Genomic DNA, 57671 nt, shown 5'->3' with positions numbered 1-57671 from the left:
CTTTGTAGTGTTTTTACAAGGTTGTAAGATGCGCTGCTTATATTGTCACAATCCTGATACCTGGAAAATGGAAGCAGGTGAGGAAAAGACAGTAGAGCAAATTGTTAAGCAGGCCTTACGCTATCGTACTTATTGGGGTAAGGATGGTGGTGTTACTTGCTCTGGTGGTGAGCCATTATTACAAATCGACTTTATGATTGAGCTCTTTAAAGCTTTAAAGCAAGAGGGTGTTCATACTACCATTGATACTTGTGGTGCACCTTTTACTCGTGAAGAGCCTTTCTTATCAAAGTTTAATGAGTTGATGAAGTATACCGACTTGATCATGCTCGATTTAAAGCACATTAATAATGAAAAGCACATTGAATTAACTCACCTTCCTAATGAGAATATTTTAGATTGTGCTAAGTACTTAGATGAGTTACACAAAGATGTCTGGATCCGTCACGTATTAGTACCTGGCTATACCGATGATGACGTTTATTTAACTCAGCTTAGTGACTTTATTAAGACCTTGAGCAATGTAAAGCGCATTGAAGTCTTACCTTACCATTCTTTTGGTGCCTTTAAGTATGAAGAGATGGGTATTCCTTATAAGTTAAAAGATACTCAAACTCCAACTGCTGAGCGTGAAGAGAACGCCAAGAGAATTTTAGGCGTGCAATCTTTTAAAGAATACGAAGCATCTTTGAAAAAGTAGCCTCACCAAAGCTCTAAAAAAACAAAAGGACTAGTAATAGTCCTTTTGTTTTTTTTTAGCCCAGGCACAAGGCTAGCGCCTCGCTCCTGGCCAAAGGCCAGACCTTGCGCCATGGCGCTAGCCATAGCGCTAGCGCTAACGCTAGCGCTAGCTTTATGGCTGGTGCTCTTGTGCCTGGAGCTACAATCAAGCTCAGTCTAGGGAAGCTCTTAGATTAGGGTTTGGTAGTTTGAGTAATCTACATTGAATTTTGAGCCTAAATCTAAAGTACAGCCCTTAATAATGGCCCCAAATGGAGAGCAATTAATAAACTCAATATGGACGTTGCTTTCAACCATTTCCTCTACATGCAATCTAGAGGCGGTAAACTTGTGCGAAGCCTTTCTAACACGGCCATCATTACAATCCACAACATCACTAAGATCAGTAGGGGCAACTAAGTAACTTACTACCTGATCATCAAAGCCTGCATAAAAGCTATCTTTACGAGCCACAGTGTCTAAACCAAACAAATAAACTCTTTGTGGCTGCATCTTAATGGCTAATGAAATCATTAAGCTAGAGTTGGATAAGGTAATGTCCAAATCTGTAATAGCATTATCCATCTTAGGGATTTCTAAGCGGTGCATATCATTAGTATAAATAATATACTTATTACCGCTAAATAAAGCAGGGATGAGCAGATGCGTCTTAGAGTTGTAAATTAAAGTGCTCTGATCATAAAAGTGCTTTTTCATAAAAAATTGGCCAGGCAGAATATTGTTGTCTCCTGCCATTTTATAAATGCCAATATCATTTGAAACAACTATATTAGGTGATAAACCTTTCTTTTCTAAAAAAGGTAAGGCAGTATCAGAGGCAATAACACAAGCGCCCTGATTTTTTAACTCGCACAAACGATCAAAACTATCCTCTAAACTAGCTCCAGGAAATACTAAGGCTATTTCTTCACTGGTTTTTATAACATCGCTAGTAAGCTGTGGTGCTTTGATAGTGTTCGGATAGTTATATTGCGCAATTAGTTGGTTAAGATTACGCTGCTTTTTATTAGAGATGAGACTGTTATAGTTGCGCTCCATATTAAATAACAAGCGTTGTTTTAAACGGGCGTTAAATTGTGGAACCAACATTAACTCAGGTAATAAGACTACTCTATTATTAAAGATAGGAGTGTCATCTTGACCTTCAATTAAATGGACATTTTTATGTGCTAATCTTTTACCCATAAGAGGGTCTAAACTTAGCATAATAGCCGTAATCTCTGGATTTAAAACTACTACGTTAATTTCCAGATTAGGGTAAAGGTTAGTTAAATACTCAACAACATGAGCAGCAGCTACGCCATAAATGGTAACTTTAGGCGGATCTTCTCTTTGAGGAGCAAAAGCCTCATCGGAGGCATTAGTAATAACTAAGCCTTGAGAGAGCTCAGGAAAGTCACTGGTGTCCACCTGTGAGGGCTTAATAGTATTAGATAAAATTTCATCGTTAACTATACTTTCTTGTAAGTATTGTGCTCTAGCTTGCTCTCTAATGGCCTTACGATTAGGGAAAAGGCTGTATTCAACTTCATCAATAGTGTTTTGACATACAGGGATTTGGTAAACCTTGGCTAAAGGTAAATGTGAGCATAAGAGTTTGCACTCCTCTTGTACATTATGACGAGAGTACATTTGGATGCGATTAATCACTATGGCTTTGCTCAAGCCCTTAATTTCACCATAAGTAAAATCTGAACTGGTATATAGTCCCTTAGCTATAGTATTGAGCAATTGATGATCATGATATGGCATTAACAGATCGAGATTAGCTTTGAAAGTCTCAATCTCTTGTGCAGATGATCTAATGGCCATAAATGCTCCTTAATAGCTAGGGAAAGATAAGCAAAATAAACAAACTCTGCTTTGACTTAACTATCGTCAATTAAGTATTAATGTTAAGTTCCTAAATATTTAGACTATTGTCAATGAGTCAAAGCTTAGCCAAGCTATATATAATCAAGAATATTCTTAGTATAAGCTAAAACTAAACTAGTGCTAAGCTAAATATCTAGGTACAAAAAATATCATGAATCTTACAGTTAAGTAAGAATAGGAATCTTGCCTGAATAATATGCTAGTTTGAGATGTTAAATTGCTTATCAAGGTTTGACAATAAATTATAAAAGTGTGAACCGTGCAGAGCTTGTATGATGTAATAGGGCTTGATAGTAAATTTTTTTGCTATAATGCCCCAATAGGCTATAAAGCCAATAGGTTTTTTAAGAATGGGTGTCCATATGTTAAAGTTTTGGCTTTACATCATTGTTTTGATTTTATTATGTGTTTTAGGTTTAACCATTGGATCTGCTAATGAGGCCATGGTTACTTTCGATTTCTTATTTGTAAAGGCTGATCTATCCTTAGCCATGGTTATGGTTGTAGGTATAGTAGTTGGTATTATCATTGGTCTTTACATCTCAATGCTCTTCTCTGTAAAGATGTGGGCTCGTGCTCAAGGCGCTAAGAGCGAAACTAAGCGTATTAAGAAAGAAGCACAAAAAGCTATTCAAGAGGCTAGCCAGGCCAAAACTGCTGATGCTCAATAATCTTATCTTATTTGTTTAACATTAATGCCGCTGCCAAATTAAAGATTAATCTTTAAAGACAGCGGCTTTGTATTTGTTAGGACAATATATAGAGCTCTAGACTAAATATTTATGTTTGAACTACTCTTTTTACTGCTTCCGATTGCAGCTGCCTATGGTTACTATATGGGAAAAAACTCCTATAAGGATAGGCACGCCAGTAAAAAGACCGAGCAAACACAAAACTATTTAAGAGGAGTGGATTTCCTCTTAAATAATAAAAAAGAACAAGCTATGGACGAGTTTATTGCTTATTTGGACTCGGCCCATCCAACTTTTGAATCTTCTCTAGCTTTAGGCAATCTCTTTAGACAAAGAGGCGAGGTAGATAAGGCTATTTCATTACATACTACTTTAGCTAATGATGAACAATCAGAGCCTTATGAAAATGAATTAGCTCAAATTGAGTTAGCTTGTGATTTTATGAGTGCAGGCTTGCTTGATCGTGCTGAGGCTATTTTATTAGATTTAATTGAAATCCCACGCCAAAGAAAAAGCTCAGCTCAGCTTTTAGTAAAACTCTATGAGCAAGAGCGTGACTATAACAAAGCACTAGAAATTGGCTTAAACAATCAAGATGTTTTAAGTCAAAGCTACCTTAGTCATTTAGCACAGTACTATTGTGAGTTATCACAAAAAGCCATATTAGATAATAATCTTAAAGAAGCATTTAAACTTTTAGAGCATGCTTTAACTATTCACCCTCAATCTATTCGTGCTCGTTTAATGAAGGCTGATCTCTTAATTAAAGAGCGCAAAAGTGGCTATCAGTCCAAGGTTTTAGAACTAGTTTCGCAAATCTCTAGCATAGACAAGGCTACAGGTACCTTTTGTTTAGACTTAATTGAGCGCTGTTTTGCAGGGCAAGTTAATGAACAATATAAAAAGGCGCTTGAGGAGCTTACCTCTAAGACCAAAAGCGCTGCTGTTATTATTGCCTTAAGTAAGTATTTAGAAACTTATGAATCACGCAGCCAAGCTCAAGAGTTTTTACTAGGTTATATTAAAGAGCGACCTAATATTAAGCTCTTTTCTTGTTATATGGGTATGAGATCTAAAGACCCTAATCAAGAGGGGCAAAGTGAAACCATTATGCAGCTTAAAAGTATTGTTGATGCTCAAATAGCCTTGCATGCAACTTATAGTTGCGTAAATTGTGGTTTTGAATCCTCTATGATGTTCTGGCAATGCCCATCATGCCGCCACTTCGACTCCATCAGAGTAAAGCACTCCATCGACGGCGACTAGCACCGCTCCAGTCAATTACCCCAATTCCTAAAGCACGGCATCCGCCCCAGCACCTGCACCTGCGTCTGCAACCAGACGCGGATGCTGGTGCAGGTGCTGATGCGGCGCTAGGCCAAGGCTCAGGCTTGCGCCAGCGCTAGCAGCTTGCGCCTGAGCTAGTGGGGCTGCGCCTGCGCTGACGCATGCTCTGGTAGTCCCTGCCCATTAGGGATAAAAAGCCAAATCTTAGGCGGTAGAGCAAAGTTTTTTAGCAAAACATAGTATAATTGACCAATTGCTTTATCAATTGTGCGCACCAAATCTAAAAGGGAAAGCTTGTACTTTAGATAGACTGTGTACCTACCAAAGAGGAAAATAATATGTTCGATCCTAAGGTCATTGTTGCTCTTGATTATGACAATGATGCAGCGGCTCTAGATTTTGTCTCTCAGCTTGATCCAAGCACTTGTAATCTTAAAGTAGGTAAAGAACTTTTTACTATTGCAGGCCCACAATTTGTTTCTAAATTAGTTGATCTCAATTTCCGTGTGTTCTTAGACTTAAAGTTCCACGATATTCCTAATACTACTGCTCAGGCTATTAAGGCAGCTGCTAGCTTAGGTGTATGGATGGTAAATGTGCACGCTTCTGGCGGTCGTGTCATGATGGAAACTGTGCGCAATGAGCTTGATAAGTTACCTAATGCCAATACTCGTCCTATTGTGATTGGTGTAACTGTGCTAACCTCCATGGATCAAGCTCAGTTAAATGATATTGGCATTAATGTAAGCCCTAAAGAGCAAGTACTACGCTTAGCTCGTTTAGTAAAAGAGTCTGGTCTTGATGGTGTAGTATCCTCTGCTCAAGAGGCCGCTTTAATTAAGCAAGAGTTAGGCTCTGACTTTATTACTGTAACCCCTGGTATTCGTCCTGCTGGCGCTGCTTTAGGCGATCAAAAGCGAGTTATGACCCCAGTTGAAGCTGTGCAAGCTGGCTCTGATTACTTAGTAATTGGTCGTCCTATTACTCGTGCCGAAGAGCCTTGCGCTGTTTTAAAATCGATTAATGCTGAGCTCTATCAAGCTTTAGCAAAGCGTAATGGCATATTGTAAGAGTATTGTTGAGACGCATAATTAAAAAAGGCCAGCTATATTGATAGTTGGCCTTTTAGTTTTTAGCTTGCTCGTGTTAAGCAAGTTTTTCTGCTAATTCTATTGGTTGTTTGTTTTCTTTGCGCTTAGGGCGGTGAAGTTCTGCTTTTTGGAAGAGGCTTTGCTTATGATCAATGCTCTCACTTAAACGAACAAAAGCCTCCTGAGTTAAAAAGGCATCATTTAGCTGCTCATTTTTAACCAGAAAATCATCTCTGTTTTTGCCTGTAGCCTCAAGCAATTCCTTTAATTTGCGTGGCTCACGGCCTTGCCCTGACCACTCACATAAGTTGCCATCAAGATCGTGGTAGCGATACTTTACACGAGCACTATGAATGCGACGCAAGCGGCAGCTAAGATGGTCAGTTAAGGCATTGAGTACTTCTTGGGGATCAAGGCCTAAGTACATGCGGGCACTATAGCCTTGGGCGGCATAATGTTCCCACATTTCTTTAAAGCGTAAGTTTCTAATATTGTCCTCTTCTTCTTGTTTAATCTTCTCTCTTCTTAAATGTTCAAGCTGCTTAATAACATCATTGATATCTTGAGAAGAAGCATCTCTAAACCAAGAACGTAGATTACGTAAGCTCTTTAAAGTAATGTATTTATTACTTTGATTAGCTTTGGTAGTTGTTCCTGAAGACTTTAAGTTGTTGCTATGCTGTGACATAAAAACTTACTCTATCTAAATCGATACAGAGTTGAAGATCCGAAAAACAAAAGAAATTAAGCAAACACATTAGTACAAGAAATATCAGTCTTGGCTGGCATAGGAGATTGGCCCTAAGCGCTAAAAAACTTGAAGTAGAACTGATCTAAAAATTGGCTAAACGGTTAAAAAGTCCGAAAATATCGCTCATTGCAATGTCAATATTATAGCTTTTTTTGGGCCATAATGACTATGATAGCAAGGGAAAATTGTGCTTTTTTCTTGTGCCATACTAGTAATGCGTAAAACTTAATTTATACTAAGAACATGCCTACCAAAGTGATCTTGATCAACAAAGCTATGAGCTCTTGTAAGTTAGAGTGCTCTTTTTTTGTTAGAATCTTAAACTCAATCAATTAGCGTTTAGGTTTAGATTTTTATTTATGGGGAGCGTAAGGTGAGAGTTATCGTAATGAGACATGGTGATGCTGTATTTAGCGGCGGAGATCGTATTTTAAGTATACGTGGTGAACAAGAAGCTAAAATTACAGGAATGAAATTAGTTTCTCATATTCCTATCACCAAAATCATTAGCTCACCTAAGCAAAGAGCCATTCAAACAGCTAATATAGTTCGCTCACTATTACGTGGCCGCAACATACCTGAAATTGAATTATTAAATGAACTCTCCCCATCAGGTGATGCCCAAATGGTCTATGACTATATTTGCACCATTGCTAATCCTGATGACAATATTCTCTTAGTGTCACACATCCCTCAGGTCATCAATCTTAGCTATACTTTTGGCTATACCTCCCAAGAGGTGCCACGCTTCTATACAGCTGCTGCCATGGTCTTACAAAAGGAAGCAGATCAAGATCGCTTTAAACCACAAGCCTTTTATGACCCAACATGTGAAAACCAGCTCATCTAAGCCAAAGCTTAAGCCAAGCTTAAGCCCAATTGCCAGTACCAGTGCCTGCGACTGCTGTACTGCTATACAGCCTCAGAACTGCTACAGCAACAAGCTAAAAGCTAAAAACTTCCCTTCTATTTCCCCATCTTGGCTTAGCCCATCTTGCTTGGGCTAGCCAGTAAAACTCAGCTATCCAAGCAAAATAAAGCTCGGCTTAGCAATGGTGGGCTTCTACTTAGCCACCTAAGAGCTAGGCATAAATAGCAACCAACCAACCAACAAACAAACGAAACAATCAACTAATCAAACAATCAATTCCAAGCTTAATGACAAACTACTGAGCAGATGCCCTGGCCCAAATATTAAGCTTTTTAGTTTTCTGCATTAATGCCATTGTCATTGCCTTAGCCTTATACACTACCAGCGCTAGCGCTAGAGCTAGCGCTCAAAGCAGAAGCCATCATTGCTGTAGCTGGTGGCATCTGGGCTTTATGGCCTTGCTTATTGCTTAATTGCTACTAAGCGACACAAGCTGAGCTTGGGCTGGCCTAGGCTGGTGTGAGTAAAGGATGTTTGAGCAATGATTTTTTTGAGGCTATTAATAAATGGTGCTAATAAAGTGGATTTATAAACAAGGGATAAATGGTCTGAATGTGTGCCATAAAAATGGTACTTTTGGTTAGTAAAAGTGGAGCTAAATAGTACTTTTTAATGATAGGGGCGGTGCAAGATTACACAGTAGCTTATTAAGCACAGTGAGCTCTGGTATTTCAGTTGGTGAGGTTAGATGGCTCTTATATTAAATAGTGCTTGCTATGCATATTAGTATGTAAGAAAAAAATGATGTTAAAAATTTTGTGTCTACTAGATATGTAAAAATAAATGCCAAATTTGCCACACATGTCTGATCTTATCTGAATTTAAATGTTAAAATAGATACTGAACTTAAAAAGTGTGCCAACATTGAAAATTACTAAGGCTTATTTAGAAAATAGTGTGTATATTTGGTAGAAATATGAAAAAATTGTGCAAAATTCATTATTTTTCCCAAATTGTGAGCACGTGCTCAATGTTGCAAACTTGCTGGTTTTTTACCCTCATATTTGAATTTTTCGTATTGCCTTGTGCGGACTAATTTTTGATAATTAACTTATCAGGAGTAGCTTATTTATCCTGATTTAATAATTTTGTGAACAAGAAATTGTCACATGCTTTATTTTTGGCTTAATTGAAAATTACTTCACCGTCAGTGAGGAAAAAAATTTATTTTTTTCATTGGCAAATCAAAACAACGCTCCAATTTAATGCAAATTTAATTTTGCAACGATAAGATTCAAATACACACAGACTAAACGGGAGTTGTGCGTCTATGCGTACTTTTAGAAAATATGCGCCATTAATGATTGCTAAGCATGTTGCTTCTTTCTTTAAGGGACAATTTATTGTTGAATCTAAAGGAACTTTTACTTTTGATGGTGGAAAGGTCATTATTGATGACAATTGTAGCGAGAGCGAAAAGCTTATTGGTCGTGAGGTCAATAAGTTGATTGCTTCTTTCTTAGCCTCTTCACGTACTTTAGATGTGCATTACAAATAATAGCGCTAAGGAGTAATATGCAAGCCATTTTATTTAGCTTAGTAGCATTAGGACGCTACTAAGCTAAAAGAATAGTCATTGCTAACCACGCCAATAGAACAAGCTTTTAGTTTGTCAGTGCTTTCAGAGCTGCTGTTGGCGTAAAAGTCCTACCTGCCGATTGAACTATCCTGTCTCATCAAGCTTTTTTGTCTCTTTGCTATCGCTTTACCAAGCCTTGTCTTTTTTAGATAAACCTCAGGTCATTTGAGCTGTCCCAAAAACGCTCATGTATCAGTGGTTTAACAATTTTTTTAGCAAGTTTAACTTTCCATGGTTGATCTTTAGTAAAACTCTTAATATAGTCAGTACTATTGTTTTATTTTTGAGATTTACAACGGAGGCGGTGCTCTATCTTAAAGTGGTGTAATAACATTATTGTTATTGTGTCCAAGCTTAGTTAGGGGTGCCGATAATCATTTTAATGACCGCACAAAACGAAATAGTTGATACAAGTGATCTTAATGCTCATACTGCTGAGTCTGAGAGCTTGATTGACTCCATTATTGCTCCTATTGATGAAGAGTTTTATCACTTACCAAGTAATGAGGATGTGATTAATACTATGGTAGAGGAGCTCTACACTGTTCAAGATGTAGTGCGCTACTTAGTATCACTATTCTCCATGCATGGAGTTTATGTGGGCCATGGAACTGATAATTACTGGGACGAGGCTTTAGAGCTAGTTCAAGCAGTAATGTTCTTACAGCCTCCATGTGATGACTCGACATTAACCTCACGTTTAACTAAGCGTGAGCGTGAGCTTATTGCTAAGATGGCAATTGCTCGCACCAAGTATCGTATTCCAACCCCATATTTAACTCACCGTGCTTTCTTTGCAGGTCACCAGTTCTATGTAGATCGTAGAGTAATTATTCCACGCTCTCCAATAGCTGAATTAATCGAAAATGAGTTCCGTCCATATTTATCTAAGCGTCCTGAGCGTGTTTTAGATATGTGTACTGGCTCAGGCTGTATTGCTATTGCTATTGCGCTGCAATTTGAAGGCGAGTGTGAAGTTGACGCTGTAGATATTAGTGCTGAGGCCCTTGAAGTGGCTGCACGTAATATTGAAGGCTATGAGCTTGAGGATTTAGTCACCCCAATTCAAAGTGATCTCTTTGACAACTTACCTCAGGGTGATAAGTACGATTTAATTGTGGCTAACCCACCTTATGTTAATGCCTATGACTTATCTTCTATGCCAGATGAGTACCATCGTGAGCCAGAGTTGGCTTTAGGCTCAGGAGATGACGGCTTAGATTGTGTACGTCGTATTTTATTAAAGGCTCGTGATTTCTTAACTGATGACGGCATTTTAATTGTAGAAGTAGGTAATACTGAGGAAAATCTCATTGAGACTTATCCTAATGTGCCTTTCCACTTTATTGATTTAAAGCGTGGTGGTAGTGGTATTTTCCTATTATCAGCTGACCAGCTAGAATTATGCGCTCCTTATTTTGAGCAAGAGTATCGCTAAGTTAAATTACATTTAATAGCTAAAGAAAGGATCTGACAGTTGCTTTATGTGCTTTTTTGGTGCATTAAGGGCTAAAAGATCCTTTTTTTATGGCCAAAGCTGCGCATTAAATGCATTCTTAATTTGAAACTGCCCCATAAAGGATAAGCATGGGCTAATATAGAACGTACTTTTTCAGCAAGGTTAGCTGAAATAATTTAGATTCAAGAATATAGAAAATTTAGGAGTAAGACGATATTTATGGGCGCTAATACTTTTGGTCACATCTTCTGTGTAACTACTTGTGGTGAGTCCCATGGTAAGGCTCTAGCTTGTATTATTGATAACTGTCCACCAGGAGTTGAGATTAGCGAAGAATATATCCAAGTACAGTTAGATCGCCGTCGTCCAGGTAGTACCCGTTTTGGTACCCCAAGAAATGAAGCCGATGCGGTAAAAATCATTTCTGGTGTGTTTGAGGGTAAGACTACTGGCACTCCTATTGGTTTGATTATCGAAAATACCTCCCAAAGATCTCAAGATTACTCTGAGATTATGAACTCTTACCGTCCAGGCCATGCTGACTATACTTACAATATGAAGTATGGCGTACGTGATTATCGTGGTGGTGGTCGCTCTTCTGCTCGTGAAACTGCCATGAGAGTAGCTGCTGGTGCGGTAGCTAAAGCTGTGCTCGAAAAGCTCTTTGGGGTCACCATTGATGGCTGTGTTACAGCTATTGGCCCTCATAGCACCACTAATTATGATGCTAAGGCTGCATTAAACAACGCTTTAAACTTTGCCTCAAGCGATGAACAAGAACTTGCTAAGATTAGTGACTATATGGATGAGTTGCGCTTAGCCCAAGACTCCTGTGGTGCTGTTATTGAAGTGCGTGCCCATGGTGTTCCTGTAGGTACTGGCTCTCCTGTATTTGATCGCTTAGATGCTACCTTGGCTCACGCTATGATGAGCATTAATGCTGTAAAAGGCGTTGAGATTGGTGATGGTTTTGCTATGGCAGCCATGAAAGGCTCACAATCTCGTGATGAAATTAGTAAAGATGGCTTTTTATCTAATCACGCAGGCGGTATTTTAGGTGGTATTGCCACTGGCCAGGATATCAAAGTACGCATGGCCTTTAAGCCAACTTCATCTATCATGACTCCTGGTAAGAGTATTGATAAGTACGGTAATGAGATTAAAGAATTGGTAACCAAGGGTCGCCATGATCCTTGCGTAGGTATTAGAGCTGTGCCTATTGCCGAGGCTATGATGGCTCTTACTATTTTAGATGCCATTATGCTGGATAAAGCTCAATGTAGCAGCGTTGATCGTGATGCTATTTTCCATATTCCAGTTTAGTTTAGTTAGAAGTATTTTTTGTTTTAGCAAAAGATGCCTTAGGAGAAAAATATGAACGCATTGGATACTATTAAGTCTCACCAATCAGTTCGTCGTTTTACTGGTGAAAAAATCACAGCCGAGCAAATGGGGGCTATTGAGGATGCTATTGCTCAGACCTCTAGCACTTGCTTTTACCAATTTGTAACTACCATTAAGGTGCAAGACCCTGTAAAGCTAGAGCAAATTGCCAAGTTCTCTGGCGAGCAAGATCATATTGCTAAGTGTTCTCACTTCTTAGTATTTTGCTTGGACATGACTAAGCTCATGCATATTGCTGATGTTAAGCCTCCTTTTGGTTTTAGATTCTTAATTGGTGGCTTTAATGACTGCTCCTTAGTGTGTCAAAATGCCTTAACCGCAGCTGAGTCTATTGGTTTAGGCGGTGTAATTATTGGTGGCTATAAGGCTGGTATTAAGACTTTATCCGACATGCTTAAATTGCCTAAAGGTGTAGTTCCTTTGCTAGCCTTATGTTTAGGTGTGCCTGATAAAGAGTACTTAGAGGAACAAAAACCTCGTCTCCCACGTTCTTGGTTTATTATGGATGAGGAATATCACGATCCATTCAATGAACAAGAACTCCAAGAGTACGATGCTAAGGTCAATGAGTACTTCCAAAACCGTAAGTACAACCAGCGTTCAGACACCTGGACTAACTCCTCCAAGTCCATGCTCAAGGGCACTTTAGCTCCAGCAACTGGCGTAATTGAGTACTTAAAGGCTCAAGGCTTTGACTTTATCTAAATCTCACAAAGCAAGCTAAAACCAACCCACTCAAAAAAGGCAGCCTCCTATCGACATTACATCCTCAGGGCGCTGCCTTTAACATAATCAAGCCTAGCCATCTGCCCTTTCTTTTTTGACCTCTCCATACCATCCCCAATAGCCAGATTTAGACGCACTCATAAGAGCTCTTGCTCTTATCCTACGCCAATCAAGAAAGCTCAAAACTGCCCAATCACGCCCTTAACAGCTAACAGCTACCGCTGTTGCTGCACAGCCCCAGCTGACGCTTGTAGCTGACGCTATAATCTGCTCATGCTCTGAGCTACACAGCTTACAGCTGTTGCTTACAGCTGTAGCCCTGAGCCGCTCAAGCTCTTAACAGTTAAGTGCTCATGTTTTAGTGGCTAAAATTGTTCATTGCTAACAAGTTAATACGCATAAAAGCTAACATGGTTGGCTTTTTTGAGCTTTAATCTGTAAAAAGGGAGCAGGATAAGCATAAGCATAAGCCGTAGACCTTATGCTTTATGCTTGCAAAAGTGGAGAGTAGGGAGGGAGTAGAAAAAAGTTTAGCCAAGATAGCAACAAAAAGCCCTTGAGTTGGGCTCAAGGGCTGTAAAAAAGGGCTAAATTTTGTTAGGTGGTGATTACCACTTCTTCTTATCGCCGAAAATCTCGTCTAACTCTGACTCAGTTTCAGACTTCTCATTAACGCGCTCAACCTCTTCCTTGCTCTTTTCACGTACTTGATTTTCAAGCTCGTGGAGCATCTGGTTTAGCACATCAGATTTGTCCATTAACCAATTATCTTTAATTCCAGAGCGGCGGATAACATCTAAGCCTTTGGTGATCATGGTACGGCATGAACCCACTTGGCGGTTATCACGCATAATAATAACGTTTTGAATTAAGTTAGAAATATTAATCTTTAAAACTAGTAACTTTAAGCGACGATCTTCTTTTTGGCAAAGGTTTACGTCAACTGTAGTACCAGCACGAAGCTCAGATTGAATAATCTTACGTAATCTACGAATGGTACGTAACTGCATTACAGCTACATTATCATTTTCAGGATTACGGAAAGCTAAATCTTCTTTGTAGTTAGCTTTGATATCATCAATAATGCGCATTTGCTCGGCAATTCTATCTTCAATACCACGAGCACTTGGATCGCCCTTCATGCGCTTAAGGGCACTTAAAATGCGATTACGTAAAATCAAAACCATAGTCTTAGAGTAAGGTAATTGGTTTTGATTAATTAGTAATTCTTCTGACTCAGTAACAATATTGCGGCAGCGAGTATAGATAACACGCAAGTCCTCTTCGCGCTTAGCCATGTAATCACTATACATGTTATAGATAATTAGCATGAACGTTGTAAGCACGATGATGATTACAGCTATCGTAATTAACATATAAAGCCCTTTTGTTTTAATTAAAAGATGCCAAGCTTATCAAGCCTTAGCATACTCCTAGTTGCTCCTAAAAGCGTTTGTGACCATTATTTTGGATCAGTAGAAACCTATAATTTTGCCACAATTGCTACTTAAAAGTAATTATATATTTAACTTAGCTTAAGACTATTGGACTTAGGAGCGCTTTTTTTAAAATATTATGCACCAATTATTAAGAAAAAGCATTGCTAATAAATAGAAACTAACAGCAGCTGTGCACTATGAGCTTCTTAAATTTGAGTAAGCTCTTAATTGTAGATGGTGAATAATAGCATATCTAACAAAAAATGCTTTTTGCTAGATAAACTTAAGTTTAGCAATTGGTGTGCCATAAAGATAAAAGTATTAAAAATGCCGTAAATTAAAGCTTTAAAAGCTATTAACTAAGGTCAGTTTAGACAAAATGACACCTTTATTTTCTTAATGTAGTTTTTTTGGCATATATGTTTTTATCGGTTTCAAGCCAAGGTTTTTTGGCAAAATTTTATAAAGATAGTTTTAGGTAGCCCCTCATTAAGTACTTGTAATACTACTTATTAGATAAATAAGGCAAAAAATTTTAATTTTTTGTATAAGTTCAAGTTTTTTTGCAATAACTTTGTCTTAAAGTGAGCCAAAAGATGCAATTAAGTATCATTTGCGCTTATAATCATCTATGCTATTTAGCCTCCAACAAACTAGGGCGTTTAGATGTCCGTAGGCTCTTAGGTAGTCGTTAGTTAAAAATTAACTGCGTACTAGTTTTCACTGAACTTAAAGAAGAGGAGGAGGCGTACTAGCTTAAAGCTTTGCTTTAAGATTTTACGCTGAATTTTTTAATGACAACATTAATTAAGAACCAAGATTTCATTGACTCCATTTACGAGGCCTTACAGTTCATTTCCTATTATCACCCACGTGATTTCTTAGATGCCATGAAGCATGCTTATGAGATCGAGCAAAACCCATCTGCCAAGGCCGCTATTGCTCAGATCTTAAAGAACTCTAAGATGTGTGCTATTGGTCACCGCCCACTTTGCCAAGACACTGGTGCTGTTACCTGCTTTGTTAAGATTGGTATGGACGTTCGCTTTGAAGGCGATATGACCGTTCAGGAAATGGTTGATGAGGGTACTCGTCGTGCTTACTGCTGTGAGACTAACCCACTTCGTAAGTCTGTATTAGTTGATCCTGTAGGCAAGCGTGTTAACACCAAGGATAACACCCCAGCTGTAGTCCATATCGAAATGGTAAAGGGCGATAAGGTTGAGGTTTCTATTGCTGCCAAGGGTGGTGGTTCTGAGAACAAGACCCACATGAAGATGTTAAATCCATCTGACTCTATCGTTGATTGGATTTTACAAGAGATCCCTCACATGGGTGCTGGCTGGTGCCCTCCTGGCATTTTAGGTGTTGGTGTTGGTGGTACTCCAGAGAAGTCTGCTTTATTAGCTAAAGAGGCTTTAAACGAGCACATTGATATTCAAGATTTAATTAAGCGCGGCCCTCAGAATGCTGATGAAGAGCTCCGTTTAGAGCTTTACGAGAAGATCAATAAGCTTGGTATTGGTGCTCAGGGCTTAGGTGGTTTAACCACTGTGCTCGACGTTAAGGTAAAGAGCTACCCATGCCACGCCGTATCTAAGGCTACTACCATTATTCCAAACTGTGCTGCAACCCGTCACATTGACTTTGAGTTAGACGGTTCAGGTCCAGCAACCTTTACTCCTCCATCATTAGATGACTACCCAGAGATTGAGTTAGGTGGCAATGACAATGTTAAGCGTGTTAACTTAGACACCTTAACCAAGGAAGAAATTGCAACCTGGAAGATGGGTGACACCTTATTATTAAATGGCACCATCTTAACTGGTCGTGATGCTGCTCATAAGCGTATTTGTGACCTTATTGCTAAGGGTGAGCCATTACCTGATGGTGTTGATTTCAAGGGTAAGTTCATCTACTACGTAGGCCCAGTTCCAGCCGTAGGTGATGAGGTAGTAGGCCCAGCTGGCCCAACTACTTCTACCCGTATGGATAAGTTTGTTGAGACCATGTTAGCCGAGACTGGCTTATTTGGCATGATCGGCAAGTCAGAGCGTGGCCCTGCTGCTGTTGAGTCTATTAAGAAGCACAAGGCTGCTTACTTAATGGCTGTAGGTGGCGCTGCTTACTTAGTATCCAAGGCTATTAAGTCTGCTCGTGTCTTAGCATTCGAAGACTTAGGTATGGAAGCTATCTACGAGTTCAAGGTAGAAGATATGCCTGTTACCGTAGCTGTTGACTCTGAGGGTAACAACATTCACGCTGTAGGCCCTGCTACCTGGTCACAAAAGATCAAAGAGATCGACTTTAAGTACGTTTAATTTAAGCTAAGTAAGTATTCTTTTACTAAGGATACATAGCTCAACTAAAAAAATCGGTATGGCATACTATGCTATACCGATTTTTTTTGCTATTTTTAAAACTCAACTGACCTTAGTTAGTCTTGGCTTACAGCCAAGTTGTTAAGTAACAAGCTACCAAGCAAGCTAGCTCACAAGCTAGCTAGCTAGCTAGCTTGCTTGTGCCCTAGCCCTTAGGAAGTATTAGCTTTCATAAATTTAATATCTCTTAAGGCAAGAGTCTGGCTTCTAGTCTCTCGCTATCGCTACAGCACGCTAATCTACAGTGCCGTAGCGCTTTAGTGCAGTATCCAGTACGCAGTAGCACACTACGCTACCCTACGCAGGGCTGTGCTAGGATAGGCTGGGAGCTAGTGGCTGGCATGGTTAAGCTAAGAACTAACAGGCGTATTATGCTAATGGTTTGAATTTTGGTTAGCTATTGGCATGTGAAGTACGTTTAGGTCGTCATTTACCCGCCTAGAAACTTAGGAGAAAAAATATGGGCGCAGGTTTGACTGCTTATCTTAAAAGTGAGTTTAGCAATTGGGGCAAAGGAGAGACCATTTGGCTCTTTAGTGCTAGTGCTGTAATTTTAGGGCTGTCTTTGTATTGGGGCGATTCCTTGCTGGGCATTATTGCTGCGCTAACTGGCGTTTGGTGCGTAGTACTGACTGGTATGGGAAAAAGCGTGTGCTTTGTCTTTGGCATTGTTAATGTACTGTGCTATGCCTATATTTCTTATGGTGCTAAGTACTATGGTGAGGTAATGCTTAATACCTTGTATTACTTCCCTATGAATTTTGTGGGCTTATATATTTGGAATAAGCATACCAATAAGGAAACAGGTGAGGTTGATAAGCGTCATCTGAATAATAAAAAGCGCCTGATTATAGCCTTGGGATCGATAGTGGCTATTGGCATTTATGGTGTCATCTTAAAGTATATGGGCGGCAACCTTCCTTATGTAGATTCTTTGACTACTATTTTATCTATTACCGCTCAAATCTTAACGTTATATCGTGTAGCTGAGCAGTGGATCTTATGGATGGTAGTTAATGCAGCCACCATCTTTATGTGGGGCGTTAATTTTGCGCAAGGCAATGAAAATATAGCTGTACTACTGATGTGGATGGTGTACTTCCTTAATGCTGTCTTCATGTATTATCGCTGGTCTAAAGAGGCTAAAAATAATGAGATTTAATGTAGGTCTTTATGGAGGTTCTTTTAACCCTCTACATATGGGACATGTTGATGCCATTATCCAAGCTGCCAACATGTGTAAAGAGCTCTATTTGGTGCTTAGTGTGGGTACTAAAAGAGATGAGATCCCAGAACTCTTACGCTATCGCTGGCTCTACCAGTTAACTAAGCATATTGGCAATGTCTCTATTCTTACTATTTATGATGCCTGTGAAAGTAAGGCTCAGTATAGCGACGATATTGCTATTAATGATGCTATCAAGCTCCAAGAGCAAATTGGTAAACCAATTGACGTAGTCTTTGTTGGCGATGACTACAATCAAGATAGCTTTTGGGCAAAAGCTTATCCTAAATCTCAAATCTACTACTTTAAGCGTAATGGTATTAGCTCAACTAAGATTAGAGAAAATCCTTACGAGCATTGGGATGAGTTGCCAGATATGGTTAAGCCTTATTACACCAAAAAAGTATTAATTATTGGTGGCGAGAGTACAGGTAAATCTACCTTAAGCATTAATTTAAAGAATCGCTTTAATGCAGCTTATATTGATGAGGCAGGACGTGAACTGTCCTTTAAGTCAGGTACTGCCGAAAAGATGATTAGTGAGGACTTTGTTGAGATTTTGCTCAGACAAAAAATGAACGAAATTGAGGCTCTGACCTTAGGTAAAAAAGTGCTTTTTGAGGACACTGACACCTTAATTACCCAATTTTACATCGACTTTTTTGATGATCCGCAAGCCAAGCTTAATAAAGCCTTATCTGACGCTATTGATGGCTTAAATCGCTTTGATTTAATCTTATTTTTAGAGCCTGATGTTGACTTTGTTCAAGATGGAGATCGCAGCTTAGTAATTGCCGCCCAAAGACAAAAGTACTCCCAAAAGATTAAAGATCTTTTCACCTCTCATCACAAGAACTTCGTCTCTATCAGCGGTAGCTACCAAGAGCGCTACGAACAAGCGGTCAAACTCGTAAACGAGCTCTTTAAACAAAACCCGCACGCTCGCTCCTAACCACATGCCAGCTGCCATCTGGCAGCTGCCTGCGGCCAGCTTGCCAGCTGACCAGCTAGCTAGCTGAGCCGTGCCCAAGCGCAGCTTAGCGTGTCAGTGGCAACATGAGAGCATAGGGCTCAAATACCAAAAAAGCCAGATCTATACTTAGATCTGGCTTTTTAGCTCTTAAGCGCCATAGGGAAACCCTAGCGCTCTAGGGGGAGTTTGCTCTTAGTGGTGGTGACTTAGGAACATGGCTAAGATGGCACCTAAGAACAAATAACCAAAGCTAATAATCATACGGCGCTTGTTATCTGGCTTATTAATACGAGGCAAGATATCTGATAGGGCTACATAAATAAAGCTACCACCAGCTACTGCTAGGGCAAAAGGTAGAATAGAGTGGGCCTTATCTAAGATGTTATAGAACAAAATGCCGCCAATTAGCGAGCCTAGTAAAGCTACCAAGTTAACAATATAGCCTTGCAAACGGCTCATGCCAAAGTTAAGCATTAGGATGTAATTACTAATTTGTTGAGGCATCTCATGGGCAATAATAGCGGCAGTAATGGCTATGCCTACTTGAAAGTCCACCATAAAAGAAGATGCGATCACAATACCATCACATAAAGAGTGGAAAATAGAGCCAGCTAAAATAGGGGCACCACCATTGGCAATACCACGCTTAATAGATCCTGTACCTAAAGATTCATTTTCCTTGGCTTTTTTATGAGCCTGCTCAATATCGCTAGCTTTTAAAGAAAATAAATGGCTATGGCCTAAATGGTGTAAGGTTGAGCGATTATCTGGGTGCTCATGGCCGTGCTCATGATCATGGCAATTGCTATGATCGTGCCCTAGCTCCTGGCAGCTGCCATGGTCATGGCTATGCTCATGAGCAGGCGCTGGGTGGACGCTCATAAGGCTTAAATTAATAGGGCGAGAGATATTGATAATAGTTGAATTGCTATGGTCTTGATTAGCACTATGAACATGAGGTGCACCGTTTTGGCAAACAGGGCAGGTAGAAGAGTGGTGAGTGCTAGTGCAAACAGGGCAAGTAGGGGCATTATGATTGCTATTAAAGAACATCTCAATAGCAATGAGAACCATAATAGTAAGCCAAATGGTAAGGCCAATATCATGGATATCGTGACCCTCTTCAATGGCCTCTGGCAGAAGATGAGTTAAAGCTAAAGTAAGTAATAAACCTGTAGCAATTAAGCTTAAAGCTTTACCCATACGACCTAAAATAGAGTGAGGGATCATAAAAATTACAAGGGCTGAGCATAGTGCAGGTACTATGGTAGCCATAATTATGGTACTTAACATAAGTAAAGCTCCTCTAAGTTAAAAAACTTTAGACTAAAATGTAGTAAGCTATCGCTAACTACAAAGTGAGCGCAAAGAATACAGCAAAAATATGCTTTTTTACAGTTCTTTGAAAAAAAATAATTGCTTTGCCCCATCACTGAGCTAAAACAAAGGCACCAAGAAAATCTTATTTCTTGGTGCCTTATGTTCTATTTAGAAAAACTTAGTAAATTAACGATATTTTTCGATAGCGTTGAAAACTTGTAAAGCTTCGTAAGTTTCCTGAACATCATGTACTCTTACAATATGAGCTCCCTGCATAAAGGAGTAGAAAGCAGCACATACTGATCCTACTACACGATCAGCAGCGATGCTCTGGCCTGTAGCAGCACCAATCATAGACTTACGAGATAGGGCAGATAAAAGCCAATAGTCAGTGCCTTGAGTAAGCTTGCTTAAATTATTAAGTAGCTGATAGTTTTCATCTACATTCTTTCCAAAACCAAAGCCAGGATCTAATATGATTTTATCTTTGGCAATACCAGCTTGCTCACAAACACGAGCTCTTTCATGTAAAAAGTCAGTAACCTCTTGTACTACATTGGTATAAGTAGGTTTGATCTGCATGGTTTTAGGATCGCCTTGCATATGCATTAAGCATACAGCTACATCAAGCTTGCTTGCCATTTCTACGGCACCTGGACGCTGTAGCGCTCTAATATCATTCCATAAGTGGGCACCAGCAGCTACGCACTCTTGCATAACCTCTGGAGTAGAGGTATCTACAGAAATCATAACGTCCAATTCTTGAGCAATAGCTTTTACCACAGGCACAACACGTCTTAGCTCCTCCTCAACAGGAACTAAATCAGCACCAGGTCTAGTAGACTCACCACCAACATCAATAATAGCTGCGCCTGCTTCAACCATGAGACGAGCTTGAGCTACCGCCTGATCAAAGCCTAAGAATTTGCCGCCATCAGAAAAAGAATCTGGGGTAACATTTAAAATACCCATAATCTTAGGAGTTGAAAGATCAAGACAACGTCCTTTTGCATGTAATATTAGCTCACTCACAAGCTATTCTCCCAAAAAAACAAAAGCGAAAAAAATTAATAATCACAGTCTTATTTTAATTTTTCTTAAATTCTGATGAAAGCTCGGCTAAAAAAGATTTATCAAAACCCTGCGTGGCTCTTTCCTCTACAGAAGGCTCACTAATATACCAACTCTCATCCCCTGCACTTTCCATAGCTTCATTAGCCCAACCATATACATTAGCAGCCGTACTTCCATTAGCCCAAGAAGCCCCAGAAATTCCATCAGCACTGGCAATTCCTGCCGCAGCAGCTGCTGTTGCACCAGCTGCAGCGCCAGCAGTCTTATCAAACTCTGTAAACTCAGTAGGATTAGTAGGTTCTGTATGGTCTCTAGACCATGTTGCCCCTGTAAGGTCACTATTGCTAGATAGTTCTGCCATATTACCTGTTAAGTCCATAGGGGCTGACAAGTCCATAGGGGTGATAAGCTCAGCACTAGCCTCAGTAGCATTATTAAATGGCTGCTCTAAAGTTTCTAAAGTTTCTTGAGGCGCAGTATTACCTACAGTACCTTCTATAGTTCTTCCAAATTGTTCTTGCTCAGAGCTAATTGGCTCTAAATTTTCCTCAGCTCCACACCAGTAAGCATCACTTTCAGATAGTGGCTTGCCCTCATGGCAAGATTTTAAACCTTGCTCTTGCTCATTAGGTCTAAGTGTACGTGCACTGGAGCCAAAAAAGGCTTTTTCCATAGCCTCAGCTGTAGTCAATAATCCAGCATCAGCTACGATGCAGCTGCTATCTTCATTTAACAAAGAGCTACTAATATTATCGTTAACTTTACTTGGAGTATAGTCCTTAGCAACAGTTAAAGGCTCATAGCCAGAGTATAAGGCCTGTTCTTGACCTGTAGCTAATTGTCGCTTTTGTTCTTGTAGTTCGGGATCTGTATATCCTGGAGCTATAGATTCAAAGTCTTCTTTACCTGTAGCCAATGCAAATAAAGTAGGTTTATTAACTCTACTCTTAGGATCGTTATGCTTGGTATAAACACTATCATAGCGAGCATACAACTCTTGCATATCAACCCCACCGCCAGTATCAAAACTACTCTCGGGGTGACTGTTATATACAGAGTTATCCTGACCATACTCTAAATCTGGCTCTGATGATACATCTTGATGGCCAAAATCACGTTCACTAGCTACCATCATTGGCTCACCGCTTTGCTCACAGCTTAGCTCACCGCTTTGCTGTAAACCTTGCTCTGAGTGCATCTGCAAAGCTTGTTCACCAGCTTGACCCTTCATAGCACCATAGTCACTATTAGCCTTATTAGCAGGCAACACCTGACCTGTAGCACCAGCTTTAGCACCAGTTGGAGCTGCACTAGTGGCAGCAGGAGCTGGCGCTTGAGCTTGAGCCATGCCATTGGCCTGCCCCTGCGCAGGGGCCTGGCCGTTGGCCTGTGCCTGCGCCATAGCTTGCGCTGGGCTAGATTGAGGAGCTTGGTTAGCTGTAGGGTCTAAATTTTGTTGATGGTGGTTGGTTAGAGACAGCATTTGAGCTACTTGGCGTTTGGTGTCCTCGGAGCGGGCGCTGTAATCAATTTGATTGCGCTTTTCGTTATATTCTCTTTCACGACGCTCTAAGTCTCTAAGTTTTGCCTCGCTCATTTTATAAGCATATTTGGCAATAGCACTGTTGCGCTCTGGAATATTTTGCTGTGACTTGGAAAAATTATTAAAGCCACCTTGAGCCTTAGCTGACTGATAAGGGGTATTGCCTGATGAGGCATTACCAGATAGCGGGCCATCATTAAATGGATTAGGAAAAATAGGTGGAGTTTGCTCGTAATCAGAGTTAAAGATGGAGCTTGGTATATCGTAAGAGCTATAGCTCTCATCATAAGTCTCAGTTTCAGCCTCAGCCTCATTCTCAGTATAGACTGGAGTGCTTTGATTATAGGCTAAAGGATTTGGTACATAAGCATTGGGCTGAGTACTGGAGCTATAACCTGCAAAGCTACTGTCATTATTCTTACGATCATAAGACTTAACAGTTTGAGCGGATCTTACTTTTAATAAGCGCATTACAAAAGAGCGCTCCCAAGCCTGTTGGTTGCGACTTAAAGTTCGAGTGATCCAGAAACTAATAAAACTTTGTAGCTCATGGTCTTGGTAATGATAGTCAATTAAACCAGCTTGCAGTGCTACTGTAGGGTAGCTGGCACTTGGTTGCCAAGAAGGAAACATTTGAAATGGTCTACTAGGAACAAAGTTTGTCTCCATAACAAATAAAGGCAAGATAACATGTGCTCCTTGCCAAGAAATGGTGCCAGGCGCTCTTTTAATTAGGTTAATCTGCTCTAGCTCTAATAAAGCTTGCTCAACATCCTTTAAGCTAGGATTACAAGGGGCATAAGAGCTAATAGAAATGAGCTGTTTAGTCATGGCTATAGGATCAACAATCAGTTGGCCACTACGAGCTATAGGCTGAATATAAAATATGTAAAGAGTACGTGCCATGTGAGAGAGCAAGGTACTTTGTAACTGGGCAAATTCAGCACGATTAAGCATCAAGTTATCCTGGTCAAACATAAAAAAGCTATGGCGCTAGACAAAGAAAAGTAGTGCGATCTTATCACTTGTTGCCATATTGAGTTTAAAAAAAATAAAGCCCTCTTATCTTAAGGGGGCTTATTAAATAATGAGTAATCTCAAGTGGTTAGTATTAGTGCTACTTAGTTCTGGTGCCTGGCACTGGAGTAATTACCTGTTGGCCTTGCAAGATAGCATCTAAATTATCAATTACTAATTGAGCCATAGCAATGCGAGTTTCATTGGTAGCACTACCAATATGTGGTTGTAGCGCTACATTAGGGAGGCCCATAAGTTCGCTTGGTACATCAGGCTCATTTTCATAAACATCTAAGGCAGCACCTGCAATCATTTTGTTTTGCAGACAGTAGATAAGATCTTCGGTGTTAACAATAGAACCACGGGCAATATTGACTAGATAGCCCTCAGCACCAAGAGCAGTTAAAATTTCCTTATTAACACAGTGCTTATTTTCACTGCTAGCAGGCATCGCTAGCATCAAAACATCAGCCCAAGTTGCTAAATCTTTTAAGGAGCTAAAGTAAGGATAAGCCACACCTTCTTGCTGATGACGGCCAAAATAGCCAATCTCCATCTTAAAGGCAGCAGCACGAGCAGCAATTTCCTTACCAATACGACCAAAGCCAGCTATTCCTAATTTCTTATGACCAATTGAGGTGGTAAGTGGATATGGTGCCGCCTTGCCCCATTTTCCCTGCTCAATATAGTCTTGATTCGCCTTAAATTCACGGGTGCAGTTAAGCATGAGCATTAGAGCTGTATTGGCTACATCATCATTAAGTACATCAGGGGTATGGGTGACAAAGATATTGCGCTTAATAGCCTCTTGAACATTAATGCCATCATAGCCTACAGAAAAACAAACAATGGCCTTAAGATTTGGCGCACTGTCAAAGTCCTCAGCTTGAAATTGAGAGCCGCCTGAGGCTACTACTATGTCGGTTTTAGCTCTAATTTGTGCTCTTTGGGTATCAGTAAGTTTAGTGTCTACATAATAATCGCCACGTGCTTTGAGCTCTTGCTCTAAATAAGGCAACATGTCAAAGCGACCAACCTTTAAAATAGTAAGGGCCATAAATCATCTCCCCATGCACGATAGTTAAATTTATAAATCATAATGTAAGCAAGCTTGAGAGTAAGAGCAAGTTATTGATGCTTAATATAAGAAATAATAGACAGTATGCGTGACATTAGGGCATCCAGCTGCTGCCATAGCGACCGCAGCTGTTGCTGCTGCGGCCGTAGCGTTAGTATCTGCAATAGCTTAGGCAAGGGTAGTTGCTATATCTGGGGATATTGCCACAGATATAGGTATGGGTACAGGCGCAAGCAAGATGGTTAAAGGGGAGTTTGCGGTGGTTGTGGGGAGTGAAATAAAATTTTTTTGGTAAGGATACAAATATTTGAACAACCATTCAAATATTTGTGTATAATGTATTCATATTTGAATGATTGTTCAAATATTGGAATAAGTTAGAAAACTAACTTTTTATAGCTCTTAATTGGCTAAGAGCCCATTCCTATCAATGGGGCTTATATTTAGTAATTTAACATGGAGGGCGCTAAAACCCCTGATAACTACAGAGGTGGTGCGTCAAGAAATATGAAAGTACGTTGCGATATTGAAGGTTTAGATTGTCCACACTGCGCTTTAGAGTTATCTCAAATGTTAGCTAAAGATGAGGCTATTAGTGCTGCTGAAATTAACTTTCCTATGAAGTCATTAGTTATGGAAGTAGCTGATGATGCTGATGAAGAAGAAATCTTAGCCCGTGCTCAGAAAATTGCCAATGATTTTGAAGATGGCATCGAGATTGATTTACGTGACTAAGTAGTTGGTTGTGGTTTAAGTGCTATTAATCTTTTGTTTGCTTTGTAAGTTGAGTGATATTTTGGAGGTAACCCATGCTTAAAACCATGTCTTGGCAATTAAAATTAAGGCTGCTTGCAGGTTTAATCACTATTATATTGCTGGTAGCAGATGTGATTACCTCTCAAGTTTTCACTGTTGTGCTTTCTTATGCTGTTTACTTAGCTGTTGCTTATCCTATTTTAAAGGCAGCTTTTCGTGACATAGTGATTCGCCATCGCATGTCAGAGCAGTTTTTAATGACTATTGCTACCTTTGGCGCTTTGGGATTACAAGACTATGCTGAAGCTTTAGCCGTAATGGTCTTTTACTTAGTAGGTAAAGCTTTTGAAGACTATGCTGCGATGCGCTCTCATAATGAGATTGCCTCCTTAGTAAAATTAAAGCCTAATAAGGTTAGAGTCATTGATGAGGATGGTAGCGAGCGTATTGTAAAGCCACGCCAAGTTAAGATTGGCATGAAAATCCGTGTCTTAGCTGGTGAGTCAGTAGCTTTAGATGGTACTTTGATTCAAGATAGCGCCTCTATTGATATGAGCGCTTTAAATGGTGAGAGTGAGCCTGCCTTATTTACCAAAGGACAGGAAGTGCCATCTGGCGTTATTAATATGGGATCAGTAATTGAACTGATTGTTACTCGTGATAGTAAAAACAGCTCCATTACCCGTTTAATTAATTTAATTGAAGACGCTGCGGCTAATAAATCTCGTCCTGAGGAATTAATTACTAGATTCTCTGGTTATTACACCCCTATAGTAGTAGCTTGTGCTGTGCTTTTGGCTTTAGTTCCTTTAGTAGTTCCTAATGAAGACTTTAGCAATTGGTTTACCAGAGCCTTGGTATTCTTAGTAATTTCTTGTCCATGTGCCTTAGTTTTATCCGTACCTTTGTCTTTCTTTGGTGGTTTAGGTGCTATTTCTAAAACTGGTGTTATGGTTAAAGGCTCTATTCATATTGAATCGCTAGCCAAATTAAAAGCTATTGCCTTTGATAAAACAGGAACCATTACTCAAGGTAAGTTTGCTGTATTACAAATAGATTTATTTGATGAGCAGGGGGCTGTGGCTAAGCTTGATTCTGAGGAGCAACAAAGCCGTACTAATTATTTACTAGAGCGTGTTTATGCTTTAGAGGGACAAACCACTCATCCTATTGGCAGTGCTATTGTTAACTACTGTAAGGAGCATAATGTTGCTCTTAAAGAAGTAGAACAAGTTAAAGAAATACCTGGTTTTGGTATTAGTGGAAAAATTTCAGGTCATAACATTGTAGTGGGCAAAGAAGCCTTAGTTAAAGAGCAACTGGGCTATGAGGTTGCTAATAGCGATTTAGTTGGTACTGAAATTTATGTCATTGAAGATCAAGTTTTATTAGGCCGCTTGATTTTAGCTGACAAAATCAAAGATAGCGCCTTGCCAATGTTTGATAGCTTGAAATCTTTAGGCATTAGCTCTTATATGATTACAGGCGATAAAAAAGCTGTAGCTCAAAATATTGCCTCAACTTGTCATATTGACTCTTATTTTGCTGAGCAATTGCCAGAGCATAAATTACAGACCTTTAATAAGATTAAAACTAAAGAAGGTGTGGTCGCCTTTGTTGGTGATGGCATTAATGACGCTCCAACTTTAGCTGCTAGTGATGTAGGTATTGCTATGGGCCAATTTGGCTCAGCATCAGCCGTAGAGGCTTCTGATGTGGTAGTAATGAATGATGACCTACAAAAAATCCCAGTAGCTATCAAACTTGCCAAGCGTACTTTTGAATTAGCCAAGCAAAATATGGTTTTAGTTATTGGTGTTAAAGCCTTAATCCTATTATTAGGTGCTTTTGGTTATGCCAATATTTGGCTGGCAATTTTAGGTGATGTGGGCTTATGTGTTATTGCCGTGCTCAATGCCATGCGTCCTCTATACTGGGTCAAAACCAAGGAATATCATGTCAAAGAAATTGCAGCTTAGCTAAAGCTAGAGTTTTAGCTGCAAATCATAATAGCAATCCCAGGCCCAAGCCCTGGCCAAGCCCTGGTCCTGGCTTGGGCCATGGCCCAAAGGCTCAGGCCAAGGGCCTTGGGCTAAAGCCAAGGCTAGGGCCGATTCCAAGGCTAAAATTGCTTTGGAAATTAATATTTTAAAAAAATAGTTAGCCATAGCTAACTTTAGTGCTATAATGCTTTTGACAGATCCTAACGTGCATAGCCAAGAGTCTCAGCTCTTGGCTTTTCTTTTGGTAGCTGTGAAAAAAGAACATATTATAGTTTAGCAATGTGATCTAGCCTTAATAATAGACTTTTATGTATTCCCTTCATTAGGCTTTTACCTACAATATTAGCCTAGAATAATTTAGACCCTTAAACCAACAGAGCTAATTCGTAGCTAAAAAAGGCTCTTGGGTTCAAGTTAAGTTAAGAAAAAAGTTTAGGGGTAATAATAAGGCAAACGCTCTAAGAGCAACTTTAGGAGTATTCATGAGCAGCGTGCAAAAACAAAATTTTGCAATTAAAGGTATGACTTGCGCTGCATGCAAGGCTCGAATTGAAAAGGCCGTAAGCAAGTTAGATGGTGTGGATGGCGTTAATGTACAACTCTTACAAAATGCCATGGGTGTTAGATTTAATGATCAAGTATGTTCTGCTGATGATATTTGTAAAGCTGTAGCCAATGCAGGTTATCAAGCTCATGCTATTGGCTCTATTGCTGAGGCCATGCAAGAAGACCCTAGTGCTGTAGCTACTTTTCAGAAAAAGCTCATCGCCTCAATAGTGCTCACTATTATCTTAATGATAGTTTCTATGGGCCCTATGGTGGGAATTGATTTATTGCCTAAAGCAGAGGCCAATGCTAATACCCAAATGGGCTTATGCTTATTGGTTATTGCGCTTAATTTCCATTACTTTAGCTCAGGTTTTAAAGCCTTTAAGGGCTTAGCTCCTAATATGGACTCTTTAGTAGCAGTAGGTGCTAGTGCTTCTTTGCTCTATAGCCTCTTTGGTCTTATGTTGATTCCGCAAAGCGCTCTATCGATTAATCTACATCATGAGTACCCTCTTTATTTTGAATCTGTAGCTACAATTTTAACTTTAGTAAGTGTTGGTAAGTTCTTGGAGGCTAAGGCTAAGCATAAGGCCGTTAATGCTATTAGTGCTTTATATGATTTAGCCCCAGAGAGTGTCGTAATACGCAAGTTAAATGCTCAAGGTAGCTATGAAGAGCTTTCTGTTCCTTTAGGTAAAGTCTGCGTTGGTGATGAGGTAGTGTTACGCCCTGGCAATAATATAGGCGTTGATGGCTATATTATTGAGGGTTCTGGTTCTTTTGATGAAAGTGCCATTACAGGCGAGCCTCGTCCTGTGAATAAAAAACTAGGTGATAGCGTAAGTAGTGCTACTTTTTTAAAGTCAGGTTTTGTAGTCTTTAAGGTAACTAGAGTTGGTGATGAGACTAATCTTTCGAAAATTATTTCCTTAGTAGATGAGGCCAACAATCAAAAAGCTCCTATTTCTCGTTTAGCAGATCGCATTTCTTTATTCTTTGTACCAGCAGTAATGCTCATTGCCATTGCTACTGCTGTTATTTGGTTATCAATTGGAGCTCCACCAAGTCAGGCTTTAACTTTTGCCGTATCAGTATTGGTAGTTTCTTGTCCTTGTGCTCTGGGATTGGCCGCTCCTACTGCCATTATGGTGGCAACTGGACGAGCTGCTTCATTAGGCGTGCTTTTTAAAAGCCCTGAGGCTTTAGAAACCTTATCTAAGGTGGATATCTTAGTATTTGATAAAACAGGTACTATTACCCAAGGTCGCATGAGTGTTGCTAAAGTTGACATTCATCAGCCTGAGGTTTTATCCGAGCAACAATGCTTGCAATTAGTTCATGCTATTGAGCAAAGATCTGAGCATCCTATTGCACAAGCATTAAATCAGTACTGTAAAGAACATTTAGCTTCTAACGAAGAAGCTGAATTTAAAGTTGAGCACTTTACTAATAACGAGGGTATGGGTGTTCAAGTTACTATTGATGGCCATGTGTACTACATGGGCAGTAGTGATTATATGAACAGCAAAGTCCATCCAAAGGTGTATAAGGAAAACTTAAAAAAGAAAGAAGACTTTTATGAGAGTGATAATTTAAGCTCCGAGGAGCAACGCTTAGCTCAATACTTATTAGTGCATCTTTTTGATGACGAGCAAGAGTATGCCTCTTTCTTTTTATCAGATCGTATTAAGCAATCAGCCCGTAAAACAGTCAAAATGCTCAGCGTGCTTAATATTCGTCCTTTACTCATTTCTGGTGATCGTATTTCCGTAGTAAACGCCGTAGCTAAGAAAGTAGGCATTGATACTTTTAAGGCCTCTTGTTTACCTGCTGATAAGGCTTTTTTAGTTAAACGTATTAAGAGTAGCGGCCATTTAGTAGCTATGATGGGGGATGGTATTAATGATGCTCCATCCTTAGCTAGCGCTGATGTCGGTATCTCTATTGCTGGCAGTACCGATATTGCTACCTCTTGTGCTGATGTGATGCTAATGCGTGATGATTTAATGGTTCTGCCAAAGGCCATTGAGCTATCCCGTATTACTATTGACCACATTAAGGAAAATTTCTTCTGGGCCTTTATTTATAACATTGCTTTTATTCCAATGGCAGCAGGTCTGCTTTACTTCCCATTAGATATAGAGCTAAGCCCAATGATTGCAGCCTTATTAATGAGTCTCAGTTCATTTTGTGTTGTAGCCAACTCTTTACGTCTACGCACCAAACCACTCAATAGTTTAGCTCGAGTATCAGCCAAGCAATGCAAAGCCATGGCTTGTAAGGAATGCGAAAACTATCAAAACTGTGGTGCCCAGCATGGCGGTGATCAGGCCAAAGAAAAGCTCAATCAAAATGCCCTAGATTTATCTTTACCTGCAAAATCAATTGAAGTTAAAGCCAAAGACAATAGCTGTCAAACCCCAAATGATTGCCAGTACTCCCAACAAAACTGTTGCCAAGCCCCTGCCCCAGCGCAGGCACCAGCGCAGGAGCAAGCAGTAGGTGGCTTATCTGGGGATGGAAATCAAGGCTCGGCACTAGAAAGGGCTACAGAATCATCATTAGATTCAAATCAGGAACAAAGTATGGAAAAGGTAATTGGTATTGACGGTATGAGCTGTCAGCACTGTGTTAAAAGTGTAACCAAGGCTCTTAATGCAATAGCTGGCTGTCAGGTAATAGAAGTCTCTCTTGAGCTCAAGCAAGCTAAAGTTAAAGTTGAGCCTCAAGTTAGTGATGAGATGCTTAAGCAGGCCATTGTAGATGATGGCTTTGAGTGCCGCTCAATTAGTTAATATAAGATTAAGGCCGATAAGTATATCGGCCTATTTTTTGGGTAGTAAGGGCCATAAACAAGGCCCTTGGCAATGCCCATGGCAAGGCCTAGCCCCAACTCAACTTGTCAGCAGTAAGCTATCAACCACAGCTTGCTCTTTCCTGGGCAGCTATGTATCAGTCCATAGGCTGCATCCAGCAGCCTGCGTCCAGCGTCCAGCGACAGCGGTCTGTGGCCATCGTCCGCAGCTTGTGGCCTGTAGCCTGAGGTATACTCCAGTGTTTAGGAGCTAAAACCTCGATAAAGCCTTATCCATCAATGGTTTAAGGCTTATTAATTTTTCAAACTTGTGGGGTGCAAACTCATATTACCAGTGTTTAGGAGCTAAAACCTCGATAAAGCCTTATCCATCAATGGTTTAAGGCTTATTTATTTTTCAAACTTGTGGGGGGCAAACTCATATTACCAGTGTTTAGGAGTGAAAATCTCGATAAAGCCTTATCCATCAATGGTTTAAGGCTTATTTATTTTTCAAACTTGTGGGGGGGCAAATTATATTATTGCAAAGCTAGTTTTATTAGCTCATGCTGATCATAAGAGAGAGTCTTACTGTCTGGGTATACGCCAATTTTTAGTCTCCTCTTTAGTTGCTTCAAGGAGATCAATCCATCAAAAGACTCTCAAGATCTGCTGCCTAATAGGCTAGGCCCTAAAGTTGAAGACTTTCGTAGCTACCAAGCTAGTAGCGTTTAGGGCGTAGGACTATTTAGGCTAAGCTCTTGATCCAATTGCCCCATTTGAGGCGAGCTAAGAATAAGAGGCCTCTTACAGAAAGCTCAATGGCCATGGCAATCCATACGCCCTTTAGGCCATAGTCAAGACTTAAGTAGTAGGCCATACCGAGGCGAATGAGCCACATGGAGCCAAAGTTTAGTAAGCTTGGAATGAAAGTATCGCCAGCGCCTACACAAATACCATAACCAACAATAGCGACAGCAAATAATGGCTCGGCAAAGGCCTGTATTCTAAGTACAGCTACGGCTTGCTCTTGGACACTCATATCTGGAGTCATAATGGCCATTACATCAGGGGCAAAGATATACATCAGCATACCCATAAAAGCCATAACTAAAGTGCCAAAACTTAAAGTTATAACGGCAAAGCGCTTGGTTAAATCAAAACGTCGAGCACCAATGGATTGACCTACTAAGGTAGTAGCAGCATCACCAATACCAAAACCTGGCATATAGCAAATAGCCTCAATGGTGATAGCAAAAGAGTGAGCTGCAATAGCAATAGTGCCCAGTGGCGCTACAATCATTGTAGAAACAATTTGAGCCGAACTAATCATAAATTGCTGGGCAGTAATAGGCAGGCTAATGCGTAGGGCTCGGCGGACAATTTCTAATGTTGGTTTAAAGGAGCCGTGATCTTTATTTAAGGCCAATGATGGTGATTTTAAAGTCAGGCAATAAGTCATGATAATGCCTGTTACACCAGCGGCTAAGGCAGTGCCAATGGCAGCACCTTGAACTCCCATATTAGCACCATAAATATGAACTTCACCTAATAGTGGAAGGGTTATAGTGCGGCTATCAAAAATAAAGATAAAATTAAAAATTACGTCTAAGATGCACATCAAAATGTTGATCATGCTTGGTAGGAGCATATTACCAGAGCAACGCAACATAGCAGCTGAGAGGAAGTTTAATTGAAAGAGCGGCAAGGCAGCCATATAAATCATAAAGTAAGCCGCAGCGTTGCCAATGATGTCATCAGAACCACCTAAAAAGTTAGGTAGGGTATTAGCCAGAGAACAAGCAATAGCTGATACTATGAAGGCAAAAATCATTAGTACTACATATGCTTGTCTGACAACAATACGGGCTTTTACCTCATCTTTAGCGCCTAGTAGGTGAGCTACCTGAACACTAAATCCTGATACTGAGGTAATACAAATGCCTGTAAACAGCCAAATAGGAGCCATCATCAGGCCAATAGAGGCAGAGGCAAGAGCACCTAAACTCCCCACCATAGCAGCATCAATATATTGCATAACAATGGAGGAAAGCTGAGCCATGATAGAAGGCATACTAAGCCTTACGGTTAAAGACATTTGCTCTTTTAAGCTCATGTCTCTATTGACCATATCAGATAAGCTTTCTTTTGCTTTGCCTTGTGCTGCCATGAAACTAACCTACTAAAATTACCATAATAATCCTAATTAGAGCTCAACATTATAGCGCTTATTAGCGCTAATCTAGCACCAGTTGAGCGCTACTTATAAAGTAACACCTGTATCACTTGCTCTCCATAAGCTTAGATTGAAGCGACTACCAAAGCTAAGGTAAAAGCTAGCTAAAGCAAATAGCCCTTTATTATGGCTATCAGCTTAGTTTGTCATTAGCCTTGATTCCTCATTATTAAGCCAAGATACGGCCCGCACCAAGTAAAATTAACATATGAACCATATTCTTCACTCTAAGCTCATGTCCATGCATAAGTCTAAGTTTAAGCCGCCGCTGGAGTAGATCCTAAGCCACAGCTGGTGCTTAAGCCTCAGTGGGAGTCTCAGCTTTGTCTGAGACATACAGTTAGTCCTAATAGTAAAGTTGGGCATAGCAATGTTTTGCGCTCCTACTAACTAAAGATAAAAGGTAGGGTGTAAGCGTAAAGGCTAAAAGAGGTAGGCTTGGCTTTTAGGGGGTATAGATTGCTTGAGGGCTTATTGATGTTTTTTTAATATTAAACACTATTTGTAAATAATGTATAATAATCATTAAATTGTGCATACATATCGGCTTTTTGATTGTTTTATTAGCAATAATATTTGTCAGATTTAGGGCTGATTTAGCTCATTGTTGCATTAAGGTTAGCAATTGCTAAATCTTTGCATTACCTATTAATAGATTTCTTGTACAATTAATAGCCGTTAAGTAAAGGCCCAAGCGCCTTTACTTCGAACAATGACAGAGATTCTAAAGAATCTAATTTAATATTTTGTTAAAGGCTAAGACATCAAATTTGTCATTAGCTTGGTTAGGGGCTACAATCAGCTCTTGGCTGTGGAATTAACCAGTTTTTTGCGCAGCTTGTCTGTCGATCACCAAATTTAATTGAGGCTTTAAGCTATGTGGGACTACACTGATAAAGTTAAAGATCATTTCCTTAATCCACGTAATGCTCGTGTTATTGAAGATGCAAACGCCGTAGGCGACGTGGGCTCGATTATCTGTGGTGATGCTTTGCGCTTGATGTTAAAGATCAATCCAACTACTGACATCATTGAGGATGCTGCTTTCCAAACCTATGGTTGTGGTAGTGCTATTGCTTCTTCCTCTGCTTTAACTGAGATGTTAATTGGCAAGAGCTTAGCTGAGGCTGAGAAGATCACCAATCAGCAAATTGCTGACTACTTAGGTGGTTTACCAGCTGAGAAAATGCACTGCTCTGTAATGGGTCGTGAAGCTTTAGATGCTGCTATTGCTAACTACCATGGCAAGAGCTACGAGCACATCCATGATGAGGATGGCGAAATCATCTGTCACTGCTTTGGCGTTGGCGCTAATAAGATTAAGAAAGTAGTTTGGGAAAACCACCTTACTACTGTAGAAGAGGTTACCAACTATACCAAGGCTGGTGGTGGTTGCCAAAGCTGTCACATGCGCATCGAAGAGATTATCGATGAGGTTTGGGTTGATTTAGAGCGTTGCGGCGTACCACGTCCTGGCTTTGCTCAGACCCCAATTCAGGGTATTAAGATTGCTACTACCACTGAGAAGTCTTGTGGCTGCTCAACCAAGGGCGCTGCTTTAGATGCCGCTACTTTAGAGTCTCCATATTTTGAGAAGGTTGATTCAGTAGTTAAAGAGTTAAATGCAGGCTTTACTGATGGCTCTTCTATTGAGATCCAAGGCATTGCTAACAATGATGTTAAGCTTAAGTTCAATGGCAACATTGCCTCTGGCATGATGCACGATATGACCTTAAACTTCGTTAAGAGCAAGTTAGAGGCTCTCTTAGGCGATCAGGCTAAGAGCTTAAATATCCAAGCTTAATATCTGTTTAGATATTACAGCCTAGCGCACAGCACAAAGGCCAAACTTATTAACAGGCTGATTCCTATTAATAAGCACTTGTACGAATTTCCAAAGTAGGTCTCATACCCTTAACTGAGCACAGATATAGATGTTGCTTGTGCTCGTGAACAGTTAATTTACAGAGTATAGAGTATGCGACCTGCTATTAAGCAAAAAGCACAGCATAAGCAAAAGCACTTGCTTAATTATCGATTTAGGAAAGATGATGGATACTAATAACATGGGTGCAGGTAACGGCATTTACCTGGATAACAATGCCACTACAATGATCGATCCTCAAGTAGTTGAGGCTATGATGCCTTATTTAACTACTTTCTATGGTAATGCCTCTTCTCAACATGGCTTTGGTGTTCCTGTAGAAAAGGCTATTAACCGTGCTCGTGAGCAGGTGGCTGATTTAATTGGCGCAGAGCATCCTGATGAGATCATCTTTACCTCTTGTGCCACTGAGTCTGATAATGCTGCTATTTGGACATCTTTATGGACTCAAAAGAATAAGGATGAAATCGTAACTACTAAGCTTGAGCACCCAGCTATTATCGACACTTGTGAGTTCTTATCCTCTCGTGGTGTTAAGGTTAAGTACCTTCACGCTGATGAGAAGGGTGACTTAAATGCTGACGAGTTCGTAAAGCTCTTATCTGATAAGACTGCTTTAGCTTCTATTATGTGGGCTAATAACGAGACTGGTAATATTTACGATATTCCAACCTTATCTGAATTAGCCGCAGAAAGGGGTATAGTATTCCACTCTGATGCAGTTCAGGCTGTAGGTAAGATCCCTGTAGACGTTAAGTCCACTCAGGTTCGTATGCTCTCCTTCTCTGGCCATAAGCTACATGCTCCAAAGGGTGTAGGTGCTTTATACGTACGCCGTGGTACTCGCTTCATTCCTTTCTTACATGGTGGTCACCAAGAGCGTGGTCGTCGTGCTGGCACTGAGAACGTACCATACATTGTAGGTTTAGGTAAGGCTTGTGAGCTTGCTAAGGCCCACTTAAACGAGCTTGATACTAGAGTACGTGCTTTACGTGATAAGCTTGAGCAAGGTATTGTTAATACTATTCCTGAGGTTATTGTAATGGGCGATGCTACCCATCGTACCCCAAATACCTTAAATGTAGGCTTCAAGTTTATTGAAGGTGAGGCTATCTTACTTATGTTAAATGAGTATGGTATTGCAGCCTCCTCAGGTTCTGCTTGCTCCTCTGAGAGCTTAGAGCCATCCCACGTAATGCAGGCTATGAATATTCCATTCTCAGCTGCTCACGGTACTATTCGCTTCTCCTTATCTCGCTTCACTACTGAGGCAGAAATCGATCGTACCTTAGAGGTGTTACCAAACATCATTGGTCGCTTACGTGAGCTTTCTCCTTACTGGAACTTAAACAAGCCAAAGGTAAAGAACATCGACCATGAGTTCGATCCAGACTCTCAAGAGCGTCGTGCTTAATTAATTGGTTGCGCCACTTAATATCCTGTGGCACACCAAATTATTATTAAAGGCCTAGTGGTTAAATTGAAAACCCATTGCACATAAAACACTAACCAAATTAGCCAGTAAGCGTATGCTAACAGTACAGCTTATTGGCTAATTTGATTTGCGTCTTTGTTTCTATAGAACGAAGACGGAATACGAGTACATGCACGCATTGCATCATCAAGCCTATCATATAACTTATTAGAAAACTCTTGAGCTATCTTTTTTTGCTCAGCGAGCTTATTAGACCACTCTTTTCGAAGTGCTCTAACCTTGTTAATCAGGTTTACAATTTCCTTTCGGATACTGCAAATCCTATCAGAATTAAGACCTATAAGAGCGTTTAGTTTCTGAATTTTGGCAGTATCTTCGCTACTTTTCAATTTGCTCAGAACATTTTTGATTGAATTGTTTTCTTTATGAAGTTCTGTTCTTTTTTTCAATAAAGATTTTAACTTATCAATGTTTTGCTCAAGCTTACTTTCAGAGATTGGTTTTGGCTTACGTGGCTTTTTAGGGACAGAATCAATCACACGAGAGTTAACAGGTTGACAAGGGATTTTATCCACCTCTTCCTGATTTGCTTGCTCATTGGATATGCCATAATCATTTTTTACTAAATGAGGAATAGCATGAGGTAAATGTTTTGAAGAGGAGTCATCCTGTTCTTTATTAATACAAGAAGTCTCAGCTTGATCTACATTAACCTCATTTTCTTGAGGAAACTTATGTATTTCATTATTCAAAGCAGCCTGAAGTTGAGGGTTTAATGCAGTACGAATAGGTGTTTCAAAATCAGGAACATCTACAGTATTTGTTATGTTTGCCTGTCTCTGGGAACGCTGATTTAGATCTCTTGCAAAATCGTAACTCCAATTGTATGGATTAGCTCTTTCGTTGTAACCATTAATGTAACTATAAGCATCATTGATAAATTCAGTGCGACTTGTCCATCCATTAGATCTTGAAAGGAATTGCTTATTAAAGACCGAGAAGAAACATTCAACTAAATTAGCCCAACTAGCGTTAGTTGGTGTATAAGTGATGGTCAAATTTTCATATTTATTAAGCAAATCAACTTCTGCCTTTCTATGAACAGATAAATTGTCCATTATTATAATAATCTTGCGGCCAGCAAACTCAGGTCGACTAATAGACTTAGATATGAAGTCCATAATATCTTGTGCGGTCTTTTTATCACTAAGCTCAGCAATAACCTGTCCTGTTGCGGGACGCAAAAGAGCAAGTAAATTTGTTGTGCCAAGCCTTTCATAACGTGAGCTTGGACATACATATCCACCATCATTTAAATGGCTATCGATATGATGAATTGCAATGGTTGGCTTTTCATCAAAACATAAAACTATATAGCCATCATCCTCAGCCTGCTTATAACAATAATCAATATATCGCATTTTTGCAGTATAAAGAGCATCATCACTTACACAGTAGGAACTCTTTTCTGTAAGCTTAATATTGTTGTTTTTTAGCCACTTTTGCATGAAATAATAAGTTGTACAAGCTGCTTTAGCTAACAAAGCGATAGTCCATGTCTGCCTGCCTTTCAAACTATTTTCAAACTCACAATTATGGAAAAAGCCAGCATTTACTAAGTCATCAGGACGAAGACCAAACAAAGCATCAATCAAATGATATGTCTCAGCAGAGCATTCCTTCTTTTTACGACCACCTAAATTTGTTCGCAAAATAACATCAAAATCTCCACCAATGATAGCTTTAAGGACTGTTCTTACACTTTTAGTAGATAAAAAGGCACTTTCTGCAATTTCTTTTACAGAATTACAGGTCATAGCGTTAACAACAACAAGACACCGTTTGATCCAATACGAAGTATTTTCACGAGATATAGCTTGACTACATTTATCGATGAATTGACTATTAATAGACTCCCTGAATTGCTGTACAATTTTGGCAGTTGCAGGGCAAAAATTTTTGTTATTATTCATGCCCTGCATACTACCAAATCAATCTGTTTATGTGCAATGGGTTTTCAATTTAACCACTAGCCTTGAGATTAAGGAGATTAAGGAGATTAATTCGAGCAGCGCTTCCAGGTGCGGCTGATACGCCAATTTTGACCTTGTAAGTCAGTAAGCACTGTAGCTGCTGTGCTTAGGCTTTTTCTGTGATTTAAAGGCAAAATAGTTGGGTAGCGATGGTTTTGAGTGTTAAACACTACAAATAAGTCATTAATACCACCATTAACATACAGGCGATACTGGTTAGCCAGTACTAGACCATCGAGTAAATCAACAGTAATTGGAACATCCTTGCTATAAGTGCCATCAGGGCGCTCATATGCTATACATGCTCTAATGGAGCGTGCAAAATTAGGATTAGGCCCAGGAGAATAATCAGGATTAGCACCTGGTGGTATTACAGGTGGTCGTGGCGGACGTGGTGGTCTTGGGTGGTGGCCATAATTAGGGTAATTTGGATCGGCGTAGTCAGGATACTCGCCACCATTGGCAAATTCAGGACAATTAGGGTGTGGTCTATGGTGGCCCTTGCCATCATTATAAGGACACAAAGGACGATTAGGATAAGGGCGCTCTTGACCATAATAGCGATCACGGCCATAGTCAAAATTGTTTTGATTATAGCCATTACCACCTGAGGCGTAACCATCAGTATAGAGATCTTCGCTCTTATGGGCCTTTGGATCATACAAATATTGCTCGTAATTATAGATCTCATCAGCTGCTTTACTATGGCTAAAATCAAGCTCACTATCAGCGTAACTTGGCGCTATCAGAGCACTGCTAAACATAGTAAAACTGGTAATTAAGAGCAACTTTGGGAAAAGTTTAATCGCCATAGCCTAATTAAATCCTGTACTAAACTTTAAGCATGAGTACTCAAATAAAAAAGCCACTTACAAACTCCATATGGCAACTACGCACTAGTAAAAGTATATTATTCGCTCTTACCAATAAGATAGGGTATGAAGCTAAGAAGCAAGGCTAGTAATTTGGTATTTGGTATGGCCCAGCAATACCAAATTGAGACTTGCTGGGCGCATAGATTAAAGCCTCTGTACTTATTGTACTTACAATAAATTAGCACAAACATAGTAAGAAAAAAATTAAGCTCTGACCCCACTGCCTATCAGGCTATCGCCATTGCTATAGCCAGATCCTGAGCACAAGCCTTAGCTCTCAAGGCAAGGACTAATCATTAATGCTCATCCTTAGAGTTCATTTCTTTGAGCATAGCCCCTAGATCAAAGTTAAAGGAACTGTCATCCCCACTATCATCACTAGCAGTATCAGCCACTATTGGCTCAAAGTTCTTAAAGAAATCATCGTCAAAGACATCAGACTTCTCTGGTAAGGAGGTCTGTGCAGTAGCAGTGCTATTATCCTTAGTTTTACGCTTCAAGCTTAACCTTGTTTTAGCAGTGGCCGAGGCAGGTTCAGTATCTACGCTAGAGTCTACCTTCAAGTCAGGGCCTGCACTATGGTCAGGGCCTGCGCCTAAACTTGCGTCTTTGACTGAGCCTTTGCCTGAGCCTAGGCCAGTGGCCGCTACAGGGCTGGTGCCAATATCAGAGCTTAAGTTGGCCCTTGAGGTGGTGCTTTGCTCTTTGGTGCTGGTGTTTGCCTTGGTGCGTAAGCTTAAGCGGGTGGTGCTCTTAGTATTGTTGGCACTTGGGGTACTTTCTTGCACTGATGGCTCGAGCTTGGCTTCTAAAGAAACATCACTGGCCTTTACAATTAAGTGAGTTTGCTCATTAGGGTTAAGGTCGTCCTTGGTATAAATTAAGAAAGTAGGGGCACAACCTGCATAATAAGCCTGGATAAAGGCAAGATCTAACTTGAGATCTTGATAGGCATCTTTTAAGAAAAGCTTAATGAGCTCAACCATATCATTATAGTTAAATACTAAAAGATCTAAGCATAAGAGATGATCTTTACTATTTTCACTAATACCAATAATGCTAGCAGCTTGATCATGACTGCCATTGAGCTGACCTAACGCAAAAGGCTCTTTACTAAAGCTGTTGTTACGCTGTGGCATAGAGCCGTAGTTAAAGGCCCATAACTCTCTATAGCCGTTATCCTCATTATTAGCTAAAGTTTGGCTCTGTTCTAGCTTACCAATTTCCTGCTGTGCCTGGCTCTGACCTTGGCTATTAGCTGTATTAGGGGTCATAGCCACAGAGGCAATAGCATCGGGTGCTGCTGTAGCAGCGGAGGCTGCTGAGGATGCTGCTAAGGCGGCAGGCAGGAGCTTTTTTAAAGTGCGATGGCGTTTTTGGGCTAGCGCATTTAATTGGGTAGGACTAGAGCTGGTAAGGGTGCCTTGGAGCAATTCATTTAAAGGCTTAACAATGAGCTCGTTGGCTAATTTGCAGTCCCAGGCGCTAATAAGCTTACTGTGGAGGGCTAAATAAAAGAGACCTACACCTGAGCGCTGGGCACAGTTGAGCTTAAAAGGTTGGAGATCTTGAACATTTTCCTTTAAAAATAAAAATGAGTTTATATACTCAATGTCCAAAGTAGGAATTAAGCGCTGGCAATTTAAATAATTTTGGCAGCGGTTAAAGCGCAAGGCATTAGTAAAGCTAAACTCTTTAACGCTAATATGGCTCTTGTGAAGAGCCTCTTCTATAGGCTCGGTAATACCTTCATAACCAATCATGGCATTAGGGCTAGAACACTGATAGCGGATAAAATCATTTACTAAGGTGTGCTTAAACAAATAAGCAATTTGCTCATCAGAGCAATAGTCTGGTAAATCTTCACTATGCTTAAGCTTGCGGCCCAAAGCAAAGCGCTCATAGCCATAGTTAAGAGCATTGGTAAGCAGTATGTCTTGAAAATCGCTAGTATGACCAATACGCTCAGCTTGGATGGCAAGCTGACTCTTAATGGCTGTATTATGAGCTTTTGAAATTGTTAAGGGACTAAACTCAGCTTGTTGTTGTGGATCAACAAAATCATTAGGGTCAAAATGACAAGTTAGATTGTCTTTGAGCTTGGTATTGATAATAGCGCTAAATTTAGTGGCCAAAAGCTTTAATAAACCTAAGCTAGAGCGCACGCTAAATGAGTATTGGTAAGCATCAAAGCTGCCTTTTTGCGGACGTAAATAAACATCAAGCGGCTTTTTAAGAGCGCCTGTACTAATAATGCCCTCAAAACTGCTTGGGTCTAAAGAGCCTAACTCTAAAGATGCGCCAAAAGCAAAATAAGAGCACCAATCATTAAGCGCCTTTTGCAGGGCGACAATAGTGGCGGGATCTCTCACAGGGTTATTGTCTTTTACGTAAAGATTGGTAGCCTTAGAGCGAGATTTAATGCAGTTTTTTATGGCACTTAGGACTTGGCTTTCATATTCGGCAATAATAGTGGCGCTATCATAAGTCAACCCTGTACCTGTAGCATAACTACTAAGGCACTCATGATAGAGGTTAAAAGAAAGTTCATATAAGGCTTTAAACCTATTACCAGGAATACCGAGCCATTGAGGAGTGTCATAAGCCACCTCAAGAGAGCTGCCTTTGCGATTTTGACAATGATTACGATCGATATTCTCAGAGGCGGGGATTACTACTTGGTAAAAATATTGGCTATAGCGTAAATAGTGCAAAGCTAAGGCATCATGACCTTCCATGTAATGCCAGAGACCTTTGAGCAGACAAAAGCCAAAAGAGTGGCGATAGTAGGGAGCAACTTTAAGAAACATGCTCTCTAAATCATGAAACTTGTAAATACAATCAAATAAGAATTGTCCCTTGTTGTTAAGCAACTTACCCTCATGAAATAGAGCATAGGCACCCAAGATAATAGTGCATAAGTAGTTGTAGTTAACAATAGGAATATTGTAGGCCTCGCCTTTATCTTTAAAGGCATTGCCTAAAGTCACTAGATTATTGAAGGTAAATTTAGAGTCTTTTAGGATCTTTTGACCAATAGCTAAACTGTTCTTGGGAATAGCTTGGTACATTTTCAAGGCAGAATCAGCCGCCACAGGCAAGCGTTCAAGCTCATGGTTTTGCTCTAAGATCTTATTAGCTTCAATGCATACAGCGGTATAGTACAAAACATTACTAAACTTACTATCAAGAAAAGTATTGGATAGCTGAGCACGCTCGTGGGCACAAAAGCTATTGCTGTACTTCTCCCCTCGAACCCTCATAAATTGCTCATCATCATCATCCCACAAAATACGGTCAAGCACATCATAAGGGGCTACACTAATTTGCAGGCTCTCTTGCTCACTAGAATCATTATTACTATGTGAGCTAGGAGCAGTGTTGTCGGGTGCGATAGGGGCAAAGTTTTTGGTCAAAAGAGAGCGTGTAGCCACTTTTCTAATCCTTGGAAAATCTTGTAAACAATAATTTAGTGTTCTAACTTACCATAATTTCACAATAAAGACGCAAAAATAAAGCTCAGCAAGCTCAACCCCATCATTTTATCTAACGCAAAAGATCCCCTAACTCTCCAACTAAAACCCATCGCCCCAGCCCTAAACAAAACTTAGTTAAGATGATTAACCAACAAGCTACAGCTATACCCCCTAAAGGTAAAGATGCTAAGTTAATCGTACTGCTTAAGTACAGATAACTAAAGCTTCTCAAGCTTACCTGCAAGCGCACAAGCTTGCACTTCAAAGCATGAGCAAGGCAGAACCTTGCGTTTTGCTACTCTGGCTCTCTCAGGCCTTCAAGGTAAAACCAAATGCAAGAGCAAGAGCAAAAGCAAGAGCTGGGCAAGCTCTCAGCCTTTTACGGCTCTGTGAGTGTGGCAGACACTATGGTGATTGATAGGTCAGGTTCAGAAGTTTAGCAATGAAACTATTAAAAGACCTATCAAGCTTGAGGTAAATTATCAAGCATACAATTTGGCAAGCACGTAAGCACTAAAGGAAGCTGGAAGCTTGGTGAGGTTATATGGTTATAGGGAGCTATAGGGCTGTTGGCAGGAGGTTAGGTTGGTAGGATATAGTTTTGCTGCATGGTAGCTTTTATTGCTTTGGGGGTTCCTGGCATTAATTGCTAACCTGGATTGCCAGATTAGCCTGACTTGCCTGTATGGCTTATATGGCCTGAATAGCCAGATTAGCCTGAGTGGTATGGAGGCTGTTTGCTAATTGAAAAAGGTGAGGGCTCTTTGCTGTCTTTTTGCTAAGAAAAAGAGATTATGCTAGAGAAAAGTGCTATTATATGGGCTTTATCTTAACAAGAGTTAACTTATAGCTTTAGGTTGATAGCACGGCTTTTGTTGGGACAATTATTACTTTGCCACAGGCAAGAGGGACAAATGCTCGATACTCTAATGCACAACAAGCTTTTACAGCAAATTATGCGCTTTGCTCTAGTAGGTGGCTTAGCCTTTGTTATTGATTTTGGCTTATTACTCTTACTTACTGAAAAAGTAGGACTTAATTATCTCACCTCAGCTACTATTTCCTTTATTGTATCGGTGATTGTTAACTATTTACTCAGTATAGCTTGGGTATTTACCGCTCATAAGAATACTAAGAAAACTAAAACTAAGAGTGCTATTCAATTAGTTATCTTTATGGCCCTATCAGTATGTGGCCTCTTGATTAACAACGGCATTATGTACTTTAGTGTAGAGGTGCTTGCTATTAGTTATATCATTGGTAAGTTAGTAGCTACTTTTGTGGTTATGGTATTTAACTTTATTACCAGAAAAATCTTACTTGAAGGTAAGAAGACCAAGGCTCAAGCCATTATAGAGCCATCACACGCATCAGCCATCTAACCTAATATCCTCAGTCATCCATTTTCCAAGGCTAGGCAGCGCTCAGGCCTAGCCCTAAAGCTCTAACCTCCTAACTTCCTTACGTTTTTCCTCCCAAAACAAATCCTACAATCACGGCTTACCAAGGCTCATAAGATGAGCTACCACTTCTTTACAACTTTCCATCAATCCATCTAAGAGCAAAACCATTAAAAGAAATCTCTCTAGTACTGGGTTTCAAAAATTTTGCCCCCTGTTCTAAGGCTACAAAACCTAGAATTTAATAGCTTTAATCATCATTTCATGGGGGTGACGAACTTTTGAAATCTAGTACTAGCATTCAATCCCTGGGCAAATAAGCTTACAAGGCAAATTGCTAATAAGAAGAGCTTTGATTAGTTGGTACATGGCTAACATAGTTTAACTTGTGAACATACATAGGGGAGACAATCAAATATTTACGTTAAATAAGCAACTTTGCTTGCCTCTTGGAGGTCATTTATAGAGGATTGTGGTTGCTTATCCACTAAAGCTACGAATATTTTGATAAATAACCAATTGTCTCCCCTATGTCTGGGTGAACGACATCTTTGTAATATAATGGATTGCTAAAACATTAGTAATTATGATGCAATAGGCTATGAGGCGTAAGTTTGGTAGTAAAGTCTTACTCTTGGAGCGCTTGGCTCATATTAGTAGTACTTTGCAAAGTCGTATGTGCCCTTGTGCCCTTGTGGCTTTGCGCTTGGTAATTAGTTCAATAAGGAAAAGCAGGTAGTTTTTATGAAGTGGTATCAGGCTCATTTAAGAGTTATGTCGCAATTGTTTGAGTTGGGAATTTTCGATGAAGTTAATTCCTGCTATCGCAAGTATTGTCTTGAAGAAACTAAAGATGCTTATGAGCAGCTTTTGGCTTTAGTGATCAACGATGATATAAAACTCTATTGCGAGGCATTGAGTGCTAAAAAGTTAGCTAAAAACGTGCTTACTACAAGCAATATAATGACTTACTACTTTAAGGCAACTGCTTGTTTTGCCATGTTTAAAGCACTGCAAAAGGTCTCTGTAAGTGATTTTGACCGCATTTATGCATCAGATGAGATGCCAAACATGTATTACAAGGTGCTATTTGAGCCAAATGGAGAGCTTAAAAATGATGTCTTAATGCAAGCTGTTAAGTCGCAAACTTTTAAGAGCTCACCTAAAGACTTTGTAGGTGTTTTTGTAAAGTTCGATATTGTCTCATATATTACAAGCAATGCTTTTGCTCTGCCTTCGTTGGCTCCTAATGATAAGGGCCCTTTCTTCTTTAGCATGGGCCAAAGTAAGTTGCAAATTACAATTTCAAGAAGCATGGTGGAGGAATTAATAAAGGCAGAGTCTAAACAGAAAAAACCAAGAATTTTAGCAAGCAAGAATTCAACTGCCAAAGAGGTCAATTATTTTCATATCGATAGCAAGCTAGATTCAGGATTTGGCATGCTAAGAGTTTTTGACCTCTTAGGTATGCATTTATTGTTGGTTGCTCAGCGCCGAAAGTATTTGTTTGATTGCTATCGCAGGGATGATTTGCGCTCTAATTATAAGGCTTTAGAGCACGTTAAGAGCGATGATATTGTGAGCCTGCACAACAAGGCTGTAGTAGCCTGTGGTGTTTTTGATGCACTTAAAAAGAGTATCATTAGCAACGATGGCAAAGTTGTTGATGTTATTGAAGTTGTTAAGAGCTATGTTGCTTGCATTGATGCCTTGTATCAATATCTTTGCTATTTTTGTGATTTGTTTGAAGACTTGGCTCCAAACACAAGTTGTACTAACGAAGATTCTTCTTGGGCGGTAAGTTTCTATTACTATAATTTATATGAGCCATTTAAGCAGTTTTCTCAATTGCAATATAAGTTATTGAACAATGTCAATGATTTGCTGGCTATTGATGTTAGTCTTATTAAGGGAAGAACTGAGCTAGTCTCTTTTGACCAAGAGATTATGGGCAATATTATAGACTTGCTCCGAACAAGTATGTATGACGTTTGTGCTAGTTTTGCACCATCATTTAAGAATGCGCAGCTAAGCCATCCAAGTGTGGTTAATTTTCAAGACATTGTAAATGCTTGTCTCTCTTATGGTTCTGACCTTAATAAAGCAACTCCAACATTGCCTTATCCTATTAAAGTCAACTCTCCATACAATATAGATGATGATGGGGATCCAAGCTTGGTTGAGTCGGATAATAAGAATATCGCTCAGGTTCATGAAAAGCTCGCCTATGATGTAATTAATGATCCTAAGCCAATAAAGTTTAGCAGAAAGCTTAATGGCTATTTCGATATGTTTAGCTTTATGTCTGTCATGGTAGAGCTCTTTAATAATCTTTACTTTAAAAACTTGTTTCTCCTTTCAAGCGAATTAACTTCAAATATCAAGTTACGCGTGGCTTTTGATTTATCTAATTGCGGTGTCGATTGGGAAAAAACTCTATATCCTAGCTATGAAAAGCTGTTAAAAGATGACGATTTTAGTCAATTAATTGAGACTCATAAGGCTTGCTTTGATAAGTTGGTTTTAATACTTGACTTGCAAGGCGAAAGTCACCTTCTCTATGAGGATGGCTATACAGCTAACTTGTTGCGTAAGACTAACAATTACGATCAAGAGTTTGCCGATAGCCTTGAAAGTGGCCATGCTACAAGCGATAAGCCAACTCTAAGCAAAGCTGAGCAAATACTACTTAACAAGACCTGCATTAGCTACCTCCAAGAATGTCATAAGCTATGCCAAATTAACAAAGAGTTAGCTAACAAAAATTCTGAGTTTGATAATTTCTTAAATGAGAAAAATGGCCAATTCATTGCCACAAAAACTCAATTTTTTAGCACGATCTATAATTTGTACTTAGTGCCGCTTAGAGCTTTGAGCCAATACCTAATGCTCAACTTAGATAATGTCCCTGAGGATTTAAAGCAAAGCGTTGGCTTTTCATCAGATAATGAACTATCCAATAAGGTTAGCAATCTTAGATCTTTGTTTGATATCTCATCGAATGAAGCTGCTCAAAGTTTCTATAAATGTTTGTATGAAACCATATTGGTCATGATATCCAAAGACCTTAATAGCCAGCTCAAATTGATCGTTCCTTATTCCTATATAGAAACTAAGCAAGACTTTGCCAAATCTTTGCAAGGTGTGATTGTGATGGGTGGCGAGCAATGTATTTTTAGTAATACTAGCTATATTGTCATGGTTGCCGCTAAGCGTTTATTACAAAGCCACAACTATAATGAAGCCATTCTAAAGCAAATCAGTCAAAACATGCTTTTTGTTAATAGTGCTTTGTCTATGATGCTTGCTCGTTTATCTGGGTGCATACAATATACTATGCTTGCGCTAGTAAAGGACTTTGTACACCAGGTGTTGGCTTTTACCAGAATAAAGCAAGTTGATGAGCACGAGGAGTATTTGAATACTGTCTACAACATGGTGCACAAATTGTTTCAAGTCTGCAATAATAATATAGCTAAAGTTCAGAATTTAAAATCAATGGCTGAGCAAAATAATGCAATGTTGAGTGAGCAGTTTGAATACAAGGAGTATATGTCAGAGATCATTGACGTTTTGTCTATGTTGCAACATCTATTCTCCAAGCTTATGCTCAACTACAGTGGTTTAAAGGACTTCAATAGCGCTATCAATATTGCAAGATGGATTACACTTTATCAAGATCTGCTAGATAATACCCCAAAAGTTCTCCAGTGCATTGATGTAAGTTACTTTAAAAATCTGGGCACAAGCTCAGCTTATTTTTGGCCTTATTTTGATGAGCAAAAGTACATTTCTATTAATCAGGATTATCTTAACCATGTTGTGGAGTCTGCTGGCGAGCGCTTAACGAAACCTCAATTGTCCGTGGTTAATCATTTCTTTGGTGAAGAACTTGCTTTCTTTGTAAGAGATGAGGATGAATCGTTTTATGAAGATGAAGATGATGACTTCTTCTTCTCCAGATATTTCCGTCGTGGGCCTCGTGAAAAAGCTCTTACTAAAACCAATATGCGCATGGTTAATTTAGTAATGGAAAAAATGCGTCAGCTCGATGATGTGGAGTTGCATCAGCTTTTAAATCTCGAAAGCCAGAAAATTGCAACACAAATTGTTGACTCCTCAACCTCTAGCTCTACAGCTAAGGCAAAAGCCAAAGCTAAGGCTAAGGCCACCACAGCCAAGATCAAGACTGCCACCACTAAGAGCAAAGCTACAGTATCTGCCAAGAGCAAAGCCCAAAAGGCAGCCACTAAAGACGCAGCCGCAGCCGCAGCCGATGTAATTAGTGAGCCTCTTGATGCTATTGAGGCTGAGACTAAGGCCGAGCCTAAAGCTAAAGCTAAAGCTAAGACCACTCGCTCTAAGGCCCAAAAGGACGAAGAAGCTTCTGAGAAAAAAACTAAGGCTAAGATCACCACTAAGGCCACCGCTACTAAAAGTAAGGCTAAAAAGGTAGCCACCACAAGCGCTAACGAAGCTACTGCGACAGCTGACTCTGCCGAGGTTACTGAGGCTAAGCCAAAGAAAAAGGCTGCTACAGCACGTGCTACTAGCAAAACAAGTTCTAGCACTCGTGCTAAAAAGAGCCCAGCTAAGAGCTAAATAACTTTGTAGGTTAGTATTAAAAAGCTTAGATCTTGATAAGGTCTAAGCTTTTTTGATGTAAGGGATTAGAAGTATGCCCATTTTAGGCTTAATTATGTTTTTTGTTGTGTAGGCTTGCCTGCCAAAATAAGTGATAGCCTGATTTAGTGAGCTAAAAGTTAAAGAACGCTGCTCATATAGGCGGTTTTAGAGTATGGAGGAGACAGTATAGGTATTTTGGCCATCATATGTGCTAGTAAAAGGTTCAAAAGTTCGTTTACCACTATATCAGCCTTGTAAATATATGCCCTGAGGCAGGCTGACTGGAGCTTGTGGTAGGACAGTAAAAGAACTTTCAGAAAGTAGCTATTATTGGGATATTGATTTAAATAGTTGTGAAAGCTTTCTAGGCATTAACCAATATGGCAAAATAGTTAGGTATTTGGCTAAAAGCATAGTCTTTGATGGAGCATAGGGATGCCAAGTCGGTCACGGCAATAAGATTTTGTGCCTTTATGCTCTTTAATTATTTCAGTTAACAAGTAAGCTGCAGGTAGTTTTTATGAAGTGGTATCAGGCTCATTTAAGAGTAATGTCACGTTTGTTTGAGTTGGGTTTATTCGATGAGGTTAATGCCTGCTATCGCAAGTATTGTCTTGAAGGAACTCCAAGTGCTTATGAGGAGTTTTTGAATTTAGTGGTTAAGGGTGATGTTAAACTCTATTGCGATGCCTTGAATGCCGAAAAGTTAGCTAAAAATGTTCTTAAAACCAACACTATTGTGACTTATTACTATAAGGCAGTTGCTGGTTTTGCTATGTTTAAAGCACTGCAAGATGTTGATGGTATTAAATTACACTACGTAGCTGCTATCGAGGAGATGCCTGCTTGTTGCTACCAAGTATTATTTGAGCCTAATGGGGAACTTAAAAGTGATGTCCTTGCTAATGCTGTTAAAAAGCAAGCTTTTAATGGCTCACCTAAAGGCTTTGTAGGTATTTTCATACGTTTTAACCTTAAGTCTTACCTAATTAAAAATAATTTTATCCTCTCTAGGCTAACTGATTTTGATAGTTTTGATGATGAAAAACTTATTTTTACCAGTGAACTAGCGCAAGATACCATTGCAGAATCATATTATGGACAATCCATATCGGTCAATGCTGGAAATAAAGCCCAAAGCTCAGTACCTAAGAGTACTTTAACCTCTAAAAAGATTAATTATTTTAATATCGATAGCAATCTAGATTCAGGTTTTGGTTTACTAAAAGTTATTGATCTTTTAGGCATGAATTTATTGCTAGTTGCCCAGCGCCGTCAGTATCTGTTTAATTGCTTTAGATGTGATGATTTGCGGTCTAATTATAAGGCTTTAGAGCTTGTTAATAGCGATGATCTAGTGCGCTTGCATGACAATGCTGTATTAGCTTGCAGTGATTTTGAGTCAGCACGAACAGAGCTTCTTAAGAGTAATGGCCAATTTAGCTACATTAATACCTTAGTTAAGGCTTATGTTGTGCGCAATAATGCCTTATATCAATATATTTGCTATTTTTGCGATTTGTTTACTCGCTTAAAGCCTAATTATCATTGTACTAACAAGGATAATAGTTGGGAGGTTGAGTACTACTATTTCAATCTCTATGAGCCTTTTATGCAGCTTTCTTATTTGCAAGTTAAATTGTTTACCAATGTTAGTAACTTACTTGGTCTTGATCTGAATCTAATTAAGGGTCTTGCTGAACCTATCTCTTATGATAAAGAGATTATTAACGTTGTTGTAGAATCCCTGCCAACAAATATTTATGAGGTTTGTGCGCATTTTTCACCATCATATAAGAATACAAAATTGAGCCATCCTCGTTCTGTAAATTTTGCAGACATTGTTAGTTCTGTCATGTCTTATGGCCCAAGCCTTAATTATGCTACACCAACATTGCCTTATCCAATTAAAGAAGAATCTGTCTTTGATATAGATGATTGTGGTGCCCCAAGTTGGCTTCAACGTGATTTGTATAAGCTATCAGATGTCCATGAACTGCTAGCTTATGAGGTAATTAATAATCCTCAGCCAATAGTCTTTAGTAGAAAGCTTAATGTTTACTTTGACATGTTCTGTGTAGTATCTAACCTAGTAGAGCACTACAATGATTTTTACTTAAAGTCAATTTGTAATGCTAATACTAAGCTGATGTCAGACCCTAAGGTGAGATTTGCTTTTGACTTATCTTATTTAGAAAAGTATGTAGTCAAAAATCTTTATCCTACTTATGAGAAGTTGTTAAAGGATGAGACTTTCCAAGCATTGATTGAGTGTCATCAAGCTTGCTTTGATCATTTATTATTAATTTTAGACTTGCAAGGCGACATTCATCTTCTCTATGAAGATGGCTATATGGCCAACATGTTGCGCAAGACTAATAAATACGATCAAGAGCTTGCTGATAGCCTTGCTACAGGTCATGCTTCAAGCAATAGACCATCTCTTACCAAAGCAGAGCAGCTACTCCTTAATAAGAGCTGTATTAGCTTCATACAAGCTTGCAATGAGATTTGTCAAATTAGCAAAGAGTTGGCAAATAAAACAACTGAGATAGACAACTTTATCTCTAAAACATTCAAAACTTTTATTGCTAGTAAGTCGCTAGTAGTTAATAGCATAAACAATGTATGTTCGATTCCTATTATGGTTTTAAGTCAATATGCGTTAATGGACTTAGAGAATGTCCCTGAGGAATTAAAGTTAAAAGTTGCTGACTCAGTAAAAAACGATCTGACTGATGATGGTATGGCAGAGAGTGAGTTAACACGAAATTTCTATAAGTGTGTGCATGAAACATTTTTGGCTGTATCGGCTAAAGATATGTACAGCTTTATCAAATGTGCTATTCCATATATCAATTTAGCCACTAAAGAAGATTTTGTCCAATCTTTACACAATTTGTGTTTGATTTTTAATAGGAACTCGCTACTAAGAAATTTCAATTATGTTGTCATTATTGCATATAAGCGGTTTTTGCAAACCTATGCTAATGAGCAAGCTATAAATAAGCACATTTGTAGTAACCCTTTCTTTGTTAATAGCATTTTGAATTTAATGCTTAAGCCTTACTCCCTAACCCTAAAATACGATTTGATTGCGTTAGTCAAGTATTTTGTAAGGACGGTGTTGTATTTTACTAGAGTGAAGCAAGTTGAAGAGTACCAAGACTGTTTGAATACTACCTACAACATGGTGTTCAAGTTAGCTAAGTTCTTGAGTTCTAATCTTGCAAAAATTCGTAATTTAGATGCACTAATTTGGCAGGGCAATGTGTTGCTCAGTGAACGTTTCGAATACAAGTCATATCTTTCTGAGATAGTTGACCTGTTTACTATGTTAGAAAGTCTGTGTCTTAAATATAAGAACTTAGACTCAGAGTTAGGTTCAATAATGAATTATTGTGGGATTGCAAGATTTCTTAAATTGTATAAGGATCTGTTAGAGGATACCCCTAAAGTTCTTCAATGCCTAGATGTCAAATTTTTTGAAAATCTTGGCACTCCTAACCATATGGAAATTCCTTATTTTAATGAAGATGACTATGTCTCTTATACCGCCAATTACAATAACTTTATAATGGCATTATGTGGTGAGCGCTTATCACATAATCAATTGGATGTTGTTGATTATTATTTTGGAGAAGAAGTTTTTTCTATTATTAAATCAGAAGATAATGCATACTATGGAGAGGCAGAGGAAGAATTCTTTTTCTTTGCTTTTTCACGTCGTAGACCTCATGAAAAAGGCCTCACTAAAACTAATATTCGCATTATCCATTTAATAATGGATAACATGCGCTTACTTGATGATGAGGAATTGCATCAATTTTTAAATCTGGAAAGTCAAAAAATTGCAACGGAATTTGTTGATTCCTCTTCTTCTACCACTAATGGCAAACCAAAAGCCAAGGCTGCCTCAAAGAGCAAGTCTGCCACCACTAAGAGCAAAGCCATAAAGGCAATTGCCTTAGAGTCTTCTGAAGGCGATGCTTGTGCCGATGCGGTTATCGAAGCCGAGCCAAAGCCTAAAGCTAAGTCTAAGGCCACTCGTGCTAAGGCAAAGAATGCGCAGCAGGCTGATGTCGTTGATGATACAACCGAGATTAAGTCTAAGCCAAAAGCTAAAAATGCAACTAAGGCCACTACTACTAAAGGTAGAGCTAAAAATCTAGCTGCTACAGCTTCAACTGAGGCTAAAGCTGACGAGGCTATTGAGGCTGCTAAGGACGCTCAAACCAAGCCAAAGAAACAGGCTACCAGAGCCAAGAAGACAGCTACAGCTGGGGCAACAACAACAACAACTACTACTACTACTAGCAGAGCAAGTTCAAGCACTAGTGCAAAATAGAGCACTGCAAAGAGCTAAATGACCATGTAGGTTAATATCCAAAAGCTTAGATCTTAAAAAGGTCTAAGCTTTTTTGATTTAATGGATTAGAAGTATGCCCATTTTAGGCTTAATTATGTTTTTGTTGTGTAGGCTTGCCTGCCAAAATAAGTGATAGCCTGATCTTGAGTTCCCGTGTTGTTTTTAGGGCTACATATTTATCATGTTAAATTTATACCTTGTTAAACCCCTTGTTTATCACAAACTTAAAAAAATAAGGTTGTGACAAACTATAAGTTTCTCTTTAGCATTCTTGCGAGTTACTGTTATAGATAAGTCCTCAGAAGGAGACATCCTTTTACCTGTAGATATGTCATACTGATATGTACCATACTTGCGTGATTTAAATATCAGTCTATTCTTATCTATAACACGACCTAAGGCATTATACGCCATAATATAAATATAGACGTTAGCTGCGACATCTTTTAAGAAGCATCGGTTAAAATACATGCTCTTTCTTTAAGGTAGTTATCATTATGGGTAAGAAGCGAAATTACACCCCTGAAACAATTCAGCAAATTGTGGACTTACATAAGAGCGGTCTTTCTGTACCAGCAATTGCTGAAAAACTAAGTCTTCCTTATACTTCAGTTCGTGCAATTCTGATTAGAGGCAGTATTAACGAGCCAGCTCCTCTACCTTTAAACACTAAAGATATCGAGGAGGCTTACAGCTTTTACAATTACTGTCAGATATCAGGTTTTGATTCTGAGGCAACCGCTATTTTCTGTAGACAGCGTCAGCTATCTATTGATGAGTTAAAGAAATTTGGCAGTTGGTACAAATTAACTATGACTGTTGTTAGCAAGGCTCATCTTGAAGATAAAAACAGTCAGTTCAAGGCTTTAACTAATGAGATTGCTCTCTACAAGCAGAAAAGTTGTGAGTATGAGAAAGCCTTGGCTCAATATGCTTGTGAAAAGTTGAATTTTAAAGAGCGCCAGTTGGAAAGCCAGAAAGAGATCAAAGATCTTAAAGCGGCCAATAAATCACTCCAACAAGTTGAAGTCGAGCTTGAACTAATAAAAAAAGTTCAAGCGATCTTGGGTCAATAATAAGTGAACGTTGCGGCCACGTTGTTTCAACTCAAGATCGCCAAAAAATCGTGAAGCTTATTCAGGAAGCAACACAAAAAGGATTGCCTTTAAAGAAAGCCTGTAAAGCTCTTGGCATATCTGATTATCGATACTATTCATGGCGCAATAATCCTGAAGGCTCTGATTTGCGCTGTAGTCCTGACCGTAAAAAGCCAGACAACAGTGTTACTAATAAGCAAACAGCTATGGCCCTTACCGCAGAAGATGTTGAGTTTATAAAGGAAGAGCTTCTTAAACCTGAGAATTCTACAAAAAGTATCTCTCAGATTTACTACTCCTTACTTGATGATAATATTGTTGTCGGTTCTTTACGTAGTTGGCAAAGATATGCTAAAGATCTTGGTTTATCTAATCCTAACCGAAGGGAAAAGAGCAAATCCAAGCCACAGAAAGTTGATGTTCCAGAAGGTGCAAGAAGAAAAGCTCTGGTAGCTTCAGCTAAGAATAAAGTTTGGGTTTGGGATATCTCAACCTTTAAGATGAACAACAACAATACCGATGTTTATCTTTTTGCGGTTATGGATTTATATAGTCGCAAGTTGATCAATTGGCGCTTTTATCAAAGTATGCATGCTGATTTAGCTGTTGAGTTTTTTAGAGAGTCTTTCGAAAAAGCCTCTATTAGTGCTGAGTCTGGACTGTTCATACATTCAGACAATGGTGGCCCTATGAGAGCTAAACAAACTGTTGATTTGTTTAAAGAGTATGGTGTTGGCTTCACTTATAGTAGGCCGCACCATAGCAATGACAATCCTCATATTGAATCATTGTTTGATACTTTAAAGAATTTTTATGGTCTCAAATTGTATAACTGTTATTCTTTAGAAGCTGCTAACCTGGTTCTTGATGATGTAGCTCATAAGTACAACTATGAGTATTATCATAGCGGCATTGAGTATTCTTTGCCTGGCATTAGATACGATTCTCCTGAAGATGAAGCTAAGCTTATGGAGCAACGAAATAAGACTTATCAGGACTACAAAAATAAGCATCCTGAACGTTTTAGGTTTGTTGACAAAGTGCGAGAATTTAAAGTTGCAGGTGAGCAATTACTTAACCCAACTGAGGAAATGGTTAACGCTGCGGTTAAAGCAAACTCGGGATGTTTGTCTAGGAATCTTTCCTATATGGCGAACATGATGGCTAAAAGGAAAGGCTAGTACTATAACGCCTACAGCGTTGTACTTTCCTTTAAAGTAACATATGGTTTGTTTTGAATAATTTGATGCTTAGATCGTCATTTGCACTACCGCTGATTTTCGCCTTGGCCTCGACATGCAAAGCATGTCGATAGCCCCACGAGAATCTTGCCCTAACAACCTTCGCCCTAGAGGTGATCTCAAATATTGCACTTTAGGGAATCTTAGGTTAGCTAGTGGCAATTAGCACTTAGATCGTAATTTGCACTGCCGCTGATTGTCGCCTTTGGCCTCGATATGCAACGCATGTCGATAGTCCCACGATAGTCTTGCTCTAATGCTTTCTTATGAGTTTTAGTCAGTGCATAAGCTGATTATTTTGGTTGTTGTTAATAGTTGAGTCTTTTGAGTTATTCGTAGTATCAAAAGGCTTTTGAGCAAGTGTTATTTGGGCAACTACATGCTTGCTTGAATGTGTTTATATCCTGTGTCACTACTAAGGCCCTACGCTTGGGAAACACAGACTGAGCTTACTTAGTGGTTACTGCTGTCACGCTTTCAAGCTAAGCTGAGCAGAGCTTAGCTGATTCAGCAGTTATAAATAGCGTTTTGTGTAGGCGCAAGCAATATTGCTTGATTATTAATTAACCAGTTGTTTAAATCGTTTGAGACTAATGTAATGGATTCTAGTTAATTTATTTTTAGCACCTGGTGTGAGGGCTGATACATCATAGCACACCCAATTTTTTTGATTATTATTGTTTATTTTTGAGGTTGTATTATGACTTGATTCGTATTTTGACCTAAAGGTCAAAACACTACAAACGCTTAGCAGCGTTTGTTAAGGTCAAATAGCGCAGGAGTTTGACTATTACTACGAGTTTATCTTGAATAACTGCTCATTATTCAGGGCCATTATTTATTTTTCATTAGTGAGCATGTTTTTTTTGATTTTTTATCGAGATCTCTCTTGACGTACATCGTGAGATACATTTGCGCTTTTACGCACGGACATCCTTAATCTACCGTACTCAATACCATTAATTTTATTATATTCTATGAACATTTGTATGTAGCCCTAATTATTTAGGGCTACATTCTATAAAAACTTATAGTTTATCACGACCTTATTTTTTTAAGTTTGTGATAAACAAGGGGTTTAACAAGGCATAAATTTAACATGATAAATATGTAGCCCTAAAAACAACACTGGAACTTAAGCTGATTTAGTGAGTTAAAAGTTAAAGAACGCTGCTCATATAGGCGGTTTTAGAGTGTGGAAAAGGCAGTATAGGTATTTTGGCCGTCATAGGTGTTAGTAAAAGGTTCAAAAGTTCGTTTACCAATATATCTGCCTTAAGGATATCTGCGCTGCGACAGCTAGGCTGGCTGGCAGGTAGGTAGGCGGGAAGGAGCTTGGGGTAGGACAGTAAAGGGACTTTCAGAAAGTTTCTCTAGTGGCGCTGTTGGTTTGATTTGATTTTATTAGTTGTGAAAACTTTCTTGGCATCAATCAATATGGCAAAATAGGTTTCATGAAAAATCATGTGGGATCCATTTGAGTGGCTGCATTAATGGCTTATCAGACAATGGTAATAATGGCACCAATAGCTTTCATAAGAGTTAACATTTTTTCATCACAGAGTGATTAATCTGTTGATCTCACAACATTTTTACTTTAACAAAATTGTTAGTTTTTTACGGACGAGCATTGTATTTGATGGGAAATTTAATAGGCAAAGTAGTACTTGATAGTGAGATTTAGTGCTACGGTTCTATTTAATTCATTCAATAAGTCAACAGCGGGTAGTTTATATGAAGTGGTATCAGGCTCATGTAAGAGTTATGGCTCATTTATTTAAGTTGGGATTATTCGATAAGGTTAATACCAGCTATCGCAACTTTTGTATGGAAAGCAATCCTAGCGCTAAAGATCAACTTATAGAGTTAGTGAGCGATGAAGATATTAAGCTATATTGCGAGGCATTGAGTGAAAAGAAATTAGCTGGCAATAAGCTCACAACCCAAAATATAGTGAATTATTACTATAAGGCAACTACATGTTTTGTCATGTTTAAAGCGCTGCAAAAGGTGGCAGGTAAAAAACTAGCAAAACTTTCTGTCATTGATGACATGCCTAATGAGTGCTATCAAGAGTTGTTTGTGCCTAATGGACAGATCAATGATGATGTCATCATTAAGGCCTGTACAAAGCAAGATTTTACTTACTCTCCAAAAGAGTTTGTAAGTTCTTTCTTAAATTTTCCACCTGTACGGACGACGAATTCACTTTTCAAGCCGTAATTAACAAAAAAAGTGTGTTTTGTCAAGCCATTGTAGATATAGCGTAGAGAGCTATGACTATGCTGCCATTAGATCTACTTCATTGCA

At 39.3% G+C, this 57671-nt stretch carries 34 protein-coding genes (1 of these 34 running past the window's edge); 23 read left to right on the top strand and 11 right to left on the bottom strand.

Features of this window, described 5'->3' with window-relative positions; genetic code table 11:
- Positions 1-700, top strand: partial view of a pyruvate formate-lyase-activating protein gene (gene pflA / locus MXE38_RS04720; RefSeq protein ID WP_246912630.1) — the 3' portion only. 62 nt of this gene lie to the left of the window's left edge; the window shows 700 of its 762 coding nt (coding positions 63-762); its start codon lies beyond the left edge, outside the window; the stop codon is at positions 698-700.
- A gap of 209 nt (positions 701-909) precedes the next feature.
- Here pflA and MXE38_RS04715 read toward each other — a convergent pair whose 3' ends face one another.
- On the bottom strand, positions 910-2553 hold the full coding sequence (locus tag MXE38_RS04715; protein ID WP_246912627.1) for a 6-hydroxymethylpterin diphosphokinase MptE-like protein: 1644 nt from the start codon (positions 2551-2553) through the stop codon (positions 910-912).
- Between the two features lie 425 nt (positions 2554-2978).
- Here MXE38_RS04715 and MXE38_RS04710 point away from each other — a divergent pair, with 425 nt between their 5' ends.
- From MXE38_RS04710 to pyrF, 3 genes are all read left to right on the top strand, one after another.
- Complete coding sequence (locus MXE38_RS04710) at positions 2979-3287, top strand: lipopolysaccharide assembly protein LapA domain-containing protein (protein WP_246912615.1); 309 nt, start codon at positions 2979-2981, stop codon at positions 3285-3287.
- A 165-nt stretch (positions 3288-3452) separates the two neighbouring features.
- The gene (locus tag MXE38_RS04705; protein WP_246912613.1) at positions 3453-4574 is read left to right on the top strand and encodes a hypothetical protein; all 1122 of its coding nucleotides are present in this window, start codon (positions 3453-3455) and stop codon (positions 4572-4574) included.
- 359 nt (positions 4575-4933) lie between these two features.
- Positions 4934-5665 carry an orotidine-5'-phosphate decarboxylase gene (pyrF, locus tag MXE38_RS04700; RefSeq protein ID WP_246912611.1) on the top strand — a complete coding sequence of 244 codons (732 nt, stop codon included), beginning with the start codon at positions 4934-4936 and terminating at the stop codon, positions 5663-5665.
- Between the two features lie 76 nt (positions 5666-5741).
- Here pyrF and MXE38_RS04695 read toward each other — a convergent pair whose 3' ends face one another.
- Positions 5742-6374 (bottom strand): H-NS family nucleoid-associated regulatory protein, encoded by a 633-nt coding sequence (locus MXE38_RS04695; protein ID WP_246912609.1) that lies wholly within the window; start codon positions 6372-6374, stop codon positions 5742-5744.
- Positions 6375-6810: 436 nt separating this feature from the next.
- Here MXE38_RS04695 and MXE38_RS04690 point away from each other — a divergent pair, with 436 nt between their 5' ends.
- The 5 genes from MXE38_RS04690 (at position 6811) to MXE38_RS04670 (ending at position 12515) form a co-directional block, all read left to right on the top strand.
- Positions 6811-7287 (top strand): histidine phosphatase family protein, encoded by a 477-nt coding sequence (locus MXE38_RS04690; protein ID WP_246912607.1) that lies wholly within the window; start codon positions 6811-6813, stop codon positions 7285-7287.
- Between the two features lie 1351 nt (positions 7288-8638).
- Positions 8639-8866, top strand: coding sequence for a DUF1107 family protein (locus MXE38_RS04685; RefSeq protein ID WP_246912605.1), 228 nt, complete (start codon positions 8639-8641; stop codon positions 8864-8866).
- 604 nt (positions 8867-9470) lie between these two features.
- A complete protein-coding gene (gene prmB, locus MXE38_RS04680; RefSeq protein WP_246912649.1) occupies positions 9471-10385 on the top strand; it encodes a 50S ribosomal protein L3 N(5)-glutamine methyltransferase in 915 nt (304 codons plus the stop codon).
- A 240-nt stretch (positions 10386-10625) separates the two neighbouring features.
- Positions 10626-11729 (top strand): chorismate synthase, encoded by a 1104-nt coding sequence (gene aroC / locus MXE38_RS04675; protein ID WP_246912603.1) that lies wholly within the window; start codon positions 10626-10628, stop codon positions 11727-11729.
- Positions 11730-11780: 51 nt separating this feature from the next.
- A complete protein-coding gene (locus tag MXE38_RS04670) occupies positions 11781-12515 on the top strand; it encodes a nitroreductase family protein (RefSeq protein ID WP_246912600.1) in 735 nt (244 codons plus the stop codon).
- 629 nt (positions 12516-13144) lie between these two features.
- On the opposite strand, the gene MXE38_RS04665 is transcribed toward MXE38_RS04670, so the two are convergent.
- Positions 13145-13867, bottom strand: coding sequence for a hypothetical protein (locus MXE38_RS04665; protein ID WP_246912597.1), 723 nt, complete (start codon positions 13865-13867; stop codon positions 13145-13147).
- A gap of 902 nt (positions 13868-14769) precedes the next feature.
- Between MXE38_RS04665 and MXE38_RS04660 the strand changes: the two genes are divergently transcribed.
- From MXE38_RS04660 to MXE38_RS04650, 3 genes are all read left to right on the top strand, one after another.
- Positions 14770-16296: a fumarate hydratase gene (locus tag MXE38_RS04660; RefSeq protein ID WP_246912595.1), complete on the top strand. Its 1527-nt coding sequence runs from the start codon at positions 14770-14772 to the stop codon at positions 16294-16296.
- Positions 16297-16816: 520 nt separating this feature from the next.
- Positions 16817-17518 (top strand): nicotinamide riboside transporter PnuC, encoded by a 702-nt coding sequence (pnuC, locus tag MXE38_RS04655; protein ID WP_246912585.1) that lies wholly within the window; start codon positions 16817-16819, stop codon positions 17516-17518.
- Entirely contained in the window at positions 17508-18533 is a 1026-nt protein-coding gene (locus MXE38_RS04650; RefSeq protein WP_246912582.1) for an AAA family ATPase, read from the top strand. The genes pnuC and MXE38_RS04650 overlap by 11 nt, the downstream gene beginning before the upstream one ends.
- Positions 18534-18746: 213 nt before the next feature.
- On the opposite strand, the gene MXE38_RS04645 is transcribed toward MXE38_RS04650, so the two are convergent.
- From MXE38_RS04645 to MXE38_RS04630, 4 genes are all read right to left on the bottom strand, one after another.
- Positions 18747-19847, bottom strand: a complete 1101-nt coding sequence (locus MXE38_RS04645) for a ZIP family metal transporter (protein ID WP_246912578.1) — start codon at positions 19845-19847, stop codon at positions 18747-18749.
- A gap of 213 nt (positions 19848-20060) precedes the next feature.
- Positions 20061-20846 (bottom strand): dihydropteroate synthase, encoded by a 786-nt coding sequence (folP, locus tag MXE38_RS04640; RefSeq protein WP_246912647.1) that lies wholly within the window; start codon positions 20844-20846, stop codon positions 20061-20063.
- Positions 20847-20961: 115 nt separating this feature from the next.
- A complete protein-coding gene (locus tag MXE38_RS04635) occupies positions 20962-23469 on the bottom strand; it encodes a DnaT-like ssDNA-binding domain-containing protein (protein ID WP_246912575.1) in 2508 nt (835 codons plus the stop codon).
- Between the two features lie 139 nt (positions 23470-23608).
- Positions 23609-24565, bottom strand: coding sequence for a 2-hydroxyacid dehydrogenase (locus MXE38_RS04630; protein WP_246912565.1), 957 nt, complete (start codon positions 24563-24565; stop codon positions 23609-23611).
- A gap of 477 nt (positions 24566-25042) precedes the next feature.
- Between MXE38_RS04630 and MXE38_RS04625 the strand changes: the two genes are divergently transcribed.
- From MXE38_RS04625 to MXE38_RS04615, 3 genes are all read left to right on the top strand, one after another.
- Positions 25043-25321 (top strand): hypothetical protein, encoded by a 279-nt coding sequence (locus tag MXE38_RS04625; protein WP_246912563.1) that lies wholly within the window; start codon positions 25043-25045, stop codon positions 25319-25321.
- A gap of 74 nt (positions 25322-25395) precedes the next feature.
- Positions 25396-27321 carry a heavy metal translocating P-type ATPase gene (locus tag MXE38_RS04620; protein WP_246912559.1) on the top strand — a complete coding sequence of 642 codons (1926 nt, stop codon included), beginning with the start codon at positions 25396-25398 and terminating at the stop codon, positions 27319-27321.
- 506 nt (positions 27322-27827) lie between these two features.
- The gene (locus MXE38_RS04615) at positions 27828-30689 is read left to right on the top strand and encodes a heavy metal translocating P-type ATPase (protein WP_246912541.1); all 2862 of its coding nucleotides are present in this window, start codon (positions 27828-27830) and stop codon (positions 30687-30689) included.
- A gap of 747 nt (positions 30690-31436) precedes the next feature.
- Here the strand turns inward: MXE38_RS04615 and MXE38_RS04610 are convergent.
- Positions 31437-32858 (bottom strand): MATE family efflux transporter, encoded by a 1422-nt coding sequence (locus tag MXE38_RS04610; protein ID WP_246912537.1) that lies wholly within the window; start codon positions 32856-32858, stop codon positions 31437-31439.
- A 943-nt stretch (positions 32859-33801) separates the two neighbouring features.
- Between MXE38_RS04610 and nifU the strand changes: the two genes are divergently transcribed.
- Positions 33802-34728 carry a Fe-S cluster assembly protein NifU gene (gene nifU / locus MXE38_RS04605; RefSeq protein WP_246912535.1) on the top strand — a complete coding sequence of 309 codons (927 nt, stop codon included), beginning with the start codon at positions 33802-33804 and terminating at the stop codon, positions 34726-34728.
- Between the two features lie 247 nt (positions 34729-34975).
- Positions 34976-36223, top strand: coding sequence for a cysteine desulfurase NifS (nifS, locus tag MXE38_RS04600; RefSeq protein WP_246912524.1), 1248 nt, complete (start codon positions 34976-34978; stop codon positions 36221-36223).
- Between the two features lie 131 nt (positions 36224-36354).
- Here the strand turns inward: nifS and MXE38_RS04595 are convergent, their stop codons facing one another.
- The 3 genes from MXE38_RS04595 to MXE38_RS04585 form a co-directional block, all read right to left on the bottom strand.
- Complete coding sequence (locus MXE38_RS04595) at positions 36355-38217, bottom strand: IS630 family transposase (RefSeq protein WP_246912512.1); 1863 nt, start codon at positions 38215-38217, stop codon at positions 36355-36357.
- Positions 38218-38303: 86 nt separating this feature from the next.
- The gene (locus tag MXE38_RS04590) at positions 38304-39089 is read right to left on the bottom strand and encodes a hypothetical protein (protein ID WP_246912510.1); all 786 of its coding nucleotides are present in this window, start codon (positions 39087-39089) and stop codon (positions 38304-38306) included.
- A 359-nt stretch (positions 39090-39448) separates the two neighbouring features.
- A complete protein-coding gene (locus MXE38_RS04585; RefSeq protein ID WP_246912506.1) occupies positions 39449-42586 on the bottom strand; it encodes a hypothetical protein in 3138 nt (1045 codons plus the stop codon).
- A 956-nt stretch (positions 42587-43542) separates the two neighbouring features.
- On the opposite strand from MXE38_RS04585, the gene MXE38_RS04580 reads away from it, so the two are divergent.
- The 6 genes from MXE38_RS04580 (at position 43543) to MXE38_RS04555 (ending at position 57584) form a co-directional block, all read left to right on the top strand.
- Positions 43543-44010: a GtrA family protein gene (locus MXE38_RS04580; RefSeq protein WP_246912502.1), complete on the top strand. Its 468-nt coding sequence runs from the start codon at positions 43543-43545 to the stop codon at positions 44008-44010.
- Positions 44011-44772: 762 nt separating this feature from the next.
- A complete protein-coding gene (locus MXE38_RS04575) occupies positions 44773-48630 on the top strand; it encodes a hypothetical protein (protein WP_246912499.1) in 3858 nt (1285 codons plus the stop codon).
- Between the two features lie 544 nt (positions 48631-49174).
- Positions 49175-53002, top strand: a complete 3828-nt coding sequence (locus MXE38_RS04570; protein WP_246912497.1) for a hypothetical protein — start codon at positions 49175-49177, stop codon at positions 53000-53002.
- Between the two features lie 518 nt (positions 53003-53520).
- The gene (locus tag MXE38_RS04565; RefSeq protein WP_246912494.1) at positions 53521-54099 is read left to right on the top strand and encodes a hypothetical protein; all 579 of its coding nucleotides are present in this window, start codon (positions 53521-53523) and stop codon (positions 54097-54099) included.
- Positions 54096-55301 carry an IS3 family transposase gene (locus MXE38_RS04560; protein WP_348647358.1) on the top strand — a complete coding sequence of 402 codons (1206 nt, stop codon included), beginning with the start codon at positions 54096-54098 and terminating at the stop codon, positions 55299-55301. Before MXE38_RS04565 ends, MXE38_RS04560 begins: the two co-directional genes overlap by 4 nt.
- Positions 55302-57095: 1794 nt before the next feature.
- Positions 57096-57584, top strand: coding sequence for a hypothetical protein (locus MXE38_RS04555; RefSeq protein WP_246912471.1), 489 nt, complete (start codon positions 57096-57098; stop codon positions 57582-57584).
- Positions 57585-57671 lie beyond the last annotated feature (87 nt).

The sequence above is a fragment of the Anaerobiospirillum sp. NML120448 genome (genome assembly GCF_023050945.1).
In the GTDB taxonomy this organism is placed as follows: domain Bacteria; phylum Pseudomonadota; class Gammaproteobacteria; order Enterobacterales; family Succinivibrionaceae; genus Anaerobiospirillum.
The sequence above is the reverse complement of the archived record's forward strand: the minus strand, read 5'-3'. Positions and strand labels throughout refer to the sequence as shown.

Bases quoted from the DNA above. Each gene is read 5' to 3' on its own strand.
- MXE38_RS04715 (WP_246912627.1), bottom strand. From the start codon at position 2,553: ATGGCCATTAGATCATCTGCACAAGAGATTGAGACTTTCAAAGCTAAT.
- MXE38_RS04710 (WP_246912615.1), top strand. From the start codon at position 2,979: ATGTTAAAGTTTTGGCTTTACATCATTGTTTTGATTTTATTATGTGTT.
- MXE38_RS04705 (WP_246912613.1), top strand. From the start codon at position 3,453: ATGGGAAAAAACTCCTATAAGGATAGGCACGCCAGTAAAAAGACCGAG.
- pyrF (WP_246912611.1), top strand. From the start codon at position 4,934: ATGTTCGATCCTAAGGTCATTGTTGCTCTTGATTATGACAATGATGCA.
- MXE38_RS04695 (WP_246912609.1), bottom strand. From the start codon at position 6,374: ATGTCACAGCATAGCAACAACTTAAAGTCTTCAGGAACAACTACCAAA.
- MXE38_RS04685 (WP_246912605.1), top strand. From the start codon at position 8,639: ATGCGTACTTTTAGAAAATATGCGCCATTAATGATTGCTAAGCATGTT.
- prmB (WP_246912649.1), top strand. From the start codon at position 9,471: ATGGTAGAGGAGCTCTACACTGTTCAAGATGTAGTGCGCTACTTAGTA.
- aroC (WP_246912603.1), top strand. From the start codon at position 10,626: ATGGGCGCTAATACTTTTGGTCACATCTTCTGTGTAACTACTTGTGGT.
- MXE38_RS04670 (WP_246912600.1), top strand. From the start codon at position 11,781: ATGAACGCATTGGATACTATTAAGTCTCACCAATCAGTTCGTCGTTTT.
- MXE38_RS04665 (WP_246912597.1), bottom strand. From the start codon at position 13,867: ATGCTAATTATCTATAACATGTATAGTGATTACATGGCTAAGCGCGAA.
- MXE38_RS04660 (WP_246912595.1), top strand. From the start codon at position 14,770: ATGACAACATTAATTAAGAACCAAGATTTCATTGACTCCATTTACGAG.
- pnuC (WP_246912585.1), top strand. From the start codon at position 16,817: ATGGGCGCAGGTTTGACTGCTTATCTTAAAAGTGAGTTTAGCAATTGG.
- MXE38_RS04650 (WP_246912582.1), top strand. From the start codon at position 17,508: ATGAGATTTAATGTAGGTCTTTATGGAGGTTCTTTTAACCCTCTACAT.
- MXE38_RS04645 (WP_246912578.1), bottom strand. From the start codon at position 19,847: ATGTTAAGTACCATAATTATGGCTACCATAGTACCTGCACTATGCTCA.
- folP (WP_246912647.1), bottom strand. From the start codon at position 20,846: ATGGGTATTTTAAATGTTACCCCAGATTCTTTTTCTGATGGCGGCAAA.
- MXE38_RS04635 (WP_246912575.1), bottom strand. From the start codon at position 23,469: ATGTTTGACCAGGATAACTTGATGCTTAATCGTGCTGAATTTGCCCAG.
- MXE38_RS04630 (WP_246912565.1), bottom strand. From the start codon at position 24,565: ATGGCCCTTACTATTTTAAAGGTTGGTCGCTTTGACATGTTGCCTTAT.
- MXE38_RS04625 (WP_246912563.1), top strand. From the start codon at position 25,043: ATGGAGGGCGCTAAAACCCCTGATAACTACAGAGGTGGTGCGTCAAGA.
- MXE38_RS04620 (WP_246912559.1), top strand. From the start codon at position 25,396: ATGCTTAAAACCATGTCTTGGCAATTAAAATTAAGGCTGCTTGCAGGT.
- MXE38_RS04615 (WP_246912541.1), top strand. From the start codon at position 27,828: ATGAGCAGCGTGCAAAAACAAAATTTTGCAATTAAAGGTATGACTTGC.
- MXE38_RS04610 (WP_246912537.1), bottom strand. From the start codon at position 32,858: ATGGCAGCACAAGGCAAAGCAAAAGAAAGCTTATCTGATATGGTCAAT.
- nifU (WP_246912535.1), top strand. From the start codon at position 33,802: ATGTGGGACTACACTGATAAAGTTAAAGATCATTTCCTTAATCCACGT.
- nifS (WP_246912524.1), top strand. From the start codon at position 34,976: ATGGATACTAATAACATGGGTGCAGGTAACGGCATTTACCTGGATAAC.
- MXE38_RS04595 (WP_246912512.1), bottom strand. From the start codon at position 38,217: ATGAATAATAACAAAAATTTTTGCCCTGCAACTGCCAAAATTGTACAG.
- MXE38_RS04590 (WP_246912510.1), bottom strand. From the start codon at position 39,089: ATGGCGATTAAACTTTTCCCAAAGTTGCTCTTAATTACCAGTTTTACT.
- MXE38_RS04580 (WP_246912502.1), top strand. From the start codon at position 43,543: ATGCTCGATACTCTAATGCACAACAAGCTTTTACAGCAAATTATGCGC.
- MXE38_RS04575 (WP_246912499.1), top strand. From the start codon at position 44,773: ATGAAGTGGTATCAGGCTCATTTAAGAGTTATGTCGCAATTGTTTGAG.
- MXE38_RS04570 (WP_246912497.1), top strand. From the start codon at position 49,175: ATGAAGTGGTATCAGGCTCATTTAAGAGTAATGTCACGTTTGTTTGAG.
- MXE38_RS04565 (WP_246912494.1), top strand. From the start codon at position 53,521: ATGGGTAAGAAGCGAAATTACACCCCTGAAACAATTCAGCAAATTGTG.
- MXE38_RS04555 (WP_246912471.1), top strand. From the start codon at position 57,096: ATGAAGTGGTATCAGGCTCATGTAAGAGTTATGGCTCATTTATTTAAG.